This window comes from Acetobacterium sp. K1/6, assembly GCF_034438075.1.
Taxonomy (GTDB): domain Bacteria; phylum Bacillota; class Clostridia; order Eubacteriales; family Eubacteriaceae; genus Acetobacterium; species Acetobacterium carbinolicum.
This window is the reverse complement of the sequence record NZ_JAXQGA010000019.1, coordinates 1-57,671: the sequence shown is the minus strand read 5'-3', so window position 1 is coordinate 57,671 and position 57,671 is coordinate 1. Positions and strand designations below refer to the sequence as shown.

The following is a 57,671-nucleotide window of genomic DNA, read 5'->3' as shown; positions in this document are numbered from 1 at the left end:
GAAATCCGCTATGCTTCTTTCTCTTTGATTCGCGGACAGTCGCCAACTACAAGCAAGCTTGTGATTGGCTCGTTGCCTTCGCACAAGCTCGGACTGGCTTTGCCGTGTCCGCCTTGCTGCATTCAACATGATGTAACAATTGTCGGTACGGCTTCATGTGCTTATTTACAGTAACTATTTTCTTTTATCGACAGATTTTTGTCTGGAATTGATTTTATAGTTTGATATCTTTGAAGTCCTTAACCTGTTTGGTAATGGCAATTTCGGTTGGGAGACGTTCGATGCTGGATGCTCCGAAGAAGCCGCAGACGCCTTTTGTCCGATCGAGGACATATTTGGCATCTTCCGGTTCCGCCACCGGGCCACCGTGGACAATGACCATCACATCGGGATTGATGGCTTTTCCGGCATCACAGATTTCCTGGGTCAGTTTGACACAATCATCAAGGGTTTTCGCTGACGAGGCGCCAATGCTCCCTTTGGTTGTCAGTCCCATATGGGCAACCAGGACATCGGCTCCGGCTTTGGCCATTTTTTCGGCCTCCTCCACGTTAAACACATAAGGTGTGGTTACCAGATCCAGCTCATGGGCTTTTTTTATCATCTCTACTTCCAGATCATAACCCATGTTGGTTTCTTCCAGGTTTTGTCTAAATACGCCATCGATTAAACCGACTGTGGGGAAATTCTGAACCCCGGAGAACCCGGCTTCTTTGACCTGTTTTAAAAACATTTCCATATCTCTAAACGGATCCGTTCTGCAGACCCCAGCCAAAACTGGCGTGTCCTTGACAATTGTGACGACTTCTCTGGCCATGTCCATGACAATGGCATTGGCATCCCCATAGGATAACAGCCCGGCTAAAGAACCACGACCTGCCATCCGGTACCGGCCGGAATTATAAATAATAATCAGATCCACGCCACCGGCTTCCGCGCATTTGGCAGAAATTCCGGTGCCAGCTCCGGCACCAACCACCGAAATCCCTTTTGTTTCTTGTTCTCTTAACCGTCTTAATACTTCTTCTCGTTTTATTGCCATGTTATTTTCTCCTTCACTCTTCTTTATCTTTCAAGCATTGAAATCAATTTTTTAGCCATTGCCAGGGCAAAGGCTTCGTCGTTGATATCGGTATCCATTTCCACCAGTTCAACTTTATCTTTTATATTTGCCCGCAATTGTGCAAACAATTCGGCATCCTCTTCCGGGCCATAAAATGGTGCCCCTTCCACATCGATAGCTGAAACACCTTTTAATGGAATAAACAAGGCAACCGGCCCGGTGGCCATATTTAGCTTACCGGCAATAATTTTCCCCATCTGGGAGCATTCATCGACCGTCGTCCGCATCAGGGTGACGCTGGCATTATGTTTGTACAGGTTGCGACTTTTGTACTTTTCTGGAACGGTTTCAATAGCACCAAAATTAACCATATCCAATGCGCCCACCGAAACGACCTCAGGGATTCCCGCTTTGGCAGCCGCTTCTAACCGGGTTGGTCCGGCCGTAAAGACACCGCCGGCCACCTCATCGCACCATTCGGTCGTGGTGGCGTCAAAAACGCCTTTGATAAACCCGGCTTCAATCAGACTTTCCATGGCCATGCCCCCAGCCCCAGTGGCGTGGAACACCAGTACCTCGTAGCCCTGATCTTCCAGGTATTCTCTGGCAGCGGTTACACAAGGCGTTGTGACCCCAAACATCGTGGCCGCCAGCAATGGTTTCTCTTCTTTAAGTGCTGGAATATCAAAGCTGGCCATCCCGGCAATGGCATTGGCAGCGTTAGCTAAAATATGATTAGAAATGCTGTTGATCCCGGAAATATCCACCACTGAATACATCATGGTGATATCTTTCTCCCCAACATAGGGACGGGTATCACCCGAAGCTACGGTAGAAACCATAATCTTAGGCACGCCCACCGGCAGACTTCTCATGGCAAAGGTGCCAATAGTCGTTCCGGCAGAGCCGCCGAGACTAATCATTCCGTCAACCTTGCCCTGGTCATAAAGGTCCTTGGTGATTTTAGCCGCTCCAGCCATCATGACATCAATGCCCAGACCGCGATCATGTTGTTGCCGTAACTCTTCTAGGGATGACCCGCCAGCGATTGCAACCGCCTCACTGCTAACATCCGGGACAAATAACGGCTCCCCAATAACCCCGCAGTTGATTGTGGTGGTACTAAGCCCCCGCTTTTCAATCAATTCTTTGATAAACTTGAATTCATGACCCTTGGTATCAAAGGTCCCTACAATTAATACGTTTTTCATTCCATGCCCCCCTTTAGATTTAATATTAACTTTAATAACCCGCAAGGTTTGTGCCAACTATTAAAACCGGCGAAACCATTGTTCCCGCCATTCTAAATAGGAGAACGGGAAATATTTTTCCCAAACAAATGTAATGTGGGCAATATTTACTCATTTCGAGTAGATATTGCCCACTTTTTTTATTCCATCGATTCCTGGTCTTCCATCGATAAATTAAATTTCACTATTTTATTGTAAAGTGTCCGCCGGGAGATGCCAATCCGGTTTGCTGCTTCGGTTCGATTCCATCGGCATGCCTTGAGGACACCCAAAATGTAGGTACTTTCCAGGTGTTCCTTGCTGGTAGTCAACAGATCTGAACCCAACTGGTTCTTTAGCTGGGTTTTTGGTTTGTGCAATTCTTCCACCACCATATCATCCCGACGGATATATTTCCCTTCACTGAGAATCACCGCTCTTTCGAGCACATGCTTCATTTCCCGAACATTACCTGGCCAGGGGCATTCCATTAAATAAGCCATCGCATCCGGAGCCAGTCGTTTTTCCTCGAGTTGATACTTTATTCTAAACTCTTCTAAAAAGCGGTTGCACAGCAGCGGAATATCCTCGGGATGGCGGCGTAGCGGCGGGGTATTTATTTCCACCACGTTCAGCCGATAGTAGAGATCTTCCCGGAAGCGATTCTCTGCTACCGCCTGTTTAATATCCACATTGGTGGCGCAGACGATCCGCACATCCACAGAGATGGTTTTCTCGCCCCCGACCCGTTCAAATTCCTGCTGCTGAATAATCCGCAGTACCTTCGCCTGGAGATCGACATCCATTTCACCGATCTCATCCAGAAACAGGGTTCCATGGTTGGCCAGTTCAAATTTCCCCAGCCGCCGCTTGTCGGCTCCGGTAAACGCTCCTTTTTCATGACCAAACAGCTCACTTTCCAGCAAGTTGGGCGGCAAGGCCGCACAATTTACCTTAATCAGCGAACCCAGACAACGTTTACTGTTAAAATGCAGCGCTTTAGCGACCAGTTCTTTCCCGGTTCCACTTTCGCCCTGAATTAGAACATTGACGTCTTTATCGGCCACCTTATTGATCAGTTCATACATGTCCTGCATGATCACGCTTTGGCCGACAATTTCATCAAAGCCCCGCTTTTTTAACAGTTCTTTTTTTAAATGCTTGTTTTCCTGCTTTAATTTATAATAATTTTTAAATTTATCGGTCGTTTCTGATATCGCCAGCTCAGTGGGGATTCGCTCAAAGCTGGAGCCGCCAATGTAACCGATGGTCTGGGAATTTTTATAAAAATAATAGGCATCCTCCGGAGAATTAATGGGTCCGCCATAAATCATCTTGTAAGTTTGGGGATTGATCTGATCGACTGCTGCAAAAATCGCTTCTGTCATTTCCAGACATTCATTAATGGTGGAAAAAACCTTGCCGGATTTTTCGCCTCCCCGGGTCCAGCCAAAATGGGCACAGACCACATCCACACCCACCCGGGTCATTGCTCGAGCCTGTTTTTCATCAAAGACAAAAGCAATGGTAAAGAGATTGGCCGCCACCGCTTTTTTCATAAATTCTATTTCCTGGTCGTAGCCCAGCCCTTTTTCCTCCAGCCATTCCCGGAATTGCCCATCAATCAGACCAATCGTCGGAAAATTATTGACGCCGCTAAAGCCCAGTTCCCGGACTTTTTGAATCAGCTCCTGGTGGGAATAGTTGGGATCGGTAGCGTTAATTCCGCAGATCACGGCCCGATCTTTAAGTTTTGGCAGTATTTCACGGCTGGAAAAGTCAAATACCAACTCATTACTGTTGGAAAATGGCATCATACAGCCGATTGAAGGAATCCCTGCCGATCGAAACCGCCCGGCACTCAGGGCCAGCAGCAAATCAGCCCCGCCCTTAACCGCCTGCTTGGCAAAAAGCCCGGACCCCACCGCCACGCCGATCACCGGTTTGTTCATTTTCAAACTATTCTGGATCATTTTTTCGATGGCTTCTTTTTTCTTCATCGCTTCTCCCACTCACATAAATCTCACTTTATTATACAACCCCCGATCAAAAAACGCAAAAGACGATTGCAGCGTCCTGTATTAGACTAAGGCTATTGATAAATTTATACCCCGTACCGACAATTGTTACATCTGTTGTTTGCATCGGGGCGAACAGGTTGATAAACCTGTCCGATCCCGCAGCAAACAACAGATTAACAATTTGTCGGTACGGTAGTTTACCGATAACTCTAATCTACTGCAGGTTCTGCAATCGTCCTAATTGACTTTTGTGATTTACTAAATCTATAAGCCGAGTTCTGTTTAAATAGTCATCTATCTCGATTTATTGTTACCAATAAATTCTAGCGACCTACCATAGGACAACGACGAGCAGCCGTCTTTCAAGGTCCGTTCTTGGTCTTGCTCCAGGTGGGGTTTACATAGCCGATGTGTTACCACACCGCTGGTGAGCTCTTACCTCACCCTTTCATCCTTACCATTGCTGGCGGTTTACTTTCTGTTGCACTGGCCTTAGAGTCGCCTCCACCGGGTGTTACCCGGCACCATGCTCTGTGGAGCTCGGACTTTCCTCAACCGGATTACTCCGGGTGCGACTATCTGATTTACTAAATCACTGTAGTATACCCTGTCTTTGCTCAAATTTCAAGTTTTTTTATTCAGCCCCTAATAATTTACAATAAAATCCCGAGCCGACTCGGCGACAATCATTTCCGGGCAGGCGTCTGCCAGACCAGCTTCCAGCAGTTGCCGGAAACAATCGGTTACCCATTTCTCGGTGCCGTAATGGCCGGCATCCAGGACCCAGATATTGTTTTCCAGGGCTCGTTGCCCATCGTGATGCTTAAGATCACCCGTGATCAGCACATCGGCTCGTCTGGCTTTGGCCAGTCCAATCATGTCCGCTCCGGCCCCTGAACAGATCGCCACCCGCCGGACGATATCCGGCACCTTACCTGCCCCTCGTAAAGCCACCAGGCCCAGTCGGTCTTTGGTATGAGCAATAAAATCCAGCCCGGTCATGGGTTGGCTTAACACGCCAATTTTTCCCAATCCGTTTTCATTGATCAGCCCCCCGTTTTCCAGAACGATCACATCATAGGCCATTTCTTCATAGGGATGATTTCTTTTTACGGCGGCAATCAGATTTTTTAAATCCGGCGCTGCCACAATCGCTTCAATCCGATCTTCCGAGACACAGGACAGTTTATTGAGATCTCCGATAAAAGGTTTGGCGCCCGCGAGCGGACGGAAGGTGCCAGTACCGGGTGAGCGATAGGTGCAATAGTCATAGTTGCCAATGGTCCCGGCGCCGTTTTTCCCTAACACCTCAATGATTTTCTGACTGGCTTCCTGCGGCGAAAAAATTACCAGTTTATAATAAAGCGCCGGATTAGAAGGTTCCAGCGTTTTGATCTTATCGAGCCCCATCCGCAGGGCCAGGTAGTGATTAAGACCTTTCGCCGCCTTATCCAAATTGGTATGAGCCACATAAACAGCGATCTCATTTTTAATCAGCGTTTCAATGATCTGACCCTTTTCCCCGTCTGTTGACAGGGTTTTTAAACCCTTAAAAATAAACGGATGATGCGCAATAATGAGATCTACCTTTTTTTCAATGGCTTCTGCAACCACTTCCGCCGTGATATCCAGAGTCAGCAGCAGCCGCTTAATGCTTTGTTGTCGGGAACCTACCTGGAGACCCACATTATCCCACGCTTCGGCCAATTTTTCAGGAGCAAGCGCCTCAATTGTTTGAATAATTTGATTTAGTTTGACAGACATCTTTTCACCTCATTCAGTTTTTCAATAAACAAACTGCTCTCCTGCCATTGCTTTTTTGCAACTGCAGTGATTTTGCCCTCGGTATTTAAAACGATTTGCTGCTCCAAAAAAATTTTCCGTTCGATCAGTGGCAGGAGTAAAGGATGTTTACTGGTATAAAATTCAAAACCCAATTCATATTCCAGCGGATTGGTCATTACCATCTTTCCCGGTGCTGCTACAATAACCTCATAAACCCGATCGCCCTCCCGGGCCAGATCTTCTCGAATAATACGAAACCCGGTCGCTTCCAGATATTTTCGCAGCACCGCCTGATTATTCATCGGCTGAAGCACCAGTTTTTTTAGTTGCCGAGCCACCTCCGGCTGGGCTTCGAGCAGATCCCGGATTAACAGCCCCCCCATACCAGCCATGACAACAGCCTCGACCTCCCCGGGTTTAAGCACAGAAAGACCCGAACCAAGTCGGGTCTCTATCTGTTTTTGTAATTGTTGTTCATTAATAATTTTTTCGGCTTTTTTAAGCGGCTGCCAGTTGGTATCACTGGCGATTACCCGGGAAACCATTGCGTTTTCCACCAGGTAAACCGGCAGATAGCCATGATCGGTGCCAATATCGGCGATCAATTTGGCCCCGTCAACACAATCGGCAATAACCTCCAGCCGCGGACTTAACTTAATCTTCATTTTAGGTTAAATAATCCTTTAATTTTTTGCTACGGCTGGGGTGACGCAGTTTACGTAAGGCTTTGGCTTCAATCTGCCTGATTCGTTCTCTGGTTACATTGAACTCTTTTCCCACTTCTTCCAGTGTCCGGGCCCGGCCATCGTCCAAGCCAAAACGCAACCTAAGCACCTTTTCTTCCCGTTCGGTCAGCGTGTTTAAGACTTCAATTAACTGTTCTTTTAGCAGCGCATAGGAAGCCGCTTCGGCTGGTGCCGGGGCATCTTCGTCGGGAATAAAATCGCCCAAATGGCTATCCTCTTCTTCCCCGATAGGTGTTTCCAGGGAAACCGGATCCTGAGCGATCTTTTGAATTTCGCGTACTTTTTCTTCTGAAAAGCCCATTTCCTTGCCAATTTCTGCCGGGGTTGGTTCCCGGCCATATTCCTGTAGTAATTGGCGGGAAACCCGGATTAGTTTATTAATGGTCTCGACCATATGAACCGGGATCCGGATGGTTCTGGCCTGATCAGCAATGGCCCGGGTGATCGCCTGCCGAATCCACCAGGTTGCATAGGTACTGAATTTAAAACCCTTGGTATAGTCGAATTTTTCAACCGCTTTGATCAAACCCAGATTGCCTTCCTGGATCAGGTCCAAAAACGACATCCCCCGTCCCACATAACGCTTGGCAATACTGACGACCAGACGCAGGTTAGCTTCAGCCAATTCTTTTTTGGCCGAATCATCGCCGGCTTCCATGCGGCGGGCCAGCGTCATTTCCTGATCTCCGGTTAGTAAAGGTACCTTGCCAATTTCTTTTAGATATAGCCGAACCGGATCATTAACGCTGACCGAATCTGCCAATTCAATTTCTTTCTGATTCTCTTCCTCAAGTTCAGCCGCTTCCAGGGCTTCCAGTTCGAGATCGGTAAAAGCGATTTCGATTCCTTCTTTTTGCAGGTACAAATAGATTGAATCGATTTCCTCCGGATCAAGATCAGCTTTATCCAGGATTTCTTCAAAATCGTGATTATTTAAATTCCCTTTCGTTTTCCCGCGTTTTAATAACTGCTGCACTTCCGGCATCAGCTCAATTGCGACTTTTTCAATCTCAATGATGCTGTCATCAGTAACTATGATCACATCGTCGGTTTTTGTTTTGTCTTGTTTCATTTTAGTGCCTCCCGTTTTCTTTCATCATTTTCTTAATCTCTATGAGTTGATTGGTAAGCCCGGCAACTGCATCGTCATTGCCATTGGCTGATTCTCTTTTTATTTGTTCAGAAAGTTTGTCAAGCTGAGCTTCATTATAAAAACGATTCATTATTTCCAAAGCATCTTGATAATCTGACCGGGAGACTTCATCCTCGTTCATCATAAACTCAACTAATTTTTTGACATCCTCTGACGCATCAAAATGTGACATAATCTGATTGACTTCAATTTTTTCCCCTGCTTTCCGCTTTTCAAAAAGAGTTAGCAGTAGGTCCTTATAAAAGGGCTCCGTCAGGTAATCCATGGGAAACTCATTTATTGTTTCCGGTCTTTCCAAGCAATAGCGGATCGCCAATTCCTGAGCTTTTTGATAAGCCTTAGGAATCTTTTGCAGCAATACCGCGTCGCGGGTTATCTCCACCAGTGGCGAAGGATTCTCAGCTCGGGTTTTTGACCGCAGAACCTCACGACGGATTACTTCCTGATTGATTCCCGTTTCACCGGCAACCATTTTGCTGTAATAATCAACTTCCACTGACGTCTCAAGCTGTCTTAATATTTTTATGGCCTCATTACCATAACGCAGTCTGCCATCGGTTTGGGACAGATCATTGTGTCCTTTTAACAATTCCAGTTCGTATTCAACAATTGTTAATGCCTTTGAAACAGCGTCCTTAAATCCCTGTTGACCATATCTCTGGACAAAGGAATCGGGATCTTCATTTGTTGGCAAGCTTAATATTTTAACATTTAAACTGGTATTTTTCAAGATCTTCATCGCTTTTTCTGTTGCCGATTTTCCAGCATTATCGCCATCAAAAGCAATAACCACCTCACCAGCGTAACGCTCCAGAATTTTTCCATGAAACGGGGTAAAGGCCGTACCCAATGCTGCCACAGTATTCTTGATCCCTTTTTCATAAAGGGAAATCACATCCATATAACCTTCAACAATTACGATTCGCCCATCATCCAAGAAATTTTTACAATGATTCAAGTTATAGAGCTCATAGCTTTTAGAAAAGATGGTGGTTTCTGGGGAATTGAGATACTTGGGTCCATTTTGATCGGTTGCCATCAGGCGACCGCCAAACCCAACAATCTGTCCCCGGGGATTAACAATGGGAAACATGACCCGGCTCCGAAACCGATCATAATGGCGCTTGTTTTCCGAAGCCATAACCAGGCCTGAATCCAGCATGTCTGCTGTGGAAAAGCCTTTGGTGTTAAGAAAATCGGTTAATCGGCCCCAGTCTTCACTGGCATAACCTAAACCGAATGCTCTGATGGTTTCTTGGCTAATCCCTCTTTGCAACAGATATTCTCGCGCTAATTTACTTGTTTTAAGCATTTTATAATAGTAATTAGCCGCTTCCCGATGCAATTCGTAGAGGCGCTTCTTTTTCTCATAGGCCTGATGGTCTTCCTGCTGATTGCTTTTTTCCGGTAAAATCATGTTTACCCGGGCAGCCAGAAATTTTAGGGCATCGACAAAGGGGAGTTTTTCCATTTCCATAATAAAAGTAATCACATTGCCACCAGCACCACAACCAAAACAATGGTATAATTGTTTTTCCCGCGAAACCGTGAAAGACGCTGTTTTTTCATTATGAAACGGACATTTGCCTTTAAACGAGTTCCCCACTCGTTTTAAGGTCATGTAACCCGAAGCGACATCGACAATATCATTTGCTTCGATGACCGATTGTATCAATTCTTCGGAGTAGTAAGTTGTCATTTGTTTTTTCCTTTTTTTAAAGTCTTGACCTTTAAGAGTCTATTATCTCTATTCTAAGTAAAATAGAATTCTCCTTGTTTTAATATCCTTTATTTTAAAATTTAAACAAAAATAAAGTTTTGCCGCTCTTTCAATTTTTTATTGGATAAAATTCATTTATCGGGGTATTTAAAAAACTAAGAACACTACTATTTAGAAAGAGGTATATTTATGGAAAAAAAACGTATGATTGAAATCATTCACGAAAAAGTGAAAGTTGCCAAATTTGATGATTATGGAAAAGCCCTTCTCAGCATGGATGATGTCGGCGATGGTGAAATGATTATGGCTGTTCTCGAAGATTTAAAATCAGACACGAACTTTGATTTTGATTTTGATTTAGACAAAATGCTCTTAACCGTTTATAACCCCGATGATGACCTGGAAGGATTCAAGCGAAGACACCCCTCACCTCAACATTGCTAAATTTTTCACGGATACCACCACTCCTAGTGATGGTATCCACCAAAAAAGCGCTATTGGTCAAGACCAATAGCGCTTTTTTAAATGGTTAAACAAAAGAGAAACCCCAAAGGATTTCTCTTTTTATTATTTAATTTACATATCTGCTTTTTGTTTGTAACCCATGTAACGTTCCATTGCTTCTTCTTTTGCCTTATCATAAAGGGTTTCCGAAACTTCTGGGAAGGTCAGTTTTAATGAGGTATAACGAACTTCTGAATCCAGGAATTCCGTAAATTTGTCCATATCGGGTTCCTTGGAATCCAGGATAAATGGATTTTTACCTTCTTCTTTTAAGCTTGGGTTGAATCGGTACAGGTGCCAGTAGCCCGCTTCCACTGCAAATGCTTCGTGGGTTTGGGTACGGCTCATACCGCCTTTAATGCCATGGTTGATACAAGGTGCATAGGCAATAATCAGTGAAGGACCATCATATGCTTCCGCTTCCTGAAGGGCTTTCATAAATTGGTTCTTATCAGCACCCATGGCAACCTGAGCAACATAGACGTAACCATAGGTGGCCGCCATCATGCCAAGATCTTTTTTCTTGATCCGTTCTCCTGCTGATGCAAATTGTGCCACTGCAGCAGTAGGTGTCGATTTAGAAGCCTGACCACCAGTGTTGGAGTAGATTTCTGTATCCAACACGAAAATATTTATGTTTTTGTTAGAGGCTAAGACATGATCCAGTCCACCGTAGCCAATATCGTAGGCCCAGCCGTCACCACCGAAGACCCATTGAGATTTTTTAATCAGGTAAGCCTGATTGTCAAGAATAAACTTGGCTTGGGTCGCTAATGCTTCACCTGGTGTATAAGCGGTTAGAGCTTCTACCAGTTTTGCCGAGGCAATTTTTGAGCTTTCAGCGTCTTTTCGACTGTCAATCCAGGCTTGAGCCGCGCTTTTTACTGCTTCTGGTGCATCGCCAGCGATCATTTCTTTTAGGTAGCTTTCAATGGTGTCAGCCATTTTTTCAGTAGCCAGCATCATTCCAAATCCATACTCGGCATTATCTTCAAATAAAGAGTTTGCCCAGGCGGGTCCTTTTCCTTCAGCATTGACGCAGTAAGGTGTCGATGGTGAGGAAGCACCCCAGATGGATGAACAACCCGTCGCGTTAGCAACCATCATTCGATCGCCAAATAATTGGGTAATGGTTTTAATATATGGTGTTTCGCCACAACCTGCACAGGCACCCGAGAACTCAAGCAACGGTTGACAGAATTGGCTCCCTTTGACGGTGGCCTTATTCATCAGGTTATCTTTAATTTTTACGGTCGTCGAATAGTTCCACATTGGGATTTGGGCCGCCTGGGTATCGATTGGTTCCATTACCAAAGCTTTTGTTTTAGCTGGGCAAACGTCTTGACAGTTGCCACATCCGGTACAATCCAAGGTACTAACCTGGATACGATATTCTAAACCATCAAATTGTTTTCCGTTTGCTTTGATTGTTGTATAACCTTCCGGTGCCGCTGCTTTTTCACCGGCATCCACCAGTACTGGACGAATCGCTGCATGTGGGCAGACAAATGAACATTGGTTACATTGGATACAATTTTCCGGAATCCATTTTGGTACATTTACAGCGATTCCCCGTTTTTCGTAAGCTGATGAACCCGACATAAAGGTTCCATCTTCCCCGCCTACAAAAGCTGAAACAGGGATATCATCGCCTTCTAAGCGGTTTATCGGACGAAGTATTTTCGAAATGAATTCTGGTACATTTTCTTTGGCGATGGCTTCAGCACTGAGAGCTTTCCATGAATCTGGAACATCAATCTTAACCAAGGCGTCAATGCCCTTGTCAACGGCAGCATTATTCATATCAACAATTTTCTGGCCTTTGTTTCCATAAGACTTCAAAATACCGGCTTTAGAGAACTTAACGGCATCTTCAATTGGAATAATGTCAGCCAATTTGAAGAAGGCGGACTGCATAATCATATTGGTTCGACGGCCCAGCCCAATTTCTTCGGCAATTTTTGTGGCATTGATGGTATAGAAATTAATGTCATTATCAGCAATATATTTCTTTAACGAAGCTGGTAATTTTTCATCCAGCTCGTTTGGTTCCCAAACGGTGTTAAGCAGGAAGGTCCCGCCTTTTTTCAAACCTTTTAACAGGTCATACTGGTGAACATAGGCTTGGGTTGAGCAGGAAACAAAATCCGAGTTTACAATTAAGTACGTTGATTTGATTGGTTTTTTACCAAATCTCAAGTGCGAAACGGTAACCCCACCGGATTTTTTACTGTCATAGGAGAAATAACCCTGAGCATACAAATCGGTATGATCGCCAATAATCTTAATCGCTGATTTATTGGCACCAACGGTTCCGTCAGAACCAAGACCCCAGAATTTACATCCTTTTGTTCCTTTCGGAACGGTAAAGATATCTTCGGGTAATTCAAGACTTGTGTGAGTTACATCATCAACAATCCCGATCGTAAATTTGTCTTTGGGTTGATCCAATTTTAAATTATCGTAAACAGCTTTAATCTGCGTTGGAGTGGTATCTTTAGAGCTTAAACCATAGCGGCCGCCAACGACCAGTGGCTGGAATTCTTTGCCGTAGAATACGGTGCAAATATCCTGGTATAAAGGTTCGCCCAATGAGCCGGGTTCTTTTGTACGGTCTAAAACAGCAATCTTTTTAGCTGTTTTTGGTAATACTTTTAATAAATATTCCGGGGCAAAAGGTCTGAATAAACGAACCTTGATCAGTCCGACTTTTTCTCCCTGGGTCAATAAATAATCAATCGTTTCTTCGATGGTATCTGTTACCGAACCCATCGCCACGATAATATTTTCGGCATCCGCTGCGCCATAGTAATCGAATAAATGATACTCGCGGCCGGTTTCAGCTGAAATTTTTTCCATATAGTCAGCCACAATTGCCGGGATATTATCATAGAAGGGATTGCATGCTTCTCTGGCCTGGAAGAAAATATCAGGATTCTGAGCCGTTCCCCGCGTGACCGGATGTTCAGGATTTAGGGCATTGTCGCGGAATGCCTGAATCGCTTCAAAGTCAGCCAGTTTTTTAAACACATCATAATCGATAACTTCGATTTTTTGAATTTCGTGTGACGTTCTGAAACCGTCAAAGAAATGCATAAACGGGATCCGGCTTTTAATGGCAGCCAAGTGAGCAATCGCAGCAAGATCCATTACTTCCTGAACACCGCCGGAAGCCAGTAAAGCAAAACCCGTTTGACGACAAGCCATTACATCGCTATGGTCTCCAAAAATCGAGAGTGCCTGAGCAGCCAAGGTACGGGCAGTAACATGAAAAACACCTGGCAATAATTCACCAGCAATTTTATACATATTCGGAATCATCAGTAAAAGTCCCTGAGAAGCAGTAAAGGTTGTGGTTAAGGCTCCCGCAGCTAATGAACCGTGAACTGCACCAGCAGCACCACCTTCAGATTGCATTTCGGAAACTTTTACTGTTTCTCCAAAGATATTTTTTCGTCCCTGAGACGCCCAAACATCGGCATACTCAGCCATCGGGGATGAAGGTGTAATTGGAAAAATTGCGGCAACCTCGGTAAACGCGTAAGCAACATGTGCGGCAGCAGTGTTTCCATCCATTGTCATCATTTTTTTTGGCATGATTTTCCTCCTTGAAATTAAAAACTAAATGTTTTTTTGTAGATTTAAATAGCAAAATTTTATCTATGAAATTATATCATATTAATTTTTGGGTGTATACACTTTAGCATGGGTAATTTTTTGTTACGATTTATTGGTAAATTTTCACTGATTTATCAGAAAACGATTAATGTTAACCTTTTGATGGTTTAAATTTCTTTAATTAAGATATGGTCGTATGTTTGAAAACTTATATCCTTTCAAATTACTTTTTCACAATAATTTACTGCGGATGAACTGTTAAAATAATCATTAACAGTTCATCAACAGTAATTTTTGTGAATTGATAACTTTTTTTACTCAATTAATTGAATCGAAATCACTATTTCTTTTTAGCTTCTTTAAGCGCCAGTTTCTCTGGTACTAAGAAATCTGACTGGAATTCAGAACACTCTTTGGCAACAACACTGCTTAAAACCAGCAAACTGATTAGGTTTGGTATGGCCATTAAGCCATTCATGGCATCTGATAAATTCCAGACAACTTCAAGAGCTGTGGTAGCGCCAACAAAGACAACAAGACAGTAAAGAATCCGATAAACTGTGACGGCAATTGGTGCTTTAATTAAATACTCCAATGACTTTTCACCGTAATACTCCCAACCCAGAATGGTTGAAAATGCAAAGAGGGCAATTCCTACCGTTACAATATAGCCACCAACAGGACCCAGAGCGGACTGGAAAGCGGCAATGGTAAGATTTGCTCCCATTAAAAGTTCACCAGTCGCGTCCATTGTACCCAGGGCGCCAGAAGAGGCAATAACTAGACCTGTAATTGTACAGACACAGATGGTATCAAAAAAAGTTCCTGTCATATTGATATAACCTTGTCGTGAAGGATGATCCGTTTTTGCTGCGGCAGCGGCAATTGGTGCTGAACCAAGACCTGCTTCATTTGAGAACACGCCCCGGGCGACACCCCAACGCATCGATGTCAACATGGTTGCAACAATCGTTCCGCCCACGCCGCCAGCCATTGCTGTCGGTGAAAAGGCCATCGTAAAGATTTCCACAATACCTGCTGGTACGTTTTGAATATTGATGATGATAACAACAAGTGCTGCTAAAACGTAAAACACTGCCATAAATGGAACAATGACCCCTGTCACCTTACCAATGCTCTTGATGCCACCGAGAATAACTAAAAATGACAACACCGTTAGTATCAGGCCCGATATCCAGGTGGGTACGCCAAAAGTACCAAATACTGCCCCTGAAATTGAGTTAGCCTGGGTCATGTTGCCAATCCCGAACGATGCCACGGTGGCAAATAGTGCAAACAAAAATGCGAGCGCTAAACCGATTTTTTTGTTTTTAAAGCCATTTTTCATCGCATACATGGGACCACCGGCCATTTCGCCTTTGGCATTGGTTTCCCGGTATTTTACCGCCAGTACACTTTCAGCATATTTGGTCGAAAGTCCAAACAATGCTGAAATCCACATCCACACCAGGGCACCCGGTCCTCCCAGGACCATCGCCGTTGCGACGCCAACGATATTCCCGGTGCCAATAGTGGCCGCCAGGGCTGTCATCAGGGATTGGAAGGGTGAAATGTCACCGCTTGAATCGTCTTTTTTGGATTTATCCGTTTTGGTAAAGACTGATTTAATGGCAAAGCCCAGGTTGAGCCATGGTGCAAACTTTAAGCGCACGGTTAAAAAGATCCCGGTCCCCATTAGTAGTGCCAGCATAATGGGTCCCCAAACAAAGTTATTTACAGCTGAAATGATATCCGAAAAATTCATATTGCCCCCTTTAAATTTAAAAGTTCAGTGTTATCGATTACACTTTTGTGCAGAATTTTTTTAAAGGCAGGGCTCCACTGTTAATTAAAACAGTGTCGCCCTGCAGTCAGTTTTTAAGATCCATCTTTTTAAAATCTCTCGATGCTACATTTAAACCTATAGCAATTCGTCTGCGGGCACATATTCTTTGTTTAAGCCTTCAGCAACACCTTTGCAGGTAACATGACCTTTGTAAGTGTTTAAACCTAAAAGTAAAGCAGGATCTTCTTTCATTGCCGCTTCAGGTCCCTTGTTAACAATCGCCAGTAAATATGGCAGGGTCGATCCCGTCAGTGCATAGGTGGATGTTTTGGGAACAGCACCAGGCATGTTGGCTACTGAATAATGGATAACGCCATGTTTTTCAAAGCAGGGATCATCGTGAGTTGTGCTGTGATCAATGGTTTCAACCGATCCGCCCTGGTCAATGGCGACATCAACAATAACAGATCCCTTTTTCATGTTTTTAACCATCTCTTCAGTGACCAGTTTTGGCGCTTTTTCGCCAGCAACTAAGACGCCACTGATAAGCAGATCAGATTTTTTGGTCAGTTCGGCCATGTTGTAGGGATTACTGACTAATGTGGAAACGCGACCATTAAAGACGTCATCCACATAGGTTAATCTTGGTTTGCTGATATCAATAACGGTAACATGCGCGCCCAGACCAACTGCCATTTTTGCAGCGTTCATACCGACAGTACCCGCACCAATTATCATGACCTCTGCTGGTAATACACCGGTAACACCGCCAAGTAACATCCCAACACCACCGTGATAACGCTGCAGCATAGTAGCACCAACCTGGACAGACATTCTTCCCGCAACTTCACTCATTGGGATCAATAGTGGTAGTGATCGGTCTGGCAATTGTACGGTTTCATAAGCAATCCCGGTAATTTTTTTCTTAACTAATATATCGGTTAAAGGCAGGTTTGGTGCAAGGTGTAGATAAGTAAATAAGGTTTGGCCTTCTTTCATCAGTTCATATTCAGACTCAATCGGTTCTTTTACTTTTACAATAATATCAGCTTGTTCAAATACTTCTTTCGCCTGATTTAAAATAACGGCCCCTTCTGCTACATATTCCTGATCTTCAATTCCACTTTCAAGGCCAGCCTTTGTTTCGACAAGTACCTTATGGCCACTCGCTACTAGGGCATGCACACCTGCTGGTGTTACGGATACACGTGACTCATTGTTCTTAATTTCTTTTGGAATACCTACAATCATGATAAAACCTCCTGTTTTATAATATAAATTTGTAAACTTAATTAAAAAAATCTTACATATTCGTGTCTTCGTAGGGAAGAATGGAGTATGTATTTTTTACGGTTGACAGGGTTACAATCGTTTTTGTCTTTTGTACCCCGGTAACTGTTTTAATGCGATTCAACACTGCTTCAAGACTTTTAGTATCTTTAGTAATAATTTTAATTAAATAATCATAATCTCCGGCCAGATAATCACATTCAATGATCTCATTCTCATTCTCCACCAATTCAACAAAGCCTTCAATATAATTTGGGTGTTTAAGGGATATAAACATGTAGGCGACCAGATTTTTATTCATCTTTTGAGTCGACAGGATAATGGTGTACTTCTGAATGATTCCGGAAGAATCTAATTTTTTTATTCGTTCGCTGATTGCAGGAACCGATAAACTGACTTCACTGGCAATTTCGGAAGCTGTAACTCGTGCATTCTTCTGCAACAACTTAAGGATTTCAATATCAATTGAATCCATGTAATCTCCTTTCTATTAAAACTATTGAAATCATTATACCTGACTTTTCAAGCAAATTAAACGTTTTCAGTGAATAATGATAGATCTTTTTGTTATACTAATAAATCACTTTAAATATTTAATTACTATTGGTGCCTATTCGCTCCCGCACTTTATTTATTTATGCAATCCGATTTTTCCATTGAAAAACTGAGGTAAAATCAAAATAAACTTAAAAACATACGGCTCTCATTGTTAGTCTTTAACACCTGTGTGTTCAATCGGTTGCAACAATAACGATCTCAATTATTTCTATAATTTACTTCACGCCTGACCATCAAGTGCGACAAACAGGCGTGATTGTTTAAGGCGCAACCTTTTTATCGATTATTATAATCGATAAAAAGTGACTTACCTAATTGTCTAAGCGTTTTTCGATCGCAGCGATGGTTTGCTTTAAAACCTTGATCCGGGCATAATATTTACTTTGAGCTTCCACGATAACCCAGGGTGCATCGACCGTTGATGTCTTTAGTAGCATGTCATCCACTGCTATTTTATAAAGCTCCCACTTTTCCCGATTCCGCCAATCTTCTTCAGTGATTTTCCATTCCTTATCAGGATTTCCTTCCCGATCGGTGAAGCGTCTCAACTGTTCATCCTGATCAATTTGCAACCAGAACTTAATGACGATGGCACCCCAGTCGGAGAGTTGTTTTTCAAATTCGTTAATTTCCCGATAACTCCGATCAAATTCTTCCTGGGTGCAAAAACCTTCAATCGGCTCCACCATCACCCGACCATACCAGGTTCGATCCCATACGCCGATATGACCATTTTTAGGGATGTCCCGCCAGAAGCGCCAGAGGTAATGGTGCTTTTTTTCAATATCGCTGGGACTGGCTGTTGGATAGACCGTATAACCTCTGGGGTCCAGGTTTCTAGTTAGCCGTTTGATACAGCCACCCTTGCCGGCGGCATCCCAGCCTTCAAACCCGATAATCATGGGAATCCGTTCCCGGTACAACTGAAATTGCAATAGCCGGATTTGTTTCTGATATTCTTTTATCTGACTCTGATACGCTTCTTCACTGATAACCTGGTCAAGTACAATCCCGTCAAGTATTTTCGATTGAAAAGGCTTATCTCCAACCTCAATCAGTGGCGTAAGTTTTATTTTTGGCGTCATTTTTACGTCATTAATCGCTTTTTCCAGACGTCTTTCCAATATACTCAGAACTTTAATCAGAGCGTAGTCTTTTTGTTCACCTTCGATAATCGCCCAAGGAGCACAATCGTTATCGGTCAGTTCCAGTCCCCGATTCACCTTCTTATATAGTTTATCATAATGCTTATTTTCTTTTTTATCCCGGGGCGTAACCCGCCAGGCCGTGACATCATTATCGAGCAATTTGTCAAACCGTTTTTTTTGTTCTTTTTTACTGATATGAATAAAAAACTTAAAAATAATCATCCCATCCTCAGATAGGGTTTGTTCGAATTCATTGGCCTGTTTCATCAGCCTTTGCATCGAAATGGTATCTGTCGATTTACGATAAAACAAATCGCTATAATAGCTGCGATTAAAAATTGTGATTTGCCCCTCCTCCGGTGTTTTGGTCCAATAGCGCCATAAGAACGGGCGAAATAACTCCTCCTCATTTTCCTGCTTCTTAAAGTTATAAACCCGAAACGATCGCGGATCCATAGGCATCAGCAGTTCATTAATGAGTGTCCCCTTGCCGCCCGCATCCCAGCCCTCAAAAAGAACTAAAACCGGTATCCCCATATCATGGAGAGTCCGCTGTAACTCGCCTAACCGGGTCGTCAGTCGTTCTTTTTCCTGACGATAGGTTTCTTTGTCGATTGTAACCCCTAAATCAATTTTCTCCAGCATGATAGCCTCCTACTATATTTTAATTGATGCCGCAAAAAAAGGACGTCATAAAAGACGCCCCTCATTAATTAGATGAAATTTTTATAAATCACGTCCAACTTCGGGTTGGACAATGTTTCCATTACGTAATTGGCATATTCTGAACCGGTAGCACCTGTCTCACGGCCAGTCAGCACCAGTTTCTTTTCGTATAAACCGCAGATATCCAAAGCTTTTTGAAGCTGTTCTGCTTTTTGGCTATAACCAATATGCACGAGCAGCATTCCGGCGGCACGTATAATGCTACAGGGATCGGCGTATTGTCCACGACCCTCTTCGACCATTCTTGGGGCTGACCCATGGATGGCCTCAAACATCGCATATTGCTTGCCGATGTTAGCTGAACCAGCGGTACCGACACCGCCCTGGAACTCAGCCGCCTCATCAGTTAAGATATCACCATAGAGATTGGGTAGTACCATTACCTTAAATTGACTCCGACGCTTTTCATCTACTAATTTGGCAGTCATGATGTCAATATACCAGTCATCCATTTCCACGGTGGGATAATTCTTGGCAATCGCTTTGGCTGTATCTAAAAATTTACCATCCGTTGTTTTAATGACATTGGCTTTGGTAACGACTGTTACCTTATTTTTTCCGGATTTTTGGGCAAAATCAAAGGCCGCCTTAATGATTCGCTCTGAGCCGTCCTGGGTGGTGACGGTAAAATCAATGGCTAAATCATTGTTAACATGGATCCCTTTGCTACCAACTGCATAAGCACCTTCAGTATTTTCCCGATAAAAAGTCCAGTCGATATTCTTTTCCGGAACAGAAACCGGGCGCACATTGGCAAATAAGTCCAACTCGCGGCGCATGGCCACATTGGCACTTTCGATATTTGGCCAGGGATCTCCTTCTCGCGGTGTCGTTGTGGGTCCTTTTAAGATGACATCGCAGGTTTTAAGTTCTGCTAAAACCTCATCCGGAATCGCTTTTCCACAAGCCGCGCGATTTTCAATGGTTAAGCCGTCGATGGTTTTAAAGACAATTCTTCCGGTTTTAACATCATCCGCCAGTAGAAATTCTAAAACCCGTTGGGCTTCTGATGTGATAAATGGACCAATCCCATCGCCACCAACAATACCAATAATAATTCTATCTTTTGCTGTGAAATCGGTAAAATCCTTTTGAATCTTCATTTTTTCAATCCGTGTCAATTGTTCTTTGATCACCTCTCCAAAATGGGCCTTTGCTCGTTCAATCTGTTCTTCGATCATAGTTCCTCCGTCAAATTTATTGATTTGTGTCATAGAAATGCTTAAGGCAAGCTGCCGATTAAGCTCTGGACATCATACTTTTAAGCCGTTTGATGGGCTGGGTATTTTTAAAAACCAGTTCATTGGTGGCCACAAATTTATCCACCGCGGTAACAACCCAGCTGCCCAGGTTTGTCGGGGGAATAAGTGTCAGGGGAAACATATGTTTCACGATCATATCTGCCTGGCGCTGATCGATATCAAAATATTTTTCGGCATTTTCAAGTGCTACTTTAGGATGGGAGAAGCCATGCATTTCCTTAATCCGACTGAGCCCTTTGCCTGTTTTAACCTTACCCTGCCATGCTTCCAGAAAAAAATCATGGAGTGTTGCCCCTCTCGCAACGGATGCGTAATCCATCCTTAAAAATCTGGCTACGCGATAGGAATAATACCCCACTGCAACAGCGTGTTCATATAAACCATTGCCATGATGATCAATTTCCCTTAATTTTTGGAATTCACTGTGTGTTAATATATCGCCAACAATGGTTTCAAACTCATCATAATACTTTTTTGTTTCCATTGAGACCTTTCTTTTACTGTTATTTATTCAGAAAAACTGAATAGAAGCTTTAAATATTATAGCATAGTATCTTTATTTTAAGTTAAAATTATCGGTGAAGTTCTTAAAAAAAACAAAAAAAGGTACGGTTATTATTGAAATCATGATAAACTAAATAAAAAAGAACAGGAAGGAAAGACCATGAAAATTAAAAAGCTACTCATCGGAACAGGTGTTGTTTTTGCAACTGGGATCGCCCTTTATCATGCTTGCGTGATCAAAAAAGGCAAGGAATTTGAAGCGAGCCTTGACAACAGTGCTGACTCCTTGGATGAAACCGTTCTGTACGGCGGAAAAATGAAAGATTATCGGGATCAGACCATGCAGGATACAAAAATCGGAGCTTTCTTTGGCGGCATGCAGCTTGACTTTTCAGATGTCGTTACTAAAAAAGACCATTATCGCATGGATATCAGTATCATCAGCGGCGGTCTGAACATCATCGTTCCCGATAATTTTAAATTAAAAATTGTTGATACCTGTAAATTTGGCGGCATTGCCGACAATACGGTTTGTGTGGACCCCGATCATTCGGTAGCTCTTTCCGTTTTTGCCGATATCACCTGTGGTGGTCTTAATTTCGAAAATGCATCCGAGTAAGAACATTTTTTTGTCAAACACTTTCTTAACATCAATAAAACGCCAACACCTCAAAAAACTGAAATCAGCCTAAGCCGATTTCAGTTTTTTATTGACAAAATCTTCAAATTCAATGACATTCATGGGTTTGGCATAAAAGAAACCCTGAGCAATATCGCAACCTTTTTCTTTTAAGAAATCGACCTGTTCCTGAGTCTCAACCCCTTCGGCAACCGTGATCAGATCTAAATCCTTAGCCATGTTCAACATACTGGTAATAATCTTTTTTCCCCGCGCATTATCTTCGGTAAAAAAAGCTTTATCGAGCTTTAAAATATCTGCCGGCAGATTTTTAAGGGTATTGAGCGATGAATAGGCTCGTCCAAAGTCATCAATCGAAATATGAAACCCGGAAGCCTTTAAATGGTTCATAATCGCAACCATCTGATTTTCATTGTCAAAAACAGTTCCTTCCGTTAATTCAATTTCAATCATCTTCGGATCGATGTGATAGCGATTGGCAATGGCCAGCAATTCCTCCGGCAATAACGTATTTTCCAGGTGGAGCCGGGAAAAATTAACCGAAATAATCATATTTGTCAGTTGATCCATTTCCTTTTTCCATTTTTGTAGCAGTTTACACACTTCTTCAAACATATAGGTATCGATTTTTTTCACAAACCCATTTTTCTCGAACAGGGGAATAAAATCATTGGGCGGCAAGATGCCCCGTTTAGGATCATTCCACCGTACCAACGCCTCTGCGCCGATTATGTGCTCATCTGAAAACAAATACTTAGGCTGAAGATATACTTCAAACTCACGATTACGCAAGGCCATTTCCATTCTATTTTCAATCGCGTTCTCAATCATCATGCTGTGACGCATCCCGTCATCATAAAAGGCGTAACTCACCTGGGAGTTATCCTTTATCGAACGTTTGGCCATATTGGCCCGATCGCTAAGGGTATGGATATCCCTGTCTTCCTCAATGAGATAAATGCCCATCGAAATACCAATGATAAACTTGGGAGAATAGCCACTAATCTCGTGAATCAGTTTTTCGACCCGCTGAGAAAACTGCCCGTAACCTTTATATTTCATTAAAACACTAAAATTGTCGGTTGCGATTCTCGAAAACAACTCATTTGTTTCAAGGTGTTCTTCTAAAATCCGGGCAATTGCCGTCAGAACCTCATTACCTGTCTGATCGCCGTATAAATCATTGATCGCCTTGAACTTATCGACATCAAAAATGATCATGGCATAGGGTTGGGTCTGGTCTCTTTTAACCAGCGTTTCGACGTCGCGTTTAAACTTGATCCAATTGGGACAGCCCGTCAAAAAGTCAACATCCTGCATCCGCTTTAATTTTAAGATTTCTTTCTTTAGCTTAAAAACAAAATAATTACTGGTCAGGCTGATAAAAAAAATGCCTATAAACGAAAAACTATAAAACAGAATACCAAAAATCGCCTGATCAGAAAGCTGAAAAAAAGAAACTGAGTGAACTATAAAAACCATCATGACCAAAAAAAACAACGCAAAGCTGAGGATTAATAACTTTTTTTCGTTATAAGTCTTCACCGCTACCTCCTAAATTGTCAAATCTAATTGAGTAACTGGCTAACTTATAAAAGTCCCTTTAGCTTTGCGTCACTATTTCACAACAGTTTTGCCCTTTAATTCCGTATTTTTTCTATTCCAACTGCAAATTTCATAAATTATGCTTCTTAATCTGCAGAGGTTATAGATATTTTGTATTAGATTTTTCGATATTGTATCATAATTGTAACGTTATGTCTTGCGTTCCTTGTTAAACTTTTTTTACTTTATTTTCACTCTGCCGCATTTAAACAAAATAACTTGACCTTCTTAAAAACGTTTTTCCAGTTCTTTTGTCAACTCTTCATATCCCGGTTTATGGAGTAGCGCAAACATATTTTTCTTATACGCTTCTACCCCTGGTTGATCAAAGGGATTTACCCCTAACAGATAGCCGTTTAAACCACAGGCCTTCTCGAAAAAGTAAATCAGCTTGCCAATGTGAAAAGCATCCAGTTTTTTTAGATGAATAACCCCATTCGGGACGCCGCCATCTACATGTGCCAATAATGTCCCCATAAAGGCTTTTTCATTCACCGCATCGATTTCCCAACCGGCCAGGTAATTGAGTCCTTCGAGGTTTTTTTCATCGTTAAAAACTTTGATATCCGATTGATCGTCGTCAATGACAATCACCGTCTCAAAATGATTCTTCGGGCCATCCTGGATCATTTGGCCCAGCGAGTGAAGGTCTGTGGAAAAATGAACCGAGGCCGGGAAGAGACCCTTGCCATCTTTTCCGTCACTTTCACCAAATAATTGTTTCCACCACTCAGACAGATACTCCAGTGAGGGATCGTAATCGACTAAAATTTCAATATTTTTACCCCGATTATAAAGAACATTCCGATACAGCGCATATTGAAAACAGGGGTTTTTTTCAAACTCTGGTTTATTATAATCCTCATAACCGGATCTTCCCCCCTCCATCAACGCATCAATATCAATTCCAGCCGCAGCGATGGGAAGCAAACCGACCGCGGTATAAACCGAGTAACGCCCGCCCACATCATCGGGAATTACAAAGGTCTCATAGCCTTCTTCGTCGGCCATAAACTTTAGTGCCCCTTTAGCCTGATCCGTTGTGACAAAAATGCGTTCCTTCGCTTCATCTTTGCCATATTTTTCTTCCAGAAATTTCTTAAAAAAGCGGAACGCCATCGCGGGTTCCGTGGTTGTACCGGATTTTGAAATCACATTGACACAGACTTCCTGATCCTTTAGTAACGCCAACAGATTTTCTAAATATTTTCCGCTGATATTCTGTCCGGCAAAATAAATTTTAGGTGCCTTTCGCATGCCTCGTGGTTCTTCATTATAAAAAGGACTGGTCAATGCCGATATCACTGCCTTGGAACCCAGGTAAGATCCCCCGATACCAATAACAACCAAGGCATCACAGCGCTCCTTAATTTTTTTTGCCGCCGCTTTGATGCGGGCAAATTCGTCATGATCATATTTTACCGGATAGTCAACCCAACCAAGGAATTCATTACCGACCCCGGTTTTATTCATTAATTGATCATTGACCGTCGTTAACTGGTCAAACCGACTTTCAAATTCACTGGCGTCTATATTTGCATAAGAGAAATCGAACTGAATACTCATTTCTTTACCTTCTTTCTAATACGATTGAGATGTATTTTCATTTTACTACATTACGGAATAGCGTGTCAAATGATGTCTCTCCGTCATTCTGAAAGAATGTTGAAATTTGGCGAATCTTCTGTCATCACCTTCATAAGAGGTGACTTTTTTTATTTGATATGTTAAAATAAGCAAAATCAAGAAAAGAAGAGGTGTAAAATGGAAACGCGACTATTGGGAAGAACCGGATTAGAAGTGTCCCTTATTGGGTTTGGTGGTATTCCAATTCAACGCTGTAACCAATGGGAAGTCGATGAGATCATTGAAAACCTGATTGAAGAAGGCGTCAATTTCATTGACACAGCCAGAGCTTACACAAATAGTGAAAAAATGATTGGGGAAGCCCTTAAACAATGGGGTCGGGAACATTTTTTTCTGGCCACCAAAACGCCGCAGCTTCGCTACGATGATGTCATCGCCGATGTAAAAGCCAGTCTTTGCGATCTCCAAACCGATTGCATCGATCTCTACCAGTTTCATAATGCCAAAACCATGGCCGCCTATGAAACCATCATGGGGCCGGGGGGCGGTTATGACGCATTGGCCGACTGTAAAAAACAGGGATTGATTAAACATATCGGGATCACCTCTCACAGTTATGAGGTGTTAGAACGGGCACTGGAAGACGATCGTTTTGAAACCATTCAGTTTCCCTATAATATCGTTGAAAACCGTGGCGCGCCTCTTTTTGAAAAAGCAAAGCTTAGCAATGTGGGGGTCATCATTATGAAACCGCTCGCTGGCGGCGCCTTTATGAATGCCGATTATGCCCTCCGATGGGTGGCTGAGAATCCTAATATTTCGGTTTTGATCCCCGGTATGGATTCGGTCAAACAGGTTTTGGACAACGCCAAAATTGGCAATGATTTTGTTCCTTTGTCTGAGACCGAACGTCAAACCCTTGAAGCCGACGCTAAAGCCCTGGGCAAAACCTTTTGCCGCCGCTGCGGTTATTGCGCCCCCTGTCCCCAAGGCATCGATATTCCGATGCAGTTTATTGTAGAGGGCTATTACCGCCGTTATGATCTGGAAGAATGGGCTCTCGACCGCTACCGCAGCTTTGCAGCTAATGCCTCGGATTGCGTTTCCTGCGGCGAATGCGAGCCCCGCTGTCCCTACAATCTCCCGATCCGGGAAATGCTGACAAAAACCAGAGAACTGTTTGACCCGCTGGTTTAGATGATGTTATCATTTGCCTTTTAAAAGATGTTCATCTATTATAATAAAACTTACTAAAATAACGCTTACTAAATGCAGGTCCGTCAACCTCTACAAAAAAAGAAGGCCAAAATCCCAAACAAAAATGGGGTTTTGGCCTTTAATCAGATCTTAATTTATTCTGTTTTTATTCCGTTTTTAATTTATTCTACTACTTAATCACATTCTTAATCGCACAAATACATACGCCCCAGTGCATCTGCTGCCATAATCGCTGCATAAACAGTGTCGGCATCGACATCAAAAGGCATATTATGAATGGTTTCGCCAGGGTCAGCCGCAGCCACAGCCACAGCCATAATTTTTTCCGGGGTTGGTTCGGTACAACCCAGTTCTCCTAATGTAATTGGCAAACCGACAGATAAGCAGAAATCAATAACTTCTTCAATATCTTCAAGCGATCTGTTTTCCATTACAAGCTGAACCAGGGTTCCAAAGGCTACTTTTTCCCCATGATACATGTGGTGACATTCAGAAAGGACCGTTAAACCGTTATGGACGGCATGGCAGGCCGCCAGACCACCACTTTCAAAACCAACACCACTGAGATAGGTATTCGCTTCAATAACATTTTCCACCGCCGGGGTACAGGTTGCGGCCTCTACGGCCAACTTAGCTTTTAAGCCATCTTCAATTAAAATATCATAACACAGTTCTGCCAGTGCTAAAGCCGATCGGGTTGGGTGAGCACCTGACATGGTGGTACCATTCGAATCTAATGTCGCCTTGGCTTCAAAATAAGTCGCCAATGCATCCCCCATTCCGGCAACAAAAAGTCGAGCCGGAGCAGCTTTAATGATATCGGTATCCATCACAACAATTTCAGGGTTTTTAGGAAGGACGAGATACTCATCAAAAACGCCTTCTTCGGTATAAAGAACGGATAAAGCCGAGCAAGGTGCATCGGTGGAAGCAATCGAAGGAGCAATAACAACGGGCAGTTTTTCGTAATGGGCCGTTGCTTTAGCCGTATCTAAGGTTTTCCCCCCACCGACACCAACAACCACATCACAGCCTTCTGCTTTTACGATTTTTTGTAGCCGGGCGATTTCGACCTTGGAGCATTCTCCGTTAAATTTTTCGGGTGTAAATTTAATTCCAGCAGCTTCAAAACTCGCTTTCAATTCCTCCGCTTTGGTTCGCATCATGGTTCCACTCATTAAGACAAGGGCTGATGTTCCAAATTTTCCCACATGTTCCGGCAATTTTCCAACTTCTCCGGCACCTTGAACATAACGGCTGGGAGACATAATAATCTTTTGCATTTTCTACCTCCGAAAATAGATTTATTTCGTTATTATTATATCAAATAATCGAAGCGATGAATTCGTTATCATCTAAAAAATACAGTCCAGCGCTGATACTATTCTCATGAATATTTTACTTTTTTTACAAGCCCTTAAATAAATCAGTAATTTTTTGTTTTGATCCATCACTTTTTTAAGCAGAATAACATCAAACCGGAAAAAGAGACCAAATTATCCTAAAAGGTAATTTGGTCTCTTTTAATCTTAAGCCATATAAAAATCCCCGTTGGGGTCCACATCAATAACGATAGCCTGTCCTTCGTGGACATTGCCCTTGATAATTTCTTTACCAACCATGGTTTCAATGTGTTTCTGTAAATAGCGTTTCAGTGGTCGGGCCCCGTAGGCCGGGTCAAAGCCCATTTCAATAACAGCATCGATGGCCTGCTGGGTCAGGGTGACAGTAATCTGACGTTCTTCCAGACGTTTTTGTAAATCTTTCAGGAGTAAGGTCACAATTTTGCCAATAGCTTCTTTGTTAAGCGGTTTATAAAGGACAATTTCATCAATCCGGTTTAAAAATTCCGGCCGGAAATAGTTCTTTAACAACTCCATCACCGCGGACTCGGTTTTTTCAGTGATTTCGCCAAAAGCATTGATCCCTTCAAGCAGATATTCTGAACCGATGTTGGAAGTCATGATGATAATGGTATTTTTAAAATCGACCGTTCGTCCCTGAGAGTCGGTAATCCGACCATCATCAAGAATTTGTAGCAAAATATTAAAAACATCCTTATGCGCTTTCTCAATTTCATCGAGTAAAATAACTGAATATGGTTTGCGTCTGACCGCTTCTGTCAATTGCCCACCCTCTTCATAACCGACATATCCCGGCGGTGCTCCGATTAACCGTGAGACTGAGAATTTTTCCATGTATTCACTCATATCAATGCGGATCATATTTTCTTCGGAGTCAAAGAGGGTCGCAGCCACGGCTTTAGCCAGTTCGGTTTTTCCCACCCCGGTGGGGCCTAAAAACAGAAAGCTACCAATCGGGCTGTTAGGATTTTTAATTCCGGCCCGGGATCGGATAATGGCGTCAACCACTTTTAGAATCGGTTCTTCCTGACCGATGACCCGTTGTTTCAGGGTGTCTTCCAGGGCCAGCAGTTTCTCGCGCTCGCCGGATACCAGCTTACTCAAAGGAATATTGGTCCAGTCGGAAATGATCTCGGCGATTTCTTCTTCGGTGACCTTTTCCCGTTTGAGACTGTCTTGCTCGTCTTTTTCATCCGCTTTGTGTTTAAGCGCTTCAATTTTTGCCGTTTTCTCCGGAATGAGTCCGTATTCCAATTCAGAAGCTTTGCGGTAATCCCCTTCCCGAATGGCTTTTTCCCGTTCGTAGGTAAGCTGGTTCAGTTCTTCCTGAAGGGATTTTAAGGTATCCGCTGACTGTTTTTCATTTTCCCATTGAATGCTCATGGTATTAAAACGCTCTTTGTATTCAACCAGTTCTTTTTGCAGCCGTTCCAGTCGTTCCTTACTAAGTTTGTCCTTTTCTTTTTTGAGCGCCACTTCTTCAATTTCAAGTTGCATCATTTTACGCCTGACCTCGTCCATTTCTTCGGGCATGGAATCCATTTCGGTGCGGATCTTGGCACAGGCTTCATCAATCAGATCAATGGCCTTATCGGGTAGAAACCGATCAGAAATATAACGGTTGGACAGGGTCGCGGCGGCCACCAGCGCGGTATCTAAAATCTGAACCCCGTGATAACGTTCATAGGTGTCTTTTAGGCCCCGCAGAATCGAAATGGTATCTTCCACCGTCGGTTCATCCACCAGAACCGGTTGGAAACGACGTTCCAAAGCCGGGTCTTTTTCAATGTACTGTCGATACTCGTCCAGAGTGGTGGCACCAATACAATGGAGCTCGCCGCGGGCCAGCATTGGTTTTAACATATTCCCGGCATCCATGGCCCCCTCAGTTTTACCGGCACCAACGATATTGTGGAGCTCGTCAATAAACAGGACGATTTCGCCGTTGCTGTCCACCACTTCTTTTAAAACAGCTTTGAGCCGTTCTTCAAACTCACCCCGATATTTGGCCCCAGCTACTAACGCGCCCAGATCCAATGCGATGATTCGTTTATCTTTAAGACCTTCTGGCACATCGCCGGCCACAATACGCATCGCCAAGCCTTCGACAATGGCAGTTTTACCAACCCCCGGTTCTCCAATAAGGACAGGATTGTTTTTGGTTTTTCGACTTAAGATCCGGATCGCATGGCGGATTTCGGAATCCCGACCAATCACCGGATCCAGTTTATTATCAATTGCATCCTGAACCAGATCATGACCGTATTGACTAAGAGCTTCATAGGTGACTTCGGGATGGTCATTGACTACCCGCTGTCCGCCGCGGACTTCCTTTAAGACATTTTCGACATCTTTCTTAGCAATGCCATGGCGTTCCAAAATCTCAACAGATTTGGATTTTTTACCCAGACCGTATAGCGCCAGTAAAATACATTCTACCGAAATATACTGGTCGTCCAGTTTTTTTGCTTCTTTATAGGATTCGTTTAAGACCTTATCGGTTTCTGTGCTGACATAAACCTTTCCCTGCTCCCGACCCGGCCCGGAAACGCTGGGCATCCGTCCGACTTCCCGGCGCAGTTCTTCGGCAATGGTGTGGGAGTTTTTACCCAGGCGGTCAAAGATTCGCCCCACCACACCATTTTCCTGAGTAATCAGGCCCATCAGCAGATGCTCCGGTTCAATTTCCATGTGGTTATACTCTCCGGCGATCAATTCCGCCGTTTTAATTGCTTCTAGTGATTTTTGGGTGAATAAATTCATATCCATCATTGTACCTCGTTTCTAAATAATTTTATTTAATATCAAAATAATCGATAACCTTAGTACCAACAATTATTACATCATGTTGTTTGCATCGGGCGAACACGGCGTACCCTGTCCGATCCTGCGCGAAGGCAACGAGCCAATCACAAGCTTGCTTGTAGTTGGCGACTGCCCGTGACCAACGCGAAAGGAGCAAAGCGGATTTCGCATGGCGCAGCAAACAATCGATTAATAATTAGTCGGTATGGTAGCGAAGTGCCAGCCTTAAGCTCGCAACTAATCGTGGTTGTTTTTTTTGTAATCCTCCCGGTAAATGGTTTCCAGGATGCTAAGTAGATCTTTTGCTTCAGCTTCATCGACTTTTGAGAAATAAACATTCATTGCCCGATCAATCATTTTTAAATAGCGCGTCAGATTATCGGTGACAGTCTCGATGTCCTGGGTCAACTCACCCTCATCTTCAAAGGCTCGAACAAATTTATGATTGGTCAAGTTTTCTGCTAAATCTCGATGATCAACTCGTTGTGCTTTTTCAATACCGGCAATCAGCTTGAAAAATTCATCAAAATGATCATTCAGATTTTCAGACCTGGTCCGGGAACTGATTTTTAATACCGCATATTTTCCCCGTTTGCTGCTGATAAATTCGTAACTGTACCGCACCTTGGGTCGATACTTATATTTCAGGCTTTTGCCGAATTGAATACTGGAATTTTTATTGATCTGACTCACTGACAGCGTGTCACTGAAATTTTCGTCCAGTTGTTCCAGAATTTTTTGTATTTTCTGCTCCGGCGTCACCAGCCCGATTTTTTCTGCTAAAATATCATTGATCAATTGGGAGCGGTTGGTATTGTTCTCATAGGCAATCTGGTCTATCTTCTCAACTATTTCATCAAATAGCATTAAACTGTATACGCTTTTTATCATATCATCACTCCTTTTATATAAATTATATTCCAAAAACATTATTTAGTCAATCGGTTTATATAATTTAAAGCGCATTTTTGCTTTCTTCAGATTTATTTAAGCTGGCGCGGGTCTTGAGAACAATTCTTTTGTGTCATTTTTGAAAAAATATTGTTGACGCAACAAAAACCGCCCCTGTACTTATGCTATACTGCATACCCAAATCCTTCTGACTTAACCTGTCCGTAACGACAAAAAAGACCTGAATGCAGGACTGCATTCAGATCTTTTATAAGTGAAATGAAGATGATAAAACTTTATTAGATTAAGAATAGTGGTGCAAATACCAATGATACAATGGTCATCAGTTTGATTAAGATATTAATTGAAGGGCCTGAGGTATCCTTAAATGGATCCCCAACGGTATCGCCAACAACAGCCGCTTTATGGGCATCACTGCCTTTTCCGCCGTGAGCGCCACCTTCGATAAATTTCTTGGCATTATCCCAGGCACCGCCGGCATTGGCCATAAAGATCGCCATTAATACCCCCGTAACCAGAGCCCCGGCTAAAAGTCCACCCAAAGCATCTGCCCCAAGAATCAGACCCATGGCGAGAGGAGCCACAACTGCCATTATACCTGGTACGATCATTTGTCGAAGTGCCGCAGCGGTTGAAATATCAACACATTTGGCATAATCCGGTTTTTCGGTACCCGCCATAATTCCTGGGAATTCACGGAATTGACGTCGTACTTCTTCAATCATTTCATTGGCTGCTGAACCAACCGCTTCCATGGTTAAGGCTGAGAACAAGAATGGCAACATTCCACCAATAAACAAACCAATGATAACATTTGGATTTAAAATATCAATACTGGCTAGTCCCACTGTTTGAGCATAAGAAGCAAACAGGGCTAACGCCGTTAAGGCTGCTGAACCAATGGCAAAACCTTTACCGATGGCTGCGGTGGTGTTCCCAACAGCATCCAGCTTGTCTGTGATTTCACGCACTTCTTTCGGCAGTTCTGCCATTTCGGCAATCCCGCCGGCATTATCGGCAATGGGGCCGTAAGCATCCACAGCAATGGTCATTCCACAGGTGGAGAGCATTCCAACGGCTGCTAAGGCAATACCAAAAAGTCCGAATGCTGTATAAGCAACAAAAATGGCTACTGCCATCGCTAAAATTGGGAACATGGTCGATTTCATCCCCACTGCCAAACCACTAATAATGGTGGTAGCGGCTCCGGTTTCTGATTGCTGAGCAATGTGTTGAACCGGTTTGTAATGTTCTGATGTATAATATTCCGTTAATTTACCAATAACAATACCAACTGCCAAACCGGCAACAATAGCAATAAATGCTGCATATCCGCCAGTAAAGTAGTTTGATAAGAAGTAAGAAGCAATAACGACTAAAATCCCACTGACATAGGTACCCATATCCAGAGCCCGTTGTGGATTTCCACCTTCTTTACCACGGACAAAGAACGATCCGATAATTGAAGCAAAAATACCAGTTGCTGCCAAAAGCATCGGGAATAAGATCCCATTGTAACCATCAAGGGCTAGTGCACCCAAGGTAATCGCAGAGATGATTGAACCAACATAAGACTCGAATAAATCCGAACCCATACCAGCAACGTCACCAACATTATCACCAACGTTATCAGCGATAACAGCGGGATTACGGGGATCATCTTCCGGAATACCGGCTTCAACCTTACCTACAAGGTCAGCACCAACATCGGCAGCTTTGGTGTAAATACCACCACCAACTCGGCCAAACAGTGCAATTGAAGATGCACCCAAACCAAACCCGGTTACAATTTTCACATCACCAAACAACAGATATAAGATACTGACGCCCAGTAAGCCCAGACCGACAACACACATACCCATTACGGCACCGCCGGAAAAAGCTACTGAAAGGGCTTTGTTCATCCCGCTGGTTTTGGCTGCATTAGCAGTTCTAACGTTAGCTTTGGTGGCAACCTGCATCCCAAAGAATCCCGCCAGAATAGAAAAAATAGCGCCGACCAGGAAACATATCGCGGTAGTTAACCCTAACCCCGGTGTAACGGTTAAAATAACAAATAAAACGGCCACAAAAATTGCGATCATTCGATACTCGCGTTTTAAGAATGCCATCGCACCCTCGTGGATATATCCCGCGATCTCTTTCATTCTGTCGGTACCGGCGTCAACTGCAGTTACGCGTTTTGCAAAAACAAGCGCAACAAGCAACGCCACGACTCCAATAGCTGGAGCCAGAAACAATAATTCCATTTTCAATTTCCCCCTGTAAGTTTTTGCACCTCTCTAATTCAGATGCCTGTTATGATACGATTGAATAAACGAATGCCGACAACATGAATAACACCCCTGAGATTTTGGTTGCTCTTTCGAGTACGCCTTCAAATCCCTTGGCTTTTTTCTTTCCAAATAAGGTCTCAGCACCACCTGCGATGGCTCCTGACATTCCTGCTGTTTTTCCCGGCGATAGAAGTATCGCGGCAATCAAAACCAGGCTGGAAATCAGTAATACGACCAGTAAAGCTTCTTTCATAAGTATCACCTCCGTAAATAATCGTGCACGTTATAATATCATACCCAAAAAACATTTTCAATCATAAAAAAAGTCTCAGTCGAGACTTTTCCTATGTAAACGCTCACAGCTTTGCTATTTTTACTTTATTCTGCCTTAATCAGTGTTTTTCCAGTCATTTCTACTGGTACCGGCAGTCCCATCAAATCGAGTAGGGTCGGCGCAACATCAGCTAGCCGTCCATCATCTCGCAGGGTCACATTGCCATCACCAAGAAGAATACACTTAACCTGGTTTGATGTGTGAGCAGTAAAAGGCATGTGTGTTTCGTAATCAATCATCTTTTCAGCATTACCATGATCAGCGGTGACAATCACCTTGCCGCCTTTTGCCAGAATGGTCGCAATGACTTTTTGGGCACAGGCGTCGACCACTTCGACCGCTTTTTCGGCGGCTTCTAAAATACCGGTATGCCCAACCATATCGGCATTGGCAAAATTGAGGATCATCAACTGATACTTATCGCTTTCTATCGCTTCAACAGCTTTATTGGCTACCTCGTAAGCACTCATCTCCGGTTGCATATCATAGGTTGCCACAAGTGGTGAAGGGATCAGAATCCGATCTTCCAGGGGATACTGTTTTTCCAGTCCACCATTAAAGAAATAAGTTACATGAGCATACTTTTCTGTTTCCGCAATGCGCAGCTGGGGAATCCCCAGATTACTAAGATATTCACCGAGGGTATTCCTAATGGTTACTGGCTTATAAGCAACGGATACCGTTTCAAACGATTTATCATACTGAGTCATCGTGACAAAATTCAAATCCAGAAAATCCGTTTTGCGAATAAACAAATTGAAATCCGGATCGATAAATGCTCGCGTTAATTCCCGGGCCCGATCGGGTCTGAAATTAAAGAAAATGATGGTATCCTGGGATTTAATGGTGCTGTCATCAACCGTGTCGATGATGGTTGGCAGCACGAATTCATCGGTAATTCTATTTGCATAGGTTTCGACCATGACATCCCTTGCCGATGCGGCATGATTGCCGGCTCCAGCGGTCATCGCATCATAGGCTCTTTCGACCCGATCCCAGCGGTTATCGCGATCCATTGCGTAGTAACGACCCATGATGGTGGCGATTTCGCCCACCCCTAATTGAGCCATTTTAGCTTCCAGTGCTTTGATATGGTCGATGCCGCTGTTTGGGGCCGTATCCCGACCATCCATCAGGCAGTGAACGTAGACCCGTTTTAAGCCTTGTTTTTTAGCCAGGTTCAGTAATGCGTAAAGATGGCATTCATGACTGTGAACCCCACCATCGGACAATAAGCCTATCAGGTGCAAGGCTCCGCCTTTTTGTTTGGCGGCATTGATGCCGGCAAGAAAGGCTTCGTTGGTAAAAAAGTCGCCATCTTCGATGGATTTGGTAATTCGGGTCAGTTCCTGATAGACGACGCGACCGGCCCCCAGGTTTAAATGGCCAACCTCAGAATTACCCATCTGACCTTCTGGCAGACCAACGCCAAGGCCACTGGCGGTAATAAGGGTATGAGGCGCGTCCTGGGAGATGGCATCAAGAAACGGTGTTTGGGCCTGTAGAACGGCATTACCCTCAGTACATCTGGTAAAGCCGTAGCCATCCAGAATAATCAGGGCAGTTAAATTTTTATTCATTTGATCACACCTTTCAGTCCAAATATTTTAGGTTGTCGTGAGTACCGTACCGACCAATTGTTAATCTGTTGTTCGCTCCGATGCAGACAACATGATATAACAATTGTCGGTACTCACTATATCTTTTTTCGCTTTACTTTTGAAATGAGAATTGAATTAGAACTTCACAATCTCCGAGAACGTTGGTTTCAGAGCTGCACCGCCGACCAGGGCGCCGTCGATGTTGTCCATGGCCATCAGATCTTTGATATTTTCCGGGTTGACTGAACCGCCGTATTGAATCCGGACTTTTTGGGCCGCATCTTCGCCGAACATTTTAGCGATCGTTTGACGAACCCAGCCGCAGGCTTCGTTAGCTTCTTCTTTGCTGGCTGTTTTACCGGTGCCGATGGCCCAGATCGGTTCATAGGCAACAACGACCTTGGTAATATCACCAATGCCCTTTAATCCCGCTTCCATCTGCGCAACAACCTTGGCTTCAGCTTTTCCGCTTTCCCGTTCTTCCAGGGTTTCACCGCAGCAGACAATCGGGGTAATTCCCAGTGCCAAAGCTTTGATGGCTTTTTTGTTGACGACTTCGTCGGTTTCATTAAAGTATTCCCGTCTTTCCGAGTGACCAATCAGAACATAATTTACACCGATAGCTTGTAGCATTTCCCCGGATATCTCGCCGGTAAAAGCACCGTTTTTTTCAAAGTGCATATTCTGAGCCCCGATGCCAACGTTCGAATCTTTGGCCATTTCCACGGCTTTTTGCAGACCCAAATAGGTAGGACAAAAAACCACTTCGGCTTCTGCCCCAGCTACCAATGGCAACAGCGTATTCATCAGTTTTTCTGTCTCAAAAATATCATTATTCATTTTCCAGTTTCCCGCAATAATTGGTTTTCGCATCATCTTCTCCTTCTATTTATCCTGTAAGATTTCAATACCTGGCAGTTTTTTTCCTTCCAGGAATTCCAGTGAAGCGCCACCACCGGTGGAAATGTGGCTCATCCCTGCTTCATAGCCAAGAATTTTAACCGCTGCGGCCGAGTCTCCACCACCAATAATGGTAATGGCTTTTGACTCTGACATCGCTTTAGCGACCGCTTCTGTTCCTTTGGCAAAGGCTGGCATTTCAAATACGCCCATGGGGCCATTCCAGATCACTGTTTTAGCTTCCAGAATTGCTTTTGAAAAAGTTGCTGCCGAAACGGGTCCAATATCGAGTCCCAATGAATCTGCCGGGATCGCATTAATATCGACCACCTCAAAAGAGGCATCGGCGGCAAAAGTTTTTGCAGCAACTACATCCACTGGTAATAAAAGGTTAACCCCTTTGGCCTTCGCTTTGGCTACTAGTTCCTTGGCCAGCTCCATTTTATCTTCTTCCAATAGTGATTTTCCAATTTCATACCCTTGAGCTTTCAGGAAGGTAAAGGCCATTCCACCGCCAATGATTAAGGTATCCACCTTTTCTAACAGGTTGTTAATCACACCAATCTTATCCGAAACCTTTGATCCACCCAAGATTGCCACAAAGGGACGTTCTGGTTTTTCCAGGGCTTTTCCCATAAAATCCAGTTCTTTTTGAATCAGAAAGCCTGATACGCCGGGTAAGAATTCGGCAACGCCAACGGTTGAAGCATGAGCACGGTGAGCCGTTCCAAAGGCATCATTGACAAAAACATCGCCTAACTGTGCCAGTTCTTTTGAAAATCCCTGGTCATTTTTTTCTTCTTCTCCGCGGAACCGGGTATTTTGAAGCAAGAGTACCTCACCTGGTTTAAGACCGGCCGCTGCCGCAACGGTTAGTGATCCGGTCACGGCCCCATCATCATTAAAAATCACTTCTTTTTTAAGTAATTCAGACAGTTTCCTGGCAACGGGTTCCAGTGAATATTTTGGGTTTGGCTGATTTTTAGGCCGGCCCATATGGGACATTAAAATCAGTGATCCCCCCTGCTCTAAAATATAATTAATTGTGGGTAATGCGGCGGTTATCCTTGTTTCATCGGTAATGACGCCGTTTTCATCTAAGGGCACATTAAAATCGGCCCGCATTAAAACTTTTTTTCCTTTTAAATCAAGATCAGATACTGTTTTTTTACTCATATTTTTATCCTCTCGGTTTATAATTTTCGCATTTCCATAAGATTTCGGTATATTATCGTACCGACAATTGTTACATCATGTTGTATGCATCAGAGCGGACACGGCGATAGCCTGTCCGAGTCTGCAGCATACAACAGATTAACAATTGGTCGGTACTACTTCATCTTTTACCTAATCAGCTTCGCTTGAATATTTACTTTATAAACAATTTCAGAAGCAGTTGCAAGGGTTTTGCAAAAGCTTCTGAAAAGTTTTTTGATTTGTATTATTTAAATTTAATGAGCTACTTTAATCGTGCTTAGGTCGATTAAAATTTAGTGGCAACAAACTCAGCTAAACGAACCAGTTGAGCCGTGTAAGACATTTCGTTATCGTACCAGGCAATGACTTTTACCTGTTGTTTTCCGCCTTCAACATTCATCACTCGGGTTAAGGTTGCATCAAACAATGATCCGAAGGACATGCCGATGATGTCGGTAGAAACAATTTGTTCTTCGTTGTAACCCAGTGATTCGTTGGCAGCTGCTTTAAGTGCGGCATTAATTTCATCGGCGGTAACGTCTTTTTCCAACACACAGGTTAAATCAACAAGTGAGCCTGTAATAACTGGTACCCGAAGCGCAAATCCGTCCAGTTTGCCGTTAAGAGCTGGTAGCACCTTGCCGACTGCGGCAGCAGCACCAGTGGAAGTGGGAACAATGTTTGCAGCAGCAGTACGACCGCGTCGTAGATCTTTATGAGGTGCATCCAGAGTTGCCTGGTCATTGGTGTAAGCATGAACTGTAGTCATTAAACCGCTGACTAAACCAAAGCTGTCGTTAAGTACTTTAGCCACTGGCGCTAAACAGTTTGTCGTGCAGGAAGCGCCACTGATGACCGTTTCAGTGCCATCTAAGATATTTTCGTTGACATTAAACACGATCGTTTTAACATCACCTTTGGCGGGCGCTGAGACAATAACTTTTTTTGCACCGGCTTTGATGTGTTTACCAGCACCGTCTTTATCGGTAAAGAAACCGGTACATTCGATGACAACATCCACTCCAACACTTCCCCAAGGTAAGTTTTCAGGGTCTCTTTCAGAGTAAATTTTGATTGCTTTTCCGTCAACCACGATGCCATCATCTTTAACTTCAATGCTATCTTGCTTAAATTTACCCTGGGCACTATCATATTTTAACAGGTACGCTAAGGTTTTTGCGTCGGTTAAATCATTGATAGCGACAACGTCAAATGCTTTGTTATCTGCCATTAATCTGAATGCTAAACGACCAATTCTTCCAAAACCATTAATTGCTACTTTTACAGACATATTATCTGCCTCCTTAAAATAATGTTTACTCAATTTATACTCAGTCAGATGCGATTCATTTTGCTTCTGACATGGTTTGCAATTTTTTCAAAATCTCTCTGGCGGCACTTTCATCGGTGATCAGCACAATATTTTCACGAATTCGACTAACTGCAATAATCGATTCAGCCTTCGTAACCCCACCGGCTACCGCAATGACATGCGGTATTTTTTTAAAATTGTCGATACCAATGCCAATAGTGGAAGATGGCGAAATGACCTGACCGTTTATGTCAAAGTAGTGACCAAAAGCTTCTGCCACAGCTCCCCGTTCCAGTATTTTGCGTTTTTCGGCCGTTGCCAGATTACGCCAGTCGGCCAATACATCGGCTCGTCCCAATCCAAAAATGAAAATATCGATGTTGTCCATTTTATTGAATACCCTTTTTATCTCCGGATAATCTTTTAATGCTTCTAATAATCGTTGATCGATATTATCCGGCAGGTGGAGAAGCTCATAGTTTGAATGCAGTTTTAGTCCCATTTCGGCCACCACGTTATTTGCCTGGGTGGAATGGCTTTTGCCGATCCCGCCGCGGGCCGGAATGACATAAACATCGGGATAAAAAGCTTCTCGCATTTCATCGGCTACGGCTGCAGTACAGCTCCCGCCAGTTAATGCCAGGGTATCCTTATATTTCATTACCGACAACACATATTTTGCGCCGGAGCGTCCCATAAATCGCAGTACTTCATAGTTCATATCCATATCGCCGGGGCAAATGATCACCCGTTTGAGATGGAGCCGATCCATCAGTTCTTTCTCCAGTTGTTCCAGCCCGTTATAGGTGTAGAGCAAGCTTTTTAACTGAATCAGCGCTGCTGTTCCGGCATCGGTGATAACAACCCCCTGGCGTTCCACCGAAACCAGCTTTTGAGCCTGAAAAAAATCGATTTCATTACGAACCTGACGTTCACTCATATCCAGAACAAATGCAAGATTTCTCCGTCCGATAGGCTGCTCACTGCTGATGGTTGACAAAATATTGTAACGCATTTCAATGAGACGATTCACTTCCGGTGCGACAAGCTGTTGAAGTTCAATGACTTCCTTACTGATTTTTAATTGATTTGACACAGAATCACCCTTCTTTCGGATACATGCTCGCTTTTGTCCCGCTGGGACAAATTCATTATACCCCATTTTAAATTTAAAAACAAGTTAAAAAAGACCAAAATCTAAAAGAAAATCCTCGTCCTATTTTCAGGATGTGCCGGTATTTGGTGAAGATTTGTAGATGGTCTACCGATATTCTTTTCGCTTTGACGAAGGCTTTATCATAAGCGCTTCCCGATATTTGGCAACGGTTCGCCTGGCCACATCCAAATTTTTCTGTTGTAATAATTCTGAAATTTTTTGATCACTGAGCGGTTTTTTCTTATCTTCCTTTTCAATCAATTCCGAAATGAGCCGTTTAATGGCATCCGAAGAGCGATCTTCTTCACCCTGAGAATATCCTCGTTTAAAGAAAAACTTCAGTGCAAAGGTGCCCTTGGGGGTTTGAATATATTTTCCCCGGATCGCCCGACTGACCGTGGACTCGTGAACATCAATCATCTCAGCGATTGTTTTAAGCGTTAAAGGCCGCAGATCACCAACACCCTCAAAAAAGAAACTCGACTGGGACAGGGCGACAGCGTTAATAACCTTTTTAACGGTATCGCGTCGCTGCTCAATGCTGCGAATCAGAAATGCTGCACTATCAAGCTTTTTTTCCAGATACAGCTTGGTTTCATCGTTTTTGTCTGGCGTCTTTAGCAACCCTTTATAATAATTATTGATGCGCAGCCGGGGGGCCGACACATCATTAACTTTCACCACCAGCTCACCATTTACAATTTCAATACTCCCATCCGGGATCACGTAGGAAACCCGTTCCGAACTGGAAAACTCCCGACCGGGTTTGGGCTCGAGTGATTTTAACACCTCTTTAAAGTCATAAACGTCTTCAATTGCTAAGCCCGTTTCCTGGGTGATCCGCTTAAATTGATTATTGGCTAAATCCATCAAATGGTTTCTAACAATGTCCAGATACACTTCATCATCGTCATATCCCATTTGGCGCAGTTGAATCAGCAGACATTCTTCAATCGTGCGACATCCCACCCCACACGGATCAAAGCCCTGGATGATGCCAATCATTTTCTTAATGCTCACTTCCTGAGCTTCTAAAACACTGGTGATATAGTCCATATCAATGATGAGATAACCGTTATCATCAATACAGTCAATCAAGTATTCGCCAATGCGTTTTTCCTGTTCACTAAGACTTTTCTTTAGCATCTTAAATTGAAAATGAAGATACTCATTTAAGGTTTTTTCCTGGGATGTGAATTTTTCAAAACCATACTCATCATCGGGCACGGTGCTTAATTGCGTCTGGCCCCGATAGTCCGCGTTTTCCATGCTATGGAAATACTCCTCCCATTGAATCTCTTCTTTCGGCGGTTTTTCCTGAACGACTTCACCCTTTAGCGGTCCCCCATCCTCATTAACGGGCACCACTTCTTTAATGGACACCTCATTAAATTCCAGTACCGGGTTTTCCATGATTTCAGTTTCGATTAAGCCCTTTAGTTCCATGGCTGTCAGCTGAAGAATTTCAATGGATTGACGCATCTCCTGGGTCATAACGAGTTTTTGAGTTTGGGTTATATTTAAATCAAATTTGATATTCATTTTTCACCTGACTGTTTTTATAAATTATTTTAATCAAAAAAAGACTAACTTTCGTTAGTCCTAATCATATCACAGTCTACTTAGGTTCTTCAATGTATTTGATCACATTTACTGCCGCAATAGCGCCATCAGCCGTAGCCGTGACCACCTGGCGCAGCGATTTACGCCTGACATCCCCGGCTGCAAAAATCCCTGGGATGTTGGTGCGCATTTCATCATCCGTAATCAGATAGTCTCTGGCATCGCGTTCCAACAAGCCGACAAATGCCTCTGAATTTGGTTTTTGACCTGCAAATACAAAAACGCCGTCAAGTGAAACGTCAGTCAATTCATCGGTTTTTACATTCTTAACAACAATGCCTTCAACTTGACCATTCCCTTTTATTTCCTCCACCACTGAATCGAGCAGCAATGAAATTTTTTCATTTTCACGAATGCGCTGCTGGAGAATTTTGGCTCCCCGGAGTTCATCGCGCCGATGGATAATGATAATTTCTGCAGCAAATTTCGTTAAGTACAAGGCTTCTTCCAAAGCCGTATCGCCGCCACCAATCACCGCCACCTTTAAGCCTTTAAAAAAATTAGCATCACAGGTAGCACAATAGGAAACGCCCATCCCCCGTAATTCCCGTTCACCTTTGCAACCGATTGGCTTGGGTTCTGCCCCGGTAGCCATGATAATGGTCTGGGTCTCGATACTGCCAGAATCGGTTTCAACGATAAAACCGGCTTCTGTTTGATGCGATCTTAAGTAAGTCTTAGTAGCAAATTCAACCCCAAATTCCTCACATTGCTGACGCATCCGCTCAGTAAGACCTGGGCCCGTGCTGTCTGGTGGTGAACCGGGATAATTTTCAATCTCCCAACTGGTCGCAATCTGTCCACCAATGCCGGCTTTTTCCATAATCAGCACCTTTAGCGTTCCCCGAGCTGCATATATTCCAGCGGCTAAACCAGCTGGACCAGCCCCCACGATAATCGTATCATATCTCATCTTTGTACCTCTTATCTTTCTTTTTTAGAAAATGGTCACGATCCATCTTTCATAATTTTGCTGGTGGTTATAAATTCTTCCATTGCCTTTTCTGTCTCTTTGACGATTTCTTTTTTGTAATCATCATATCTGTTTTCCTTAACAATTTCAAGTGAACGGGTCTCCAGCTTTAAATTTTTAACTACCTCAATTTGAATATCAATCTTCTCTGTAATTTCATCGATTCTTTTTTCAACAATTTTGATCTGTTCTTTCAGAAAAGACATATAGTGGAGATACACCTGACAGGCTGTAGCGGTGATAGAAGCAGCCATATCACGTTCGTAATTCTTCTGACTTTTTTCCAGTTGGTCTTCTAACTCCAGCTGTTTGTCCATTTCATCACTGAGTTGTCTGGTCAAGCCACCTAGTATCATCATTTCATTTTCCAGATTCTGATCTTTATAAGAAAGGAGCTTTCCTAAATGAAATTGGAATTTTTTCATAAGACGGCCTTCTTCATGGCTTCAACACTCTCATCATAAAAACATTTTTCATCAACCTTCTGTTGCAAAAACTGATTGATGCCGGCAATTTTTTTAATGGCAATATCCAAAGACGGATTCGTGCCGCTTTTATAAGCGCCGATACTGACCAGATCGTAGTTGGTATCATACACTGACATCATATTTCGCATCGACGAGGCCGCGTCCATCTGATCTTTACTGACAATATTAGACATCAATCGGCTGACACTATTAAGAACATCAATAGCCGGATAGTGGTTTCTGGCCGCAATTTTACGGGACAGCACAATGTGCCCATCAATAATCCCCCGGACTGTATCGGCCACCGGTTCATTCATATCGTCCCCTTCAACCAACACTGTGTAAATCCCGGTAATGGAGCCGGTTTCAAAATTTCCGCTACGTTCCAGCAGCTTTGGCATCATCGCATAAATGGAGGGCGTGTATCCTCGGGCAACAGGGGGTTCTCCAGTGGCAAGGCCGATTTCCCGTTGGGCCATGGCAAATCGGGTCAGCGAATCCATCATCAGAAGGACATCATTGCCCTGATCCTTAAAATACTCCGCAATGGTAGTCGCTGTCAATGCGCATTTCATCCGCTGCATGGGGGGCTGATCGGAGGTGGCTACCACAAGCACTGATCGTTCCAGACCTTCCTGCCCTAAATCATTCTCTAAAAACTGGCGAACCTCCCGACCTCTCTCACCGACCAGGGCAATCACATTAACCTGAGCTTTTACATTTCTGGCAATCATCCCCATCAGAGTACTTTTACCAACACCACTACCGGCAAAGATGCCCATTCTCTGGCCCTTGCCAATGCTTAATAAACCATCTATTGCCTTTACCCCAAATTCCAGGATATCGTCAATACATGGCCTTGAAAAGGGGTTAGCCCCAGCACTCTGAATTTCGTAGGGCGTGGTATTTAAGATCGGGCCGCCCCCATCAATGGGTTCTCCCATGGCATTAACAACCCGGCCAATCATACTATCCGACACACCAATTTTCAGGGAAGAACCGGTGGGTTCTACAATATTTCCAAAACTAATGCCTTCTGGTTCTTCGTATGGCATCAATAAAACCTTATTGCCGCGAAAACCAACCACTTCAGCTAAAATGAAACGATCTGCATTCTGATCAAATATCTTACACAAATCCCCAATACTGCATTCCGGGCCCACGGATTCAATCATCATTCCGACGACCTTCTCAATTTTTCCAAAGTAGTGATAGGTTTCTGCTCGTTGAATGGCTTTACAAATTTCAGATGTATTCATTTTCGCCTCCAGTTACGAACTTTGTTCGATGGCTTTCTCCAATTGATCCAATTGTACCGGCAGACTCATATCAATGACCGAATCATTGCTTTCCACCATGATCTTATCCTCATCCTTGAGAATAATTACCTTGGATTTTTTCGAAAGCTTCTTGAGTTTTTCTGCCATTCCCTTATTAATATGGAGATCCAGCGTTTTCTGGTTTTCAGATAAATAGATTTTAAGATCCTCTTCATCCCCATGAATGACCTCATCAAAAAACCGCAAGAACAGATCCTGGTCTTCTGCAACCTGATATTTCATTATTTTCTTGGCTATTTCAAAAGCGATATCGAGCAGCTCTTTTTCGCGGTTGTCCAGCGCCTGTTGCCGCTCTTCGTTGATTGCATCAAGAAGTTCATGAATCTCCTGAAGTTTCTGCTCAATTTCGCTTGTTGCCTGTGTCATGCCCTCGTTTAAGCCTTCTCTCAGACCAGCTTGAAAGCCATCCCGGGTGCCATCCTTCAAGCCTTCTTCGTGACCCGTTGCGTAGCCCTGCGAAAAGCCTTCCTGATAACCTGTTTCCTGAGATTTTTCTTTGATTTCCTGACTGGCCTTGATTGCTTCCTTCATCAGTTCATTGGCGGCATGCATCGCTTCAACGCTGTTATCCTGATCGGTTTGATCTTCAGCCATTGTCGTTTCGATGTCTGGTTGATTGTCACTTTCTTGCTCTGTTTCATGATGACTGATAACTGGTATCACGGCTGGCATACTAATTTGAGACACCCATTTAGCTTTTACAATACTAGACAATGATCTCGTCCTTTCCACCCTTAGATGTTACAATTTCGCCTTCTTCTTCCAGTCTTCGAATGACCGAAACAATCTTCTGCTGCGCTTCTTCTACATCCCGGACCCTGACATTATGCAAGAATTCCATCTCACTCTTAACCGTATCACCCATACGTTGGGACATATTGGCAAAAATAATATCCGCAACTGCCTTGTTTGCACCCTTAAGTGCGACTGACATTTCTTTTGTATCAATTTCTTGCAAGAATCGTTGAATCGACATTGAATCGAGGATAACGATATCTTCAAATACAAACATCCGCTTACGAATTTCTTCTGACAGTTTGGCATCATTTTTACTAAGTTCATCAAAGATGTATTTTTCGGTCCCACGATCAATGTTGTTCATAATCTCAGCAATGTAATTAATCCCGCCAACTTCCAGCAAGTCGAAGGAAACAACCGATTCAAATTTGCGTTCAAGAATGGTTTCAACCTGTCTGATAATTTCCGGAGACGTCCGATCCATCCTGGCAATCCGTTCGACCACTTCAACCCGAATGCTCTTGGGCAATTCCGAGATAATGGCCGAAGCCTGATCGGCTCTGGCATAAGATAAAACCAGAGCGATAGTCTGAGGATGCTCATTCATAATCATGTTCATTAGATTTTTGTAATCCGCTTTACGGATAAACTCAAAGGCCTTCGTCCTGAGTGTTTTTGTGACCCGCTCCAAAAGTGCACTACCTTGCTGAACCCCAAAGGCTTTTTCCAGTACATTTCGGGCATAATTAACCCCGCCTTCAATGTATACCTTTTGAGCCACACAAAGACCATAAAATTCGTCAATGACCTGATCTGCCACCTCCGGCGGCACACTATCCTGTCGGGTAATCTCGTAGGTCAGAACTTCAATTTCTTCTTCTTGTAAATGTTTATATATATTAGAAGCAATATCTGCGCCCAGAGAAATAACGACCTGCGCTGCTTTTTGTCGTGGTGTTAAGGTAACGTCCATATTTGTCAACTTCCTTCAAAAATTCTTATCTATTCACTTTCATTTTTAAGCCATGACTTAAATAACTGCGCCGCAATTTCCGGATTTGTGGTGGCAAACTCTTTGATTTTTTCTTTTTTATCATCTTTAAGCGTCTGAATTGGCTCAATGGATTCCAGGTGATCTGCTGCCAGAGCACCAAATAAATCATCTGTTTGAGAATCTTCATCGGTTGCAAAGGCTTCATCAATCCCTTTTCCACGCTTGCCCTTCTTCTTATCTTTTCCAGCCGCTTTTTTCTTTTTGCCGCGGCTAAGAATAAATAACAAGACCAGCAGCAGTAACAGCACACCAGCTCCGATGCCACCAAACACCAATAACTGTTGCGGTGTAAACAGCGGTTCATCCACCTCTTCTTCCAGCTGAGCAAATTCAAAGTTACGCACGGTAACACTTGCAGGCGGGACGCCAGCGGCAAAAGCCACTAATTGAATCAGGTTTTCCCGGGCCACCGGGGTCATCGCCGGATCATCAATGGCAATCCCGATGGAGACCGTTTCGATGGCAGGGTCCAGTTTTTCAGTCTGCGTAATTTCCTGACTAACCGAATAAGTGGTATTTTCGTTTATCCCAGTGACGATTCCACCATCACCAATTAGACCTTCTGCATAGGTTGTGATATCCGTATTCCCGGTAACACCAGCAATTCCGCCGGCGATTCCGTCCTCATTGGAGATAACCAAACTGGAGGACTCCTGATTGATCACCCCGGAGTTTTCACCATCTTCTGATGGCGTATAAACGGTTGATTCCTGCTTAATTGCATCGGTATTAAGAGTCGCTGTTACGGCAACCTTATACTGCTCCTGAGTGTAAGGTCCGTCCAATACCTTGTTTACTTTTTGAGTTAATGCATTCTCAACCGCATTTGTCAATTTTAACTTAGCTTCGCCGCCATTTTCAGCCGCCAGATTGTTGACCAGATCATTTCCTTCTCCATCAGTAAGTGCGATGTTTTCTGCCGTCAGACCCGATACGGACTTAATTACCAGATTTTGAATCCCCGCAATTTGCTGCCGCGTTAAGGTGGCCCCCGGCTCTAAATGAATAATAACCGACGCCGTGGTACTTTCTGTTTCCTGTAGATAAAACACATTTTCTGTTGGTACCGAAATGGTAACAATGGCCTCTTTGACCCCGCTTAAGGTTTTAATGCTGGCACCCAGTCGCTCCTGAAGCTGCATGTTTTCATATTGTTTCCGCTCATAGTCGGTGGCCAGCATGCTGTTATTATCTTTAATGACGTAATAACTCAAGCCGTTTTTGGGGTAACCGGCTGTTGCCAACTGCATCCGCACCTTTGCCTCATCACCAGAGGGCACCATGATATTTCCCCCGGCATCTAACCTTACATCTACCGTCGATTCTGTCAGGGCTGACATAATTTCAGTGGTTTCTGCCTGGGTTAAACCAGTAAAAAGCGGTACATACTCTTTATGGTTCAAAAGAACGGTCAAACCGATGGATGCCAACAAGACCAGTGCAACGCCACCAATCATCAGAATCTTAGCTTTTTTGGTCGTTCCGGTCCAGAAATTTTTGATTTTTTCTAAAAAGCCTTTAATTTTCTCATTCATCGTCTTTTCTCATCCATCCAAAGTATTTGCTGTCAATAGTCGTTAATAAACTGGCGCATTCTAACAGGGAATACCGGTCACCAAAATAAAATTTCAGCCCGGTATCCATTCCTGGTTTAAAAAAATGTTTTGACCTATCCAAACTTATAGGCCTGTATTCATAACAGCCTGATAAGATTCTAAGACCTTATTACGCAACTGTACCATGGTTTGCAGTGCAACATCTGCCTTAGCGGTGTTGATCATCATGGTGTGCATATCGTCCATATTACCAATTGACAAATTGTAAGCATCTACCTTCGTAACTGCTTCTGTTTCTTCTACATTATTAATCGTATCCTGTAGAATATTTTTAAAATCTCCGGCAACGCCGGTTTCTGCTGCATTTCCCGGGGTCGTGACAGCAGTGCCAATATTTGCTCCGCCGATAATGGAATTCATGGGTAAAATAAACATCACTTTCTCCTTTTAACGGCCGATTTCAAGGGCCTTTAATACAATTGATTTTGTCGCGTTAAATGCTGTTACATTTGCTTCATAGGCGCGGCTGGCACCCATGGCGTCAGTCATTTCCTGAGCGGTATTGACATTGGGATACATCACATATCCCTCAGCGTTAGCATCTGGATGGGTGGGATCATAAACCGGAACTAAGGCCGACTCATCTTCAATCACTGCCTCAACCTGTACACCGGCCTTTTGAACAGCACCGGTTGCTGTTTTAAGCGCGTCCAGGAAGGTTCCCGTATTAACACTACTCAGCACTGTCATTTTTCGACGATACGGTTCACCTTCTTCGGTTCGGGTAACCTTGGCATTGGCAATATTTTGCGCAACAACATCCAATCGATACTTTTGAGCTGTCATACCCGATCCGGAAATATTAAAAGAACTTAAGAAACTCATTATTTTCCTCCATTAATTGCATATTTTAATCTGGAGTAGGAGTCACTGACACCACGAACCAGATAGTTATATTGCAGTACCGACTTTGTCATATCAATGTTTTCAGACTCCATATCCACGTTGTTTTGATCTAAACGACTCGTGGTGGCTCCCTGATATACATTAATATTTGAATTATCGATGGATTGAATGCTTTCCATTTTGTCAAGAAAACCCGTCCCACTAGTATTTGCAGTGGTTTGCAGCTTGTTGACTTCCGCCTTCAATGAATCCTCGAAATTGACTTTGATCGCTTTATACCCCGGTGTTTCAGAGTTAGCAATATTATTGCTGGTTGCCTTCTGTCTTTGCCAGGTACCATCAAGTGCTTTTTGATATAGAGCTGAGGTTATTGAATCACCAATCATCATGTCCTCCTTTTTTAATATGCCAACAAAACTGTCAGCTTTTTTATCTTTATTCATTATCTCATACTTTTGTTAAATCAATATTTTTTATCACTATTTACAAACTAAAAATAACACGATTTGCAGATATTACAATCATACCATAAGTTCTAAAAAACAACAAACAGATTTACAAACTGCCTAAGTTGTAATTAAGTTAACCAATAATTAGGTTACACTATTGTATTTGTTAAAGTAAAGTTTGCATTGTGAAGTTTTAAATCATCATTTAAAAAAATGATTTAAATATTGTTTTTCACACCTGTTTTATTATATGTTACCGCATAAAAAAAAGCAACAAAAGTTGCTTTTTTTGTGTATTTATTCATTTAATTTATCAATTTACTTTTTCGCATCCAGAAAAGTACCGTGGCTAGGGGTTAAACTGATTTCATAATCTGCCACTTTCTGATTCTGCTGATTTTTTTTCAAATCCTGAAGGGTTTTTTGTTGTTCAGCTTGGATCATATGAATACAACTTTGATCCATGTCTTGAATAAGTTTGACCAGGTTATCAATTTGCTTTTTTTCATCACTACTGCAAACTTGATTTCCCTTTAGTCCAGTTAAATGCTCTTCCATATTTTTAAGTCTGAGGATTAGTTGATCTCGTTCTTCAAGGATTAAATCCAGATTTTCCCAGTCCTCAATACTGCTGAGAATTTCTTCACCCTTGCTTACATATTCTTTTAAAATAGAAATTTTTTCCTGGCATAATTCATGAGAAACATCGTCCATCTTACAGTCCTCTTGATTTTGAAGGGTTACTGATTTTCTCTGCTTCCTTAAATGAATCTTTAAGATCAACAATTAAAGTCAATAGACTCCTTAATAATTGGATATCACGACTACTATTGGCTTCACCCAACTTTTCAAAAATAAAACTGTACATCTGATTAAGCTCAATTGAAATGGGGTATTGCATATCCAACGAAAGATTAAGTGAGGTTATAATCTTTTGCGCTTTTGCGATACAATTGTATGCTTTAGCAAAACTATCCTTTTCTATTAGGATGATGCCCATTTTTACCTGTTTTTCTGCTTCCTCAAAGAGCTTAATAACCACCTCTCCTTTTGACAAAGATTCGATGGCATAACGCTTTGATTCCTGATAAGCATTTGCGTATTGCATTACATTTTCCCCCTTTCTATCATTACGAACTTGAACCAAATGATGTAATCATCGCACTTTGATTGTTAAGTTGCTGCAGTGCTGTCTCCAGAGCCGTAAACTTACTCCAATAATAAGTTTCTTCAGTCTTTAATTTCTTATTCAAACTCGTTATCATTTTATTCGCCTTTGTTATTTTGTCAGTTATGCTATTTTCCGTATTCGAAAGAGTTGATTCATAACCAGCCAACTCAATTAAAGACCCCCGAGTGCCTTTCACACCGCTTGTTTTTACGGCTGCATCAATCACGCTATTTAACTGATTGGCTAAACCCGTTTTTTCTGTTGTAAAAAGATCTCTAATTTCAGACCCTCTTGTTTTTAGTGCGGTCTCCAGTTTTTCTTCATCAATTTTAAGCTTTCCGTTCTCTGCGTAGCCTGCTGAAGAGATTCCCATATTAAACAATGTAATCCCACCGCTTTCAGCCGCTCCATACATCATTGACTGCATCTTAGATGTAATTCCTTTTAAAACACTGTCTCCTTTTAATAAACCAACCTTGGCCTTTTTTTCCCAGGCTTCGATTTGCTTTTCAGTCATTTCACCTTTTTGCGCATCAGTAAGTGGTGGATAAGCAGAATCAGCCTTTTCCTTAATCAAAGTATTCATCGAAGAAATTAAATTATTATAATCTTCAACAAAACTCTTTATGGTGTCTTTTAATTCGGTTGTGTCTTCGCTCATTGATACTTTCAGTACTTCGTCCACGGCAGTTTTCTCTAAAAGTTCAATTTTGACACCATTCACTTCAATGGAATTAGAAGTCCGTACAATGGATTGTCCATTAACTTCCAAAATCGCATTTTTCCCAGCCTCAGATGTAGCACTTGTGCCCGCCACTTCGGTTGAAAGATCTGCCAAACCAAAGGCATTCATCAAGGTACCTGTCGTTTCTTTAACGACGATATTATCACCAGCACCACTTTCTGTAGCTGTTAATGTAAATTTATCCGTAATCGTAGAGTAAGACATGGTTACTCCGGCATCACTGGTATTTACCTTATTGATAACACTTGACAAAGAATCTGTTGTTTTAAATGAGAAGTTAGTTCTGTTAATTGAAAATTTATATTCCCCATCAACTGGCTGCGTATCTTTTAGTAATGGTAACTCCGATAATGCCTTACTTGTACTTAATCGATCGGTTTGCCCATCGGTGAAGCCTAACTTAGTAAGTGTTCCAGTATCTGAATTCAAGGCACTGACTGTCAACTGAGAACCGGATGCAGAAAAACCTATTTTACCCCCTACCAAAGTAACATCAACAACTGGTACACCGGCACTTTTTTCTCCGAAAGCAGTGTTAATCTTGTTTTGAAGTGCTGTTTCAAAACCATCCGTTCCCACGCTCTCTTTAAACGCCTGATCCAGCGTAATGGTACGTACGCTACCGTCCATTTTTAATAAAAATGATTTACTGGTTGTCGGCGAAATATCATCCAGTAAACTGGCATCGTAAGCCGTCCCTCCGGTTAGTGCGGCGGAAGCACCCGAAACCCCTGTGATGGTCTGGTTTGTCGCCAACTGGGTAACATTTGTAATCTCAATGTTCCCTGCTGCAGCAGCACTAGTAGCAGAAACTGAAATTTTTGTCGACGTCGTCGATGCTTTTATGGTATTAAATAAGGATGCACTTCTAAAATTCGTTTTTGACAGCACATCCAGGTATTTACTCTGGAATTCTTTAAGCGTTTTAGACACATTCCGATAACTGGTTTGTTTCCATTCCAGTTTTTGAACACTTTGCTGTTGTTTCGCTATTCTTGAACGACTTGCGCTCGTTAAACTCTCAACTAAAGAATCTGTATCCAAACCCGATACCAAGCCACCCATTCCGGTTTTAGCTAACAGTGACGAGTTCGTACTGGTTGATGAATTAACTGATGCCATTTTAAATCCCTCCAAACTAATTTGTTTAAAACTATCGCTATTCCAAGTCACTTTGACTATTGTTTCTTATAACAATTATCGTCATTTACTCAGAAAACTTTAGCCTTCTTTCTGATAAATAGATGGTTTAACATATTTAAAAGAATGATCAACCGAAGCCAGGGATTCACTTTGTCCAATGAAAAAGTACCCTCCCGGAAGTAACGAATCATAAAATTTTTGCACAATCTCGTTTTTGGTGGGTTTGTCAAAATAAATCATTACATTTCGACAAAAGATGGCGTGAAAGGGCTTTTTAAATTGGAAGCGGGAAAGCAAATTGAAATTACGGTAAGCCACCCCTTTTCTGATTGGTTCTGTCACTGATAGATACGCTTCATCATAATCCCTAAAATATTTCCGTTTCCATTCCATCGGAATCTTGGAGAGCTCTTCCTTGGAATATACCCCCGATTTAGCGGTCATTAATACCTTGTCCGAGATATCTGAAGCCAGAATGGTACTCTCCCAGGAACTTATCTTATTACCTAAATAATCTCGGGTAATCATGGCCAGGGTATAGGGTTCCTGTCCTGATGAGCAGCCGGCGCTCCATACCCGCAAGTCTTTGGTTTTGGTTGTTTCGTCCACCCAAGGAAGAACCTGTTGTTTATAAAAATCAAAATGTTCGCTTTCCCGTAAAAAATAGGTATGATTCGTGGTCAGTTTATTGATGAGTACACTGATTTCATCATTCTTTTTATCGTTTTTTACATACTCAAAATAATCCATATAGTTGTCATAACCCAATTGAGAAACATAATGACTTAAGCGCCCTTCAATCAGGTGTCTTTTTTTGTGTAAATCGACACCATAATTGGAATGCATATAGCGTGTGATGGCCTGGAACTCGTCTTCCTTCAGTTTTATCATTTTCTTACCTCATAATTTATCTTTAAAATCAAACCAAGCGGGGGATCTAGTAGTGATCTAAAATCGCCGGGATATCAACAATCAGACTGATACTACCGTTTCCTAAAATTGTACAACCGGCAATTCCTGAATTTTTAATTGAATAATGGTTTAAATATTTTGGAATCGGTTTTACAACAATCTGGTGTTTCTTGATCAGATCATCCATAAACAGGCAGGCAAATGTATCTCCGGAATCCACCAGCATTAAGATGCCATCTTCAATATGGGTTTCACACTTTCTATCTTCAAAAATATCATGTAGCCGAATCAGTGGATAGCATACCCCACGAATCATAACCATTTCGTTGTTGTCGGGATCTTTAATGAGCTGGTTGGCCGTGATCTTAAAGGTCTCTCGAATATTGCTGATGGGAATTTCGTAAATATCCTCACCGACTAGCACTTCCATTCCGGAAATAATGGATAGGGTCAATGGAATTTTTAAGAAAATGTTGGTACCAGAACCTTTTTCACTTTCAATTGAAATAGATCCACCCACCTTTTCAATATTCTTCTTAACAACGTCCATACCAACCCCACGACCGGAAAACTCCGTTACCGTTTCTTTGGTCGAGAAACCGGGCGCCATTATTAAATTGAGAATTTCTTTTTCTGAATACTCTTCTTCCGGCTTCACCAGCAATTTTTTCTCTTTAGCTTTTTCCAGAATTCCGACCGGATCCAGCCCCTTTCCATCATCACTGACAGAAATAATAATATCTCCCCCAACATTCTGGGCTGATAAAATCACCTTGCCGACCGGGTTTTTTCCTGCAGCAATTCGTTCTGGTGCATTTTCAAGGCCATGGTCCATGGCATTTCGAACCAGATGCATCAGCGGATCAGCAATCCCATCGATGATCGTTTTATCTACCTCGGTACTTTCACCCATGGTGATGAATTCCACTTCTTTTTTTAGCTTTTTACCAACATCTCTGACAATTCGTTGCATTTTTTTAAAGGTACCGGCGATGGGAATCATCCGAATGGACATCACAATATCCTGTAGTTCATCGGTTAATTTTTGCAGTTGGGTTGACGCTTTTTCGAAACTTTCATCCCGCTTTCCTTCCATGCCAACGCTGCCAAAAACCATCGATTCCGTGATAACAATCTCGCCAATTAAGTTCATTAGAGTATCTAGTTTATTTAAGTCAACGCTGATTAAATTCTGAACATTAGTTTTTTGCTTATTGGGATCATTAACCTTTTCAGGGGTCTTTTTCCCCACTGGTACAACATCGGGTTTGGTCTTGATTTCAGGTGTGATTTCTTCTTCCTGGAAACAATCAACAAAATCGATTCGTTTCACAGATAAGATACTTAGCGCAATGTTTTCAACCGTTTCCTTATCGGCATTTGTTTCTAGATGACAGAAAAATCCATTTTTTAGGATAATCCCCGCCGCTTCCGGATTATTATTGAGCTGTTCCGGAATTGTTTTTGTGATCTTCCCAATCGATTCCAGTTTGTTAACCAGCATAAATGCGCGGATATTTTCCATTTGAGAATCTTCGTTAAATCGGGTGTGAAGACAGTAAGTGTTTGGTTTGTCAGCCATCTCAACCATGTCCGCTTCATCCGCTTCATCCTCATCATCTTCTGTTTTTTCATCGCTAACCGTGTCAAAACGCAGATCCCCAAACAAATCATCGTGTTCTGCTGTTTCTTGAATTTCTGTTTTGGCATCATCCAACGGGCTGTCAATGATTTCTTCCTGCTCTTTTACTGGCACATCCTGCGATAAACCCTTAATTCGGTTTAAGAAAGCATCCGTTTCGACAATTAGTTCGTCGTTTTCATCCAGCAGGGTTTCGTTGTTCTTGATCTTCTCAACTTCGCCTTTGAGAAAAGTGGAAAAATTAAGGACCAGGTCCATTAAATCCCCAAAATCCTCCTGCTTTATGCCGTTTTCCCGAATAACGAAAAACAGGTCCTCCAATTTATGAGAGGAATGTGCCAACATGTCAAACTCCATCATTGCTGAAGAACCCTTGATGGTATGCATAATCCGGAAGATTTCATTAATGTCATCCGGGGTTAATTCCGCATTGTCTTCAGATTGAAGAAAAATTTCCTCTAATTGATCAAGCAGTGTTTCCGATTCAAAAATATACATCTCTAAAATGGAATCATTTCCAGAATCATAATTACTCATTTTGTCCATCCTTTATATACATGAAATTTTTACCTTAATTTATTATATCGGCTTTTTGTCCTAAATGCACTTTATTTTTTAATTCCTTGTAGATATACCCCAATTCCACGAAGTTTATCAACCTGAATTGATGTAATTTCTCTGTTACAATCTTTAACTTCGTTTGTTTGCATGGTGTCCATTAATATAATATCGGCAAAAATCCGAGATTCCTTAGGTTTTTATTAAAAACTAGAGACTTCTTTAACAATCTTCACCAACTTATTAAATCAATTCTTAAATGATTGATTATCTATTGCGAATACAGTATAATCTAAACTAACTAAAGTAAGATATAGAAAGGAGCTCTCAGTTGGATAGTATCAAAATCACCTCGACTGTCTCCACTCCAAAAGTTAATGATATCCCAAGTAAACATACTCCCAGTGATTCAGTTTTTAGTATTAACGGCACCGATAACGGCAGTAAAATAAAACCTGTTTCAGAAAACTATGACAAAGAGAGCTTCCGGGAAACCCTGTTTCAGAATTTGCAAAAGGAAATTCTAAAACCCCTGATGAACAGCACGACTGCAGAAGCTGATGCCCTGCGCAAGCTTGTGTTGATCTCCGAGCTTTTCGAGTCATCCGCAGGAGCCTTGCCGAAAGAATTGTTAGATGGTCTTTTTATCAACACTCAGGATCTTTTGAGCGAACTTCTACTCCGAGACAAAACCGACTCCATCTTTAAGGGCTCTTTTTTTGACAGTCTTCGATCATTGGCTAAATTGGACGGGTATCCCCAGTTAAAAGAGGCCATTGTTTCCATTCTCAGGCACTACGATGCCCACGTAAACCGAAACCAGACCCTCAACGGTATTTTTTTAGAGACCAGCCGTTTGCTGATGACACTTCCCTCTAAAGAGCGGGCCTTGCTTGAACAACAACTACTTAAATTGGAACTTGTTTTAACTAAGTCAAACGGAAAAGAACAACCAAACCAGGAACTTCAAAATCTTATTAATTTAAAAGCCGCCCAAAACGGTAAGCCGGGTGATCAATTAGAACAGCGTTTATCCCGTATCGAAACCCTGTTGAACTCAAAAAATCTCAACTATCAGGAAATTCAACAACTGCTAAAAAACGATACCATCCCGGTACTGCGTCAGATTTTGCAGTCCCAGGCTTACAGCGATAAAACCTATCAATCGGTAGCGACGATTATTGATCACATTGTCCGATTTGATAAAGGTAACCCTGAACAACTCGAAGCAGCGGTCTTGCGCTTTTCCCAGGCCTTAAAACCCCTGTCCAACTTAACCGACAGCGATATTGTGGAAATGAAAAACCAACTTTTCCGCCATGCTAAAGAAGCCGAAATTCTGTCTGATCGTCTGGAATCTTCGTCTAAAAACCCGGGTGATGGTGAGAAGGTCGCTTTGGCCCAACTGCTCGAACAGGCACTGGACGAAAAAAACTCGTCAAAAATTATCAATTCCGCGCAAAACCTGCTAGAAACCCTGGTACGTAACGAAAGCCCCATCTTTACGATTATGCACTTTTTAATTCCGCTGCGTTTTTTAGATGAAAATTCCTATGGTGAATTTTTTGTTGACAAAGATCCCGCCGCTAAAAAGGGCGAAAAAGGGGACTCTGACAATGCAACCGATATTTTCTTTACCATTCAGTCGGACCGGTACGGTAATTTTGAGGTCGAGCTACTGGCCCGGGATAAAAATATTACCTTAAATATTAAGTCTCCCGGTCCATTGGTTGAAACATTAAAAGCGACCCGGGAGCAGCTAAAATCCATCGTCGAGGAGCAGGGCTATTCCCTTGCCAGCTATGGGGTGGGCGAATATTTACAAAGCCAGACCATCCTGCAACGTTTTCCAAAGCTGGCTTTTAGAAAGGTAGGTCTCGATGTCACCATCTAAGGCTAAAAAAGCACCAAAAAAAAACATCCCTATCCAGGACGGCCAAACAAACAACGCAACTCCAGAAGCAGAAACCAGGGAACAACCTTTAAAAGTTACCGCACTGCGCTATGATCCTGATAAAAATAGCTCTCCCGTCATCGTTGCCGCCGGAACTGGTTTTGTCGCCCAAAACATCTTAAGCGTCGCTGAAGAAAACGGCATCCCGATCTATCACGATGACTCCGCCGCCACCCTGCTATCCAAGCTTCAAATGGGGCAGGAAATCCCGCCGGAACTGTTTCAGATTGTGGTTAACATTTATGTGTCCTTGTTAAACTTGGCCGAGGGAAACGATGTCGACGATAAACTGTTCGATTAGTGGTAATTAATAAACCGATGGCTTTTATCTGGTCGTTAAACTATGTTGATTGTCAAGTAAAATTGACCCACTTTTTCGTTTAAATTTGACCCACCTTAGTATTGATGGTTAATGGCTCA

At 42.7% G+C, this 57,671-nt stretch carries 46 protein-coding genes, 1 other RNA gene and 1 riboswitch; of the genes, 5 read left to right on the top strand and 42 right to left on the bottom strand.

Features of this window, described 5'->3' with window-relative positions; all coding sequences use genetic code 11:
* Positions 1-214 precede the first annotated feature (214 nt).
* The 8 genes from U2P91_RS14605 to dnaG all read right to left on the bottom strand — a co-directional run bounded on the left by U2P91_RS14605 (position 215) and on the right by dnaG (position 9,696).
* Positions 215-1,042, bottom strand: coding sequence for a phosphoenolpyruvate hydrolase family protein (locus U2P91_RS14605; protein WP_322519891.1), 828 nt, complete (start codon positions 1,040-1,042; stop codon positions 215-217).
* A gap of 23 nt (positions 1,043-1,065) precedes the next feature.
* Entirely contained in the window at positions 1,066-2,274 is a 1,209-nt protein-coding gene (locus U2P91_RS14600; protein WP_322519890.1) for a Tm-1-like ATP-binding domain-containing protein, read from the bottom strand.
* Between the two features lie 179 nt (positions 2,275-2,453).
* Entirely contained in the window at positions 2,454-4,292 is a 1,839-nt protein-coding gene (locus U2P91_RS14595; protein WP_111887575.1) for a phosphoenolpyruvate hydrolase family protein, read from the bottom strand.
* Between the two features lie 272 nt (positions 4,293-4,564).
* An RNA gene (gene rnpB / locus U2P91_RS14590) (RNase P RNA component class A) lies at positions 4,565-4,904 on the bottom strand.
* Positions 4,905-4,958: 54 nt separating this feature from the next.
* Complete coding sequence (locus U2P91_RS14585) at positions 4,959-6,077, bottom strand: Nif3-like dinuclear metal center hexameric protein (RefSeq protein WP_322519889.1); 1,119 nt, start codon at positions 6,075-6,077, stop codon at positions 4,959-4,961.
* Positions 6,062-6,763, bottom strand: coding sequence for a class I SAM-dependent methyltransferase (locus tag U2P91_RS14580; RefSeq protein ID WP_322519888.1), 702 nt, complete (start codon positions 6,761-6,763; stop codon positions 6,062-6,064). Before U2P91_RS14580 ends, U2P91_RS14585 begins: the two co-directional genes overlap by 16 nt.
* Position 6,764: 1 nt before the next feature.
* Positions 6,765-7,916 (bottom strand): RNA polymerase sigma factor RpoD, encoded by a 1,152-nt coding sequence (rpoD, locus tag U2P91_RS14575; RefSeq protein ID WP_371414197.1) that lies wholly within the window; start codon positions 7,914-7,916, stop codon positions 6,765-6,767.
* A gap of 1 nt (position 7,917) precedes the next feature.
* On the bottom strand, positions 7,918-9,696 hold the full coding sequence (gene dnaG / locus U2P91_RS14570) for a DNA primase (protein ID WP_322519887.1): 1,779 nt from the start codon (positions 9,694-9,696) through the stop codon (positions 7,918-7,920).
* A 210-nt stretch (positions 9,697-9,906) separates the two neighbouring features.
* On the opposite strand from dnaG, the gene U2P91_RS14565 reads away from it, so the two are divergent.
* Positions 9,907-10,161 carry a hypothetical protein gene (locus U2P91_RS14565; RefSeq protein WP_111887579.1) on the top strand — a complete coding sequence of 85 codons (255 nt, stop codon included), beginning with the start codon at positions 9,907-9,909 and terminating at the stop codon, positions 10,159-10,161.
* 132 nt (positions 10,162-10,293) lie between these two features.
* On the opposite strand, the gene nifJ is transcribed toward U2P91_RS14565, so the two are convergent.
* From nifJ to U2P91_RS14530, 7 genes are all read right to left on the bottom strand, one after another.
* On the bottom strand, positions 10,294-13,818 hold the full coding sequence (nifJ, locus tag U2P91_RS14560; RefSeq protein WP_322519886.1) for a pyruvate:ferredoxin (flavodoxin) oxidoreductase: 3,525 nt from the start codon (positions 13,816-13,818) through the stop codon (positions 10,294-10,296).
* A 361-nt stretch (positions 13,819-14,179) separates the two neighbouring features.
* Positions 14,180-15,604 (bottom strand): alanine/glycine:cation symporter family protein, encoded by a 1,425-nt coding sequence (locus U2P91_RS14555; RefSeq protein ID WP_204355486.1) that lies wholly within the window; start codon positions 15,602-15,604, stop codon positions 14,180-14,182.
* Positions 15,605-15,760: 156 nt separating this feature from the next.
* On the bottom strand, positions 15,761-16,876 hold the full coding sequence (gene ald, locus U2P91_RS14550; protein ID WP_322519885.1) for an alanine dehydrogenase: 1,116 nt from the start codon (positions 16,874-16,876) through the stop codon (positions 15,761-15,763).
* 52 nt (positions 16,877-16,928) lie between these two features.
* Positions 16,929-17,390 carry an Lrp/AsnC family transcriptional regulator gene (locus U2P91_RS14545; protein ID WP_322519884.1) on the bottom strand — a complete coding sequence of 154 codons (462 nt, stop codon included), beginning with the start codon at positions 17,388-17,390 and terminating at the stop codon, positions 16,929-16,931.
* Positions 17,391-17,784: 394 nt separating this feature from the next.
* The gene (gene pap / locus U2P91_RS14540; RefSeq protein ID WP_111887583.1) at positions 17,785-19,266 is read right to left on the bottom strand and encodes a polyphosphate:AMP phosphotransferase; all 1,482 of its coding nucleotides are present in this window, start codon (positions 19,264-19,266) and stop codon (positions 17,785-17,787) included.
* Positions 19,267-19,334: 68 nt separating this feature from the next.
* A complete protein-coding gene (locus U2P91_RS14535; RefSeq protein WP_111887584.1) occupies positions 19,335-20,528 on the bottom strand; it encodes an isocitrate/isopropylmalate family dehydrogenase in 1,194 nt (397 codons plus the stop codon).
* Between the two features lie 58 nt (positions 20,529-20,586).
* On the bottom strand, positions 20,587-21,093 hold the full coding sequence (locus tag U2P91_RS14530; protein WP_111887585.1) for a phosphohydrolase: 507 nt from the start codon (positions 21,091-21,093) through the stop codon (positions 20,587-20,589).
* A gap of 180 nt (positions 21,094-21,273) precedes the next feature.
* On the opposite strand from U2P91_RS14530, the gene U2P91_RS14525 reads away from it, so the two are divergent.
* The gene (locus tag U2P91_RS14525; RefSeq protein WP_111887586.1) at positions 21,274-21,732 is read left to right on the top strand and encodes a LiaF domain-containing protein; all 459 of its coding nucleotides are present in this window, start codon (positions 21,274-21,276) and stop codon (positions 21,730-21,732) included.
* 69 nt (positions 21,733-21,801) lie between these two features.
* Here the strand turns inward: U2P91_RS14525 and U2P91_RS14520 are convergent, their stop codons facing one another.
* Together U2P91_RS14520 and U2P91_RS14515 are read right to left on the bottom strand one after the other, a co-directional pair.
* Positions 21,802-23,298, bottom strand: coding sequence for a bifunctional diguanylate cyclase/phosphodiesterase (locus tag U2P91_RS14520; protein WP_322519883.1), 1,497 nt, complete (start codon positions 23,296-23,298; stop codon positions 21,802-21,804).
* 27 nt (positions 23,299-23,325) lie between these two features.
* Positions 23,326-23,401, bottom strand: a riboswitch (cyclic di-GMP riboswitch).
* Between the two features lie 185 nt (positions 23,402-23,586).
* Entirely contained in the window at positions 23,587-24,924 is a 1,338-nt protein-coding gene (locus tag U2P91_RS14515; RefSeq protein ID WP_322519882.1) for a glucose-6-phosphate isomerase, read from the bottom strand.
* Positions 24,925-25,122: 198 nt separating this feature from the next.
* Here U2P91_RS14515 and U2P91_RS14510 point away from each other — a divergent pair, with 198 nt between their 5' ends.
* Positions 25,123-26,142 (top strand): aldo/keto reductase, encoded by a 1,020-nt coding sequence (locus tag U2P91_RS14510; protein ID WP_322519881.1) that lies wholly within the window; start codon positions 25,123-25,125, stop codon positions 26,140-26,142.
* 206 nt (positions 26,143-26,348) lie between these two features.
* Here U2P91_RS14510 and U2P91_RS14505 read toward each other — a convergent pair whose 3' ends face one another.
* The 25 genes from U2P91_RS14505 to U2P91_RS14385 form a co-directional block, all read right to left on the bottom strand.
* Complete coding sequence (locus tag U2P91_RS14505) at positions 26,349-27,446, bottom strand: glycerol dehydrogenase (RefSeq protein WP_111887590.1); 1,098 nt, start codon at positions 27,444-27,446, stop codon at positions 26,349-26,351.
* A 246-nt stretch (positions 27,447-27,692) separates the two neighbouring features.
* Positions 27,693-30,296 (bottom strand): ATP-dependent chaperone ClpB, encoded by a 2,604-nt coding sequence (gene clpB / locus U2P91_RS14500; RefSeq protein ID WP_111889699.1) that lies wholly within the window; start codon positions 30,294-30,296, stop codon positions 27,693-27,695.
* A 273-nt stretch (positions 30,297-30,569) separates the two neighbouring features.
* Positions 30,570-31,223: a hypothetical protein gene (locus U2P91_RS14495; protein WP_111887591.1), complete on the bottom strand. Its 654-nt coding sequence runs from the start codon at positions 31,221-31,223 to the stop codon at positions 30,570-30,572.
* Positions 31,224-31,522: 299 nt separating this feature from the next.
* Positions 31,523-33,493 (bottom strand): sodium-translocating pyrophosphatase, encoded by a 1,971-nt coding sequence (locus U2P91_RS14490; protein WP_322519880.1) that lies wholly within the window; start codon positions 33,491-33,493, stop codon positions 31,523-31,525.
* A 49-nt stretch (positions 33,494-33,542) separates the two neighbouring features.
* Positions 33,543-33,773: a preprotein translocase subunit SecG gene (gene secG / locus U2P91_RS14485; RefSeq protein WP_111887593.1), complete on the bottom strand. Its 231-nt coding sequence runs from the start codon at positions 33,771-33,773 to the stop codon at positions 33,543-33,545.
* A gap of 125 nt (positions 33,774-33,898) precedes the next feature.
* Entirely contained in the window at positions 33,899-35,434 is a 1,536-nt protein-coding gene (gpmI, locus tag U2P91_RS14480; RefSeq protein WP_111887594.1) for a 2,3-bisphosphoglycerate-independent phosphoglycerate mutase, read from the bottom strand.
* Between the two features lie 156 nt (positions 35,435-35,590).
* The gene (gene tpiA, locus U2P91_RS14475; RefSeq protein WP_322519898.1) at positions 35,591-36,328 is read right to left on the bottom strand and encodes a triose-phosphate isomerase; all 738 of its coding nucleotides are present in this window, start codon (positions 36,326-36,328) and stop codon (positions 35,591-35,593) included.
* A gap of 12 nt (positions 36,329-36,340) precedes the next feature.
* Positions 36,341-37,531 (bottom strand): phosphoglycerate kinase, encoded by a 1,191-nt coding sequence (locus U2P91_RS14470; RefSeq protein WP_322519879.1) that lies wholly within the window; start codon positions 37,529-37,531, stop codon positions 36,341-36,343.
* Positions 37,532-37,838: 307 nt separating this feature from the next.
* Entirely contained in the window at positions 37,839-38,843 is a 1,005-nt protein-coding gene (gene gap / locus U2P91_RS14465) for a type I glyceraldehyde-3-phosphate dehydrogenase (RefSeq protein ID WP_322519878.1), read from the bottom strand.
* A gap of 55 nt (positions 38,844-38,898) precedes the next feature.
* Positions 38,899-39,960 carry a sugar-binding transcriptional regulator gene (locus U2P91_RS14460; RefSeq protein WP_111887598.1) on the bottom strand — a complete coding sequence of 354 codons (1,062 nt, stop codon included), beginning with the start codon at positions 39,958-39,960 and terminating at the stop codon, positions 38,899-38,901.
* Between the two features lie 165 nt (positions 39,961-40,125).
* Entirely contained in the window at positions 40,126-41,562 is a 1,437-nt protein-coding gene (gene rpoN / locus U2P91_RS14455) for an RNA polymerase factor sigma-54 (RefSeq protein WP_111887599.1), read from the bottom strand.
* 76 nt (positions 41,563-41,638) lie between these two features.
* Positions 41,639-42,556 (bottom strand): thioredoxin-disulfide reductase, encoded by a 918-nt coding sequence (trxB, locus tag U2P91_RS14450; RefSeq protein ID WP_322519877.1) that lies wholly within the window; start codon positions 42,554-42,556, stop codon positions 41,639-41,641.
* Positions 42,557-42,591: 35 nt separating this feature from the next.
* Positions 42,592-43,041, bottom strand: a complete 450-nt coding sequence (locus U2P91_RS14445; RefSeq protein WP_111887601.1) for a hypothetical protein — start codon at positions 43,039-43,041, stop codon at positions 42,592-42,594.
* On the bottom strand, positions 43,038-44,342 hold the full coding sequence (gene fliI / locus U2P91_RS14440; protein ID WP_322519876.1) for a flagellar protein export ATPase FliI: 1,305 nt from the start codon (positions 44,340-44,342) through the stop codon (positions 43,038-43,040). Before fliI ends, U2P91_RS14445 begins: the two co-directional genes overlap by 4 nt.
* A 12-nt stretch (positions 44,343-44,354) precedes the next feature.
* Entirely contained in the window at positions 44,355-45,137 is a 783-nt protein-coding gene (locus U2P91_RS14435) for a FliH/SctL family protein (RefSeq protein WP_322519875.1), read from the bottom strand.
* Positions 45,130-46,134 (bottom strand): flagellar motor switch protein FliG, encoded by a 1,005-nt coding sequence (gene fliG / locus U2P91_RS14430; protein ID WP_111887604.1) that lies wholly within the window; start codon positions 46,132-46,134, stop codon positions 45,130-45,132. Before fliG ends, U2P91_RS14435 begins: the two co-directional genes overlap by 8 nt.
* Before the next feature lie 29 nt (positions 46,135-46,163).
* Positions 46,164-47,750 (bottom strand): flagellar basal-body MS-ring/collar protein FliF, encoded by a 1,587-nt coding sequence (gene fliF, locus U2P91_RS14425; protein ID WP_322519874.1) that lies wholly within the window; start codon positions 47,748-47,750, stop codon positions 46,164-46,166.
* Between the two features lie 144 nt (positions 47,751-47,894).
* On the bottom strand, positions 47,895-48,206 hold the full coding sequence (gene fliE / locus U2P91_RS14420) for a flagellar hook-basal body complex protein FliE (RefSeq protein ID WP_111887606.1): 312 nt from the start codon (positions 48,204-48,206) through the stop codon (positions 47,895-47,897).
* Between the two features lie 12 nt (positions 48,207-48,218).
* Positions 48,219-48,656, bottom strand: a complete 438-nt coding sequence (gene flgC, locus U2P91_RS14415; protein WP_111887607.1) for a flagellar basal body rod protein FlgC — start codon at positions 48,654-48,656, stop codon at positions 48,219-48,221.
* A complete protein-coding gene (gene flgB, locus U2P91_RS14410) occupies positions 48,656-49,120 on the bottom strand; it encodes a flagellar basal body rod protein FlgB (protein WP_111887608.1) in 465 nt (154 codons plus the stop codon). The genes flgC and flgB overlap by 1 nt, the downstream gene beginning before the upstream one ends.
* A 324-nt stretch (positions 49,121-49,444) precedes the next feature.
* Positions 49,445-49,840 carry a flagellar protein FliT gene (locus tag U2P91_RS14405; RefSeq protein WP_111887609.1) on the bottom strand — a complete coding sequence of 132 codons (396 nt, stop codon included), beginning with the start codon at positions 49,838-49,840 and terminating at the stop codon, positions 49,445-49,447.
* Position 49,841: 1 nt separating this feature from the next.
* Positions 49,842-50,234: a flagellar export chaperone FliS gene (gene fliS, locus U2P91_RS14400; RefSeq protein WP_111887610.1), complete on the bottom strand. Its 393-nt coding sequence runs from the start codon at positions 50,232-50,234 to the stop codon at positions 49,842-49,844.
* Between the two features lie 22 nt (positions 50,235-50,256).
* Positions 50,257-52,164, bottom strand: coding sequence for a flagellar filament capping protein FliD (fliD, locus tag U2P91_RS14395; protein WP_322519873.1), 1,908 nt, complete (start codon positions 52,162-52,164; stop codon positions 50,257-50,259).
* 99 nt (positions 52,165-52,263) lie between these two features.
* Complete coding sequence (locus U2P91_RS14390) at positions 52,264-53,076, bottom strand: CheR family methyltransferase (protein WP_111887612.1); 813 nt, start codon at positions 53,074-53,076, stop codon at positions 52,264-52,266.
* Positions 53,077-53,122: 46 nt separating this feature from the next.
* A complete protein-coding gene (locus U2P91_RS14385) occupies positions 53,123-55,276 on the bottom strand; it encodes a chemotaxis protein CheA (RefSeq protein WP_322519872.1) in 2,154 nt (717 codons plus the stop codon).
* Positions 55,277-55,628: 352 nt separating this feature from the next.
* Here U2P91_RS14385 and U2P91_RS14380 point away from each other — a divergent pair, with 352 nt between their 5' ends.
* A complete protein-coding gene (locus U2P91_RS14380; protein ID WP_322519871.1) occupies positions 55,629-57,191 on the top strand; it encodes a hypothetical protein in 1,563 nt (520 codons plus the stop codon).
* The gene (locus U2P91_RS14375; RefSeq protein WP_322519870.1) at positions 57,178-57,552 is read left to right on the top strand and encodes an EscU/YscU/HrcU family type III secretion system export apparatus switch protein; all 375 of its coding nucleotides are present in this window, start codon (positions 57,178-57,180) and stop codon (positions 57,550-57,552) included. Before U2P91_RS14380 ends, U2P91_RS14375 begins: the two co-directional genes overlap by 14 nt.
* The last annotated feature ends 119 nt before the right edge of the window (positions 57,553-57,671 follow it).

What these genes read in the sequence shown, in the direction of transcription:
- U2P91_RS14605 (WP_322519891.1), bottom strand. Translation starts at nt 1,042, where the DNA reads ATGGCAATAAAACGAGAAGAAGTATTAAGACGGTTAAGAGAACAAGAA.
- U2P91_RS14600 (WP_322519890.1), bottom strand. Translation starts at nt 2,274, where the DNA reads ATGAAAAACGTATTAATTGTAGGGACCTTTGATACCAAGGGTCATGAA.
- U2P91_RS14595 (WP_111887575.1), bottom strand. Translation starts at nt 4,292, where the DNA reads ATGAAGAAAAAAGAAGCCATCGAAAAAATGATCCAGAATAGTTTGAAA.
- U2P91_RS14585 (WP_322519889.1), bottom strand. Translation starts at nt 6,077, where the DNA reads ATGTCTGTCAAACTAAATCAAATTATTCAAACAATTGAGGCGCTTGCT.
- U2P91_RS14580 (WP_322519888.1), bottom strand. Translation starts at nt 6,763, where the DNA reads ATGAAGATTAAGTTAAGTCCGCGGCTGGAGGTTATTGCCGATTGTGTT.
- rpoD (WP_371414197.1), bottom strand. Translation starts at nt 7,916, where the DNA reads ATGAAACAAGACAAAACAAAAACCGACGATGTGATCATAGTTACTGAT.
- dnaG (WP_322519887.1), bottom strand. Translation starts at nt 9,696, where the DNA reads ATGACAACTTACTACTCCGAAGAATTGATACAATCGGTCATCGAAGCA.
- U2P91_RS14565 (WP_111887579.1), top strand. Translation starts at nt 9,907, where the DNA reads ATGGAAAAAAAACGTATGATTGAAATCATTCACGAAAAAGTGAAAGTT.
- nifJ (WP_322519886.1), bottom strand. Translation starts at nt 13,818, where the DNA reads ATGCCAAAAAAAATGATGACAATGGATGGAAACACTGCTGCCGCACAT.
- U2P91_RS14555 (WP_204355486.1), bottom strand. Translation starts at nt 15,604, where the DNA reads ATGAATTTTTCGGATATCATTTCAGCTGTAAATAACTTTGTTTGGGGA.
- ald (WP_322519885.1), bottom strand. Translation starts at nt 16,876, where the DNA reads ATGATTGTAGGTATTCCAAAAGAAATTAAGAACAATGAGTCACGTGTA.
- U2P91_RS14545 (WP_322519884.1), bottom strand. Translation starts at nt 17,390, where the DNA reads ATGGATTCAATTGATATTGAAATCCTTAAGTTGTTGCAGAAGAATGCA.
- pap (WP_111887583.1), bottom strand. Translation starts at nt 19,266, where the DNA reads ATGCTGGAGAAAATTGATTTAGGGGTTACAATCGACAAAGAAACCTAT.
- U2P91_RS14535 (WP_111887584.1), bottom strand. Translation starts at nt 20,528, where the DNA reads ATGATCGAAGAACAGATTGAACGAGCAAAGGCCCATTTTGGAGAGGTG.
- U2P91_RS14530 (WP_111887585.1), bottom strand. Translation starts at nt 21,093, where the DNA reads ATGGAAACAAAAAAGTATTATGATGAGTTTGAAACCATTGTTGGCGAT.
- U2P91_RS14525 (WP_111887586.1), top strand. Translation starts at nt 21,274, where the DNA reads ATGAAAATTAAAAAGCTACTCATCGGAACAGGTGTTGTTTTTGCAACT.
- U2P91_RS14515 (WP_322519882.1), bottom strand. Translation starts at nt 24,924, where the DNA reads ATGAGTATTCAGTTCGATTTCTCTTATGCAAATATAGACGCCAGTGAA.
- U2P91_RS14510 (WP_322519881.1), top strand. Translation starts at nt 25,123, where the DNA reads ATGGAAACGCGACTATTGGGAAGAACCGGATTAGAAGTGTCCCTTATT.
- U2P91_RS14505 (WP_111887590.1), bottom strand. Translation starts at nt 27,446, where the DNA reads ATGCAAAAGATTATTATGTCTCCCAGCCGTTATGTTCAAGGTGCCGGA.
- clpB (WP_111889699.1), bottom strand. Translation starts at nt 30,296, where the DNA reads ATGGATATGAATTTATTCACCCAAAAATCACTAGAAGCAATTAAAACG.
- U2P91_RS14495 (WP_111887591.1), bottom strand. Translation starts at nt 31,223, where the DNA reads ATGATAAAAAGCGTATACAGTTTAATGCTATTTGATGAAATAGTTGAG.
- U2P91_RS14490 (WP_322519880.1), bottom strand. Translation starts at nt 33,493, where the DNA reads ATGGAATTATTGTTTCTGGCTCCAGCTATTGGAGTCGTGGCGTTGCTT.
- secG (WP_111887593.1), bottom strand. Translation starts at nt 33,773, where the DNA reads ATGAAAGAAGCTTTACTGGTCGTATTACTGATTTCCAGCCTGGTTTTG.
- gpmI (WP_111887594.1), bottom strand. Translation starts at nt 35,434, where the DNA reads ATGAATAAAAATTTAACTGCCCTGATTATTCTGGATGGCTACGGCTTT.
- tpiA (WP_322519898.1), bottom strand. Translation starts at nt 36,328, where the DNA reads ATGCGAAAACCAATTATTGCGGGAAACTGGAAAATGAATAATGATATT.
- U2P91_RS14470 (WP_322519879.1), bottom strand. Translation starts at nt 37,531, where the DNA reads ATGAGTAAAAAAACAGTATCTGATCTTGATTTAAAAGGAAAAAAAGTT.
- gap (WP_322519878.1), bottom strand. Translation starts at nt 38,843, where the DNA reads ATGTCTGTAAAAGTAGCAATTAATGGTTTTGGAAGAATTGGTCGTTTA.
- rpoN (WP_111887599.1), bottom strand. Translation starts at nt 41,562, where the DNA reads ATGAATATCAAATTTGATTTAAATATAACCCAAACTCAAAAACTCGTT.
- trxB (WP_322519877.1), bottom strand. Translation starts at nt 42,556, where the DNA reads ATGAGATATGATACGATTATCGTGGGGGCTGGTCCAGCTGGTTTAGCC.
- U2P91_RS14445 (WP_111887601.1), bottom strand. Translation starts at nt 43,041, where the DNA reads ATGAAAAAATTCCAATTTCATTTAGGAAAGCTCCTTTCTTATAAAGAT.
- fliI (WP_322519876.1), bottom strand. Translation starts at nt 44,342, where the DNA reads ATGAATACATCTGAAATTTGTAAAGCCATTCAACGAGCAGAAACCTAT.
- fliG (WP_111887604.1), bottom strand. Translation starts at nt 46,134, where the DNA reads ATGGACGTTACCTTAACACCACGACAAAAAGCAGCGCAGGTCGTTATT.
- fliF (WP_322519874.1), bottom strand. Translation starts at nt 47,750, where the DNA reads ATGAATGAGAAAATTAAAGGCTTTTTAGAAAAAATCAAAAATTTCTGG.
- fliE (WP_111887606.1), bottom strand. Translation starts at nt 48,206, where the DNA reads ATGTTTATTTTACCCATGAATTCCATTATCGGCGGAGCAAATATTGGC.
- flgC (WP_111887607.1), bottom strand. Translation starts at nt 48,656, where the DNA reads ATGAGTTTCTTAAGTTCTTTTAATATTTCCGGATCGGGTATGACAGCT.
- flgB (WP_111887608.1), bottom strand. Translation starts at nt 49,120, where the DNA reads ATGAATAAAGATAAAAAAGCTGACAGTTTTGTTGGCATATTAAAAAAG.
- U2P91_RS14405 (WP_111887609.1), bottom strand. Translation starts at nt 49,840, where the DNA reads ATGGACGATGTTTCTCATGAATTATGCCAGGAAAAAATTTCTATTTTA.
- fliS (WP_111887610.1), bottom strand. Translation starts at nt 50,234, where the DNA reads ATGCAATACGCAAATGCTTATCAGGAATCAAAGCGTTATGCCATCGAA.
- fliD (WP_322519873.1), bottom strand. Translation starts at nt 52,164, where the DNA reads ATGGCATCAGTTAATTCATCAACCAGTACGAACTCGTCACTGTTAGCT.
- U2P91_RS14390 (WP_111887612.1), bottom strand. Translation starts at nt 53,076, where the DNA reads ATGATAAAACTGAAGGAAGACGAGTTCCAGGCCATCACACGCTATATG.
- U2P91_RS14385 (WP_322519872.1), bottom strand. Translation starts at nt 55,276, where the DNA reads ATGAGTAATTATGATTCTGGAAATGATTCCATTTTAGAGATGTATATT.
- U2P91_RS14375 (WP_322519870.1), top strand. Translation starts at nt 57,178, where the DNA reads ATGTCACCATCTAAGGCTAAAAAAGCACCAAAAAAAAACATCCCTATC.